General features: G+C 50.4%; 45 protein-coding genes and 2 pseudogenes (1 of these 47 running past the window's edge). 30 read left to right on the top strand and 17 right to left on the bottom strand.

Going from position 1 to position 57,671, the window contains the following annotated elements; all coding sequences use genetic code 11:
* Positions 1-458: 458 nt before the first annotated feature.
* Entirely contained in the window at positions 459-1,349 is an 891-nt protein-coding gene (locus A3849_RS06515) for an AraC family transcriptional regulator (protein ID WP_074110671.1), read from the bottom strand.
* Positions 1,350-1,560: 211 nt separating this feature from the next.
* Here A3849_RS06515 and A3849_RS06520 point away from each other — a divergent pair, with 211 nt between their 5' ends.
* From A3849_RS06520 to A3849_RS06565, 12 genes and pseudogenes are all read left to right on the top strand, one after another.
* Positions 1,561-2,919 (top strand): ABC transporter substrate-binding protein, encoded by a 1,359-nt coding sequence (locus tag A3849_RS06520; RefSeq protein WP_074110672.1) that lies wholly within the window; start codon positions 1,561-1,563, stop codon positions 2,917-2,919.
* Between the two features lie 113 nt (positions 2,920-3,032).
* Positions 3,033-3,959: a carbohydrate ABC transporter permease gene (locus tag A3849_RS06525; RefSeq protein ID WP_074110673.1), complete on the top strand. Its 927-nt coding sequence runs from the start codon at positions 3,033-3,035 to the stop codon at positions 3,957-3,959.
* Between the two features lie 3 nt (positions 3,960-3,962).
* Positions 3,963-4,820: a carbohydrate ABC transporter permease gene (locus tag A3849_RS06530; RefSeq protein WP_074110674.1), complete on the top strand. Its 858-nt coding sequence runs from the start codon at positions 3,963-3,965 to the stop codon at positions 4,818-4,820.
* A gap of 51 nt (positions 4,821-4,871) precedes the next feature.
* Positions 4,872-6,833, top strand: coding sequence for a glycoside hydrolase family 127 protein (locus A3849_RS06535; RefSeq protein ID WP_074110675.1), 1,962 nt, complete (start codon positions 4,872-4,874; stop codon positions 6,831-6,833).
* A gap of 136 nt (positions 6,834-6,969) precedes the next feature.
* A pseudogene (locus tag A3849_RS33495) lies at positions 6,970-10,779 on the top strand (DUF5695 domain-containing protein); the annotation flags it as partial.
* A gap of 213 nt (positions 10,780-10,992) precedes the next feature.
* A pseudogene (locus A3849_RS33500) lies at positions 10,993-13,143 on the top strand (Ig-like domain-containing protein); the annotation flags it as partial.
* Positions 13,144-13,149: 6 nt separating this feature from the next.
* Positions 13,150-13,389: an S-layer homology domain-containing protein gene (locus A3849_RS33935; RefSeq protein WP_372237750.1), complete on the top strand. Its 240-nt coding sequence runs from the start codon at positions 13,150-13,152 to the stop codon at positions 13,387-13,389.
* Positions 13,390-13,676: 287 nt separating this feature from the next.
* The gene (locus tag A3849_RS06545; protein ID WP_074110677.1) at positions 13,677-15,104 is read left to right on the top strand and encodes an ABC transporter substrate-binding protein; all 1,428 of its coding nucleotides are present in this window, start codon (positions 13,677-13,679) and stop codon (positions 15,102-15,104) included.
* Positions 15,052-16,053, top strand: coding sequence for a carbohydrate ABC transporter permease (locus A3849_RS06550; protein WP_256700675.1), 1,002 nt, complete (start codon positions 15,052-15,054; stop codon positions 16,051-16,053). Before A3849_RS06545 ends, A3849_RS06550 begins: the two co-directional genes overlap by 53 nt.
* Positions 16,050-16,883, top strand: a complete 834-nt coding sequence (locus tag A3849_RS06555; RefSeq protein WP_074110678.1) for a carbohydrate ABC transporter permease — start codon at positions 16,050-16,052, stop codon at positions 16,881-16,883. The genes A3849_RS06550 and A3849_RS06555 overlap by 4 nt, the downstream gene beginning before the upstream one ends.
* A 14-nt stretch (positions 16,884-16,897) precedes the next feature.
* Complete coding sequence (locus A3849_RS06560) at positions 16,898-18,436, top strand: response regulator (protein WP_074110679.1); 1,539 nt, start codon at positions 16,898-16,900, stop codon at positions 18,434-18,436.
* 20 nt (positions 18,437-18,456) lie between these two features.
* On the top strand, positions 18,457-20,304 hold the full coding sequence (locus tag A3849_RS06565) for a sensor histidine kinase (protein ID WP_074110680.1): 1,848 nt from the start codon (positions 18,457-18,459) through the stop codon (positions 20,302-20,304).
* Here A3849_RS06565 and A3849_RS06570 read toward each other — a convergent pair.
* From A3849_RS06570 to A3849_RS06580, 3 genes are all read right to left on the bottom strand, one after another.
* A complete protein-coding gene (locus tag A3849_RS06570) occupies positions 20,298-20,759 on the bottom strand; it encodes a hypothetical protein (protein ID WP_178382625.1) in 462 nt (153 codons plus the stop codon). The two genes, A3849_RS06565 and A3849_RS06570, sit on opposite strands and share 7 nt — an antisense overlap.
* Positions 20,760-20,895: 136 nt before the next feature.
* Complete coding sequence (lepB, locus tag A3849_RS06575) at positions 20,896-21,348, bottom strand: signal peptidase I (RefSeq protein ID WP_074110682.1); 453 nt, start codon at positions 21,346-21,348, stop codon at positions 20,896-20,898.
* A gap of 85 nt (positions 21,349-21,433) precedes the next feature.
* Positions 21,434-21,949, bottom strand: a complete 516-nt coding sequence (locus A3849_RS06580) for a hypothetical protein (RefSeq protein WP_143191751.1) — start codon at positions 21,947-21,949, stop codon at positions 21,434-21,436.
* 336 nt (positions 21,950-22,285) lie between these two features.
* On the opposite strand from A3849_RS06580, the gene A3849_RS06585 reads away from it, so the two are divergent.
* Both A3849_RS06585 and A3849_RS06590 read left to right on the top strand, forming a co-directional pair.
* Positions 22,286-25,744, top strand: coding sequence for a DUF5695 domain-containing protein (locus A3849_RS06585; protein ID WP_074110684.1), 3,459 nt, complete (start codon positions 22,286-22,288; stop codon positions 25,742-25,744).
* 166 nt (positions 25,745-25,910) lie between these two features.
* On the top strand, positions 25,911-27,524 hold the full coding sequence (locus A3849_RS06590; RefSeq protein ID WP_074110685.1) for a sensor domain-containing diguanylate cyclase: 1,614 nt from the start codon (positions 25,911-25,913) through the stop codon (positions 27,522-27,524).
* Positions 27,525-27,635: 111 nt separating this feature from the next.
* Here the strand turns inward: A3849_RS06590 and A3849_RS06595 are convergent, their stop codons facing one another.
* Both A3849_RS06595 and A3849_RS06600 read right to left on the bottom strand, forming a co-directional pair.
* The gene (locus A3849_RS06595; RefSeq protein ID WP_074110686.1) at positions 27,636-28,163 is read right to left on the bottom strand and encodes a PadR family transcriptional regulator; all 528 of its coding nucleotides are present in this window, start codon (positions 28,161-28,163) and stop codon (positions 27,636-27,638) included.
* Positions 28,164-28,230: 67 nt separating this feature from the next.
* Positions 28,231-29,382: a YhgE/Pip domain-containing protein gene (locus tag A3849_RS06600; protein ID WP_074110687.1), complete on the bottom strand. Its 1,152-nt coding sequence runs from the start codon at positions 29,380-29,382 to the stop codon at positions 28,231-28,233.
* Between the two features lie 231 nt (positions 29,383-29,613).
* Here A3849_RS06600 and A3849_RS06605 point away from each other — a divergent pair, with 231 nt between their 5' ends.
* From A3849_RS06605 to A3849_RS06620, 4 genes are all read left to right on the top strand, one after another.
* Positions 29,614-30,378 (top strand): 4Fe-4S binding protein, encoded by a 765-nt coding sequence (locus A3849_RS06605; RefSeq protein ID WP_074110688.1) that lies wholly within the window; start codon positions 29,614-29,616, stop codon positions 30,376-30,378.
* 9 nt (positions 30,379-30,387) lie between these two features.
* Positions 30,388-30,954 carry a PadR family transcriptional regulator gene (locus A3849_RS06610; RefSeq protein WP_074110689.1) on the top strand — a complete coding sequence of 189 codons (567 nt, stop codon included), beginning with the start codon at positions 30,388-30,390 and terminating at the stop codon, positions 30,952-30,954.
* A gap of 204 nt (positions 30,955-31,158) precedes the next feature.
* Positions 31,159-32,178 carry a LacI family DNA-binding transcriptional regulator gene (locus A3849_RS06615; RefSeq protein WP_074110690.1) on the top strand — a complete coding sequence of 340 codons (1,020 nt, stop codon included), beginning with the start codon at positions 31,159-31,161 and terminating at the stop codon, positions 32,176-32,178.
* Between the two features lie 170 nt (positions 32,179-32,348).
* On the top strand, positions 32,349-33,692 hold the full coding sequence (locus A3849_RS06620) for a glycoside hydrolase family 30 protein (protein WP_074110780.1): 1,344 nt from the start codon (positions 32,349-32,351) through the stop codon (positions 33,690-33,692).
* An 89-nt stretch (positions 33,693-33,781) separates the two neighbouring features.
* Here A3849_RS06620 and A3849_RS06625 read toward each other — a convergent pair whose 3' ends face one another.
* From A3849_RS06625 to A3849_RS06645, 5 genes are all read right to left on the bottom strand, one after another.
* Positions 33,782-33,997, bottom strand: a complete 216-nt coding sequence (locus A3849_RS06625) for a helix-turn-helix domain-containing protein (RefSeq protein ID WP_074110691.1) — start codon at positions 33,995-33,997, stop codon at positions 33,782-33,784.
* Positions 33,998-34,007: 10 nt separating this feature from the next.
* Positions 34,008-34,490, bottom strand: coding sequence for a DUF2975 domain-containing protein (locus tag A3849_RS06630; protein ID WP_074110692.1), 483 nt, complete (start codon positions 34,488-34,490; stop codon positions 34,008-34,010).
* Between the two features lie 117 nt (positions 34,491-34,607).
* Positions 34,608-35,291, bottom strand: coding sequence for a DUF4386 domain-containing protein (locus A3849_RS06635; protein ID WP_074110693.1), 684 nt, complete (start codon positions 35,289-35,291; stop codon positions 34,608-34,610).
* A gap of 19 nt (positions 35,292-35,310) precedes the next feature.
* Positions 35,311-35,535, bottom strand: a complete 225-nt coding sequence (locus tag A3849_RS06640) for a helix-turn-helix transcriptional regulator (protein ID WP_074110694.1) — start codon at positions 35,533-35,535, stop codon at positions 35,311-35,313.
* Between the two features lies 1 nt (position 35,536).
* Positions 35,537-35,980 carry a hypothetical protein gene (locus tag A3849_RS06645; protein ID WP_074110695.1) on the bottom strand — a complete coding sequence of 148 codons (444 nt, stop codon included), beginning with the start codon at positions 35,978-35,980 and terminating at the stop codon, positions 35,537-35,539.
* Between the two features lie 237 nt (positions 35,981-36,217).
* Between A3849_RS06645 and A3849_RS06650 the strand changes: the two genes are divergently transcribed.
* From A3849_RS06650 to A3849_RS06665, 4 genes are read left to right on the top strand one after another with little or no spacing between them, the layout of a single operon-like run.
* Positions 36,218-36,814, top strand: a complete 597-nt coding sequence (locus A3849_RS06650; protein WP_074110696.1) for an RNA polymerase sigma factor — start codon at positions 36,218-36,220, stop codon at positions 36,812-36,814.
* Positions 36,753-37,535, top strand: a complete 783-nt coding sequence (locus A3849_RS06655) for a hypothetical protein (protein ID WP_074110697.1) — start codon at positions 36,753-36,755, stop codon at positions 37,533-37,535. The genes A3849_RS06650 and A3849_RS06655 overlap by 62 nt, the downstream gene beginning before the upstream one ends.
* 51 nt (positions 37,536-37,586) lie before the next feature.
* Positions 37,587-38,483: an ABC transporter ATP-binding protein gene (locus A3849_RS06660; protein ID WP_256700676.1), complete on the top strand. Its 897-nt coding sequence runs from the start codon at positions 37,587-37,589 to the stop codon at positions 38,481-38,483.
* Positions 38,484-38,492: 9 nt separating this feature from the next.
* Positions 38,493-39,728, top strand: coding sequence for an ABC transporter permease subunit (locus A3849_RS06665; protein WP_074110698.1), 1,236 nt, complete (start codon positions 38,493-38,495; stop codon positions 39,726-39,728).
* Positions 39,729-39,748: 20 nt separating this feature from the next.
* Here the strand turns inward: A3849_RS06665 and A3849_RS06670 are convergent, their stop codons facing one another.
* Positions 39,749-39,976: a (4Fe-4S)-binding protein gene (locus A3849_RS06670; RefSeq protein WP_256700677.1), complete on the bottom strand. Its 228-nt coding sequence runs from the start codon at positions 39,974-39,976 to the stop codon at positions 39,749-39,751.
* Between the two features lie 181 nt (positions 39,977-40,157).
* Here A3849_RS06670 and A3849_RS06675 point away from each other — a divergent pair, with 181 nt between their 5' ends.
* Positions 40,158-40,676, top strand: coding sequence for a stalk domain-containing protein (locus A3849_RS06675; RefSeq protein ID WP_074110699.1), 519 nt, complete (start codon positions 40,158-40,160; stop codon positions 40,674-40,676).
* Between the two features lie 653 nt (positions 40,677-41,329).
* On the opposite strand, the gene A3849_RS06685 is transcribed toward A3849_RS06675, so the two are convergent.
* Positions 41,330-42,256: an AraC family transcriptional regulator gene (locus A3849_RS06685; protein WP_074110701.1), complete on the bottom strand. Its 927-nt coding sequence runs from the start codon at positions 42,254-42,256 to the stop codon at positions 41,330-41,332.
* 154 nt (positions 42,257-42,410) lie between these two features.
* On the opposite strand from A3849_RS06685, the gene A3849_RS06690 reads away from it, so the two are divergent.
* The 4 genes from A3849_RS06690 (at position 42,411) to A3849_RS06715 (ending at position 47,442) form a co-directional block, all read left to right on the top strand.
* On the top strand, positions 42,411-45,077 hold the full coding sequence (locus A3849_RS06690) for a glycoside hydrolase family 78 protein (protein ID WP_074110702.1): 2,667 nt from the start codon (positions 42,411-42,413) through the stop codon (positions 45,075-45,077).
* 153 nt (positions 45,078-45,230) lie between these two features.
* Positions 45,231-45,629: an RrF2 family transcriptional regulator gene (locus tag A3849_RS06695; protein ID WP_074110703.1), complete on the top strand. Its 399-nt coding sequence runs from the start codon at positions 45,231-45,233 to the stop codon at positions 45,627-45,629.
* Positions 45,630-45,723: 94 nt separating this feature from the next.
* Entirely contained in the window at positions 45,724-46,629 is a 906-nt protein-coding gene (locus tag A3849_RS06700) for a class I SAM-dependent methyltransferase (protein WP_074110704.1), read from the top strand.
* A 357-nt stretch (positions 46,630-46,986) separates the two neighbouring features.
* Positions 46,987-47,442 (top strand): GreA/GreB family elongation factor, encoded by a 456-nt coding sequence (locus tag A3849_RS06715; RefSeq protein WP_074110707.1) that lies wholly within the window; start codon positions 46,987-46,989, stop codon positions 47,440-47,442.
* Positions 47,443-47,931: 489 nt separating this feature from the next.
* Here A3849_RS06715 and A3849_RS06720 read toward each other — a convergent pair whose 3' ends face one another.
* Positions 47,932-49,869, bottom strand: a complete 1,938-nt coding sequence (locus A3849_RS06720) for an NAD(+) synthase (RefSeq protein ID WP_074110708.1) — start codon at positions 49,867-49,869, stop codon at positions 47,932-47,934.
* A gap of 233 nt (positions 49,870-50,102) precedes the next feature.
* Between A3849_RS06720 and A3849_RS06725 the strand changes: the two genes are divergently transcribed.
* The 3 genes from A3849_RS06725 (at position 50,103) to A3849_RS06735 (ending at position 55,365) form a co-directional block, all read left to right on the top strand.
* Positions 50,103-50,771 (top strand): ABC transporter substrate-binding protein, encoded by a 669-nt coding sequence (locus A3849_RS06725; protein ID WP_074110709.1) that lies wholly within the window; start codon positions 50,103-50,105, stop codon positions 50,769-50,771.
* 249 nt (positions 50,772-51,020) lie between these two features.
* Positions 51,021-52,061 carry a LacI family DNA-binding transcriptional regulator gene (locus tag A3849_RS06730; RefSeq protein ID WP_074110710.1) on the top strand — a complete coding sequence of 347 codons (1,041 nt, stop codon included), beginning with the start codon at positions 51,021-51,023 and terminating at the stop codon, positions 52,059-52,061.
* A gap of 79 nt (positions 52,062-52,140) precedes the next feature.
* Positions 52,141-55,365 (top strand): alpha-mannosidase, encoded by a 3,225-nt coding sequence (locus A3849_RS06735; protein ID WP_074110711.1) that lies wholly within the window; start codon positions 52,141-52,143, stop codon positions 55,363-55,365.
* Here the strand turns inward: A3849_RS06735 and A3849_RS06740 are convergent.
* The 3 genes from A3849_RS06740 to uxaC all read right to left on the bottom strand — a co-directional run.
* Complete coding sequence (locus A3849_RS06740) at positions 55,362-56,204, bottom strand: sugar phosphate isomerase/epimerase family protein (protein ID WP_074110712.1); 843 nt, start codon at positions 56,202-56,204, stop codon at positions 55,362-55,364. The genes A3849_RS06735 and A3849_RS06740 overlap by 4 nt on opposite strands.
* 132 nt (positions 56,205-56,336) lie before the next feature.
* The gene (locus tag A3849_RS06745; RefSeq protein WP_074110713.1) at positions 56,337-57,059 is read right to left on the bottom strand and encodes a rhamnogalacturonan acetylesterase; all 723 of its coding nucleotides are present in this window, start codon (positions 57,057-57,059) and stop codon (positions 56,337-56,339) included.
* Between the two features lie 20 nt (positions 57,060-57,079).
* A protein-coding gene (uxaC, locus tag A3849_RS06750) for a glucuronate isomerase (RefSeq protein ID WP_074110714.1) crosses the window boundary here: on the bottom strand, positions 57,080-57,671 show its 3' end. The gene runs 824 nt beyond the window's last position; 592 of the gene's 1,416 nt are visible here — the last part of the coding sequence; the start codon falls outside the window, past its right edge; it ends in the stop codon at positions 57,080-57,082.

A 57,671-nucleotide genomic window follows, 5' to 3' on the forward strand; every position in this document is an offset into this window, starting at 1 on the left:
GTCCCAAAGATAATATAATGTTAAATTGGAAAACCTAGTGCATGCTGTCCCGGTACTGATCTGCGTTCGTCATATAATCCTTGCCACCAAACCTGCACTGGCTATTCTCCTGAAAGAATTGCAGACATTTCTTACCGCCGGAGTGGAGGATTTATTTGGCCAATATAACATTTAAAATTTTTATTATAGCTCCGCTTCGTAAGTAACTAGGCAGGACTAATCGGGGCCAGATTCAGGATTTTCAATAATCTCTGCAATTTCCATCATATCTTGAAGGCACAGGGCCAAAAATCAAGAAAAAGAGCAGGTTATCAAAAAGATAGCCCGCTCTTTTTTTGCACGAAAAAATAGAACTTGATAAGCAGATGGAAATTCTTTTGAAAATAATCATACGAATATTCCTCCTAAAGCAAAGCAATTCATCGCCTGGTTTCCCTTTTTATTCCCTATTTGCTTGCCTAGCGCTTCTGAATGAATTTGCTGCGGAAGCCGGAGGGAGATAGCCCCTCCTTCTTGGAGAAACATGAGGAGAAATGGGAAACGTGATGGAATCCGACCTCCTCGGCGATCCGGGTAACGGACCAGGAGGTCTGAAGAAGAAGGCGCTTGGACTGTTCCACGCGGTAATTCTGCAGATAAGCCATAGGGGTCATACCATAGGTTTTGAGCATGCTTTTGGCCAAATAATTCGGATGATAGTTGAGTTCCTTCTGCAGCATGGGGTTGTTGATGTCCCGGGTATAGTTATGGCGGATGAACAATTCCACCTTTTCGGCAAGCTGAATGGCGGTAGCATCGGAAGGGGAGGCCAGGTCACGGTCCAGGTGCTGGAGGAAGGATTGGAAGGAAGCCTGGCGTTTCCAGTTGCGCAGGGATTGCGGCTCATGCTCCTGTTCAAAAAACAGGTCCAGCACCTCCATCGCCTTCCTGGAGATTTTCATATGCTTGGGAATATAAATCGAGCAGACATCGGCATGATTGAGGTAGGCTTTTTGCTTGTGGCTCTCGATCAGAGTGACCTGAGATTCCAGACATTCGTCCATACTCATACATTCCTTCCAGCTGCCAAAGGTCTGAAAATGAATCCAGATGATCTTCGTATCCTCGGTGCAGGGTGCAGAGCCGTAATGATGGCCGTCCGGACGGAGAATAAGGATTTCACCTTCACGCAGCTTCCATTCCTTGCCATCCTCACCGACGGGGAGGATTCCCTTCAGCACAACAATCAGATCAAATACGCCGATACAGTTGCGGTTGATGTGAACATCCCCTGCGGCATAGGTGGCATGTCCGCAATCGACGAAGTAGGGAATAGGCGGAGAGATAAAATGGAGAATAGGCGAGTTCATTTTATTTTTCCTCCAAGCAGGTTGAAATGATTAAAAATAAGGTTGGAATCCTGCGTTTTTTTTCATGATACAACATGTATTATTATAAATAAAGCGCTTTCTAAAAAGTTGAATAGCTAAAAGTTGAAGTTGTTTTTCTGACAGATGAAATGCAAAATACCGGCTTATTCCCGTAAAGGGCTAAGTATATATCATTCAAGGAGGAAGCTGAATGAAAAAAGCATTTCTGTGCACGACGGTATTATTGTTGATTCTGGTAATGGGGCTCAGCGGCTGCGGTGGTAACGGGAATAAAGAGACATCCCCTACGAACCAGCCGGCAGCAAGCAACAACGGCAGTAAGGCAACTGAAGGCAGTGAAACCGCAAAACCCGCCGCTGAGGCGCAAAAGGTGGTGTTCTGGACCTTTGTTGACGCCCATCAGAAGTTCTATGAGAGCATGGCGGCAAGCTGGAACGAAAGCCACCCCGATAAGGCCATTGCGCTGGAAGCGACCACCATACCTTATGACGATATGCACACCAAGCTGCTGGTAGCCCTGCAATCGGGCGTAGGCGCACCGGATCTGGTCGATATCGAGCAGAGCAAGTTTCCGAACTTTATGAAGGGAACGCCGCAGCTGGTATCCCTGAACGACATTGTGGAGCCGGAGCTTGGCAACATTGTGAAGTCCAGAGTGGAAATCTACAGCAAAGACAAAACGTACTATGGTATTGATTACCATGTGGGTGCGACCGTCATGTATTACAACAAGGAAATGCTTGACCAGGCAGGAATCAATCCTGACACCATCAAGACCTGGGCTGACTTTGAGACGGCAGGCAAACAGATGCTGGATAAAACAGGCAAGCCGATGATCACATTTGAAGGCAACGGCAACTGGTCCTGGTGGCCGGCGATCAGCCAGCAGGGTTCGGATCAGGTGGATGAGAACGGCAATGTTACTGTGGATACACCGGTCAATGTGAAAACGATGGAATTCTTCCAGAAGATGGTGAAGGAAGGTGTCGCTGCTGTCGCTCCTGGCGCCGGCCATGACACAGAAGAATATTTCGGCTATATGGATTCGGGCAGTGCGGCTTCGGTCTTCATGCCATTCTGGTTCATGAACCGCTTCACCGACCATATCCCCGATCTCAAGGGAAAAGTCATCATCCGTCCGATGCCGGCTTGGAAAGAAGGCGGCAACCGCTCCGCAGGGATGGGCGGGACCGCAACCTCGATTACCAACCAGGCGAAAAATCCTGATCTGATCAAGGAATTCCTGGCTTACGCCAAGCTGTCCAAGGAAGGCAACCTGCAGATTTGGAAGCAGCTGGGCTTCGACCCGATCCGCACGGATGTCTGGAGTGATCCGGCCATGAAGGAATCGAACAAATTCACCGATTATTTCGGTACCGATATCTTTGATACGCTGCTCAGCGTCAAGGATGAAATTGCTCCGGTCCATATCCGCGAGAAATCGCCTGAGGTATTCGATGCCATCCGCAACAAAGCGATGCCGCAAATCTTCATTGACATGAAGGACCCGGCCAAGGTCCTGAAGGAAGTGCAGGACAGCCTGAAATAAGATTTTCCCATATATGAAAGCGCACACAAGCTGCGAAGGGGAATAGAACATTCCCCTTCGCAGCCATACATTGTCCGGAAATATTCACTGCAGAAAAGAGTGGAGGTTTGGTTATGCAGATAGAAAGAGAGTTGACCAAAAACCCAAGAAGAAGGAGTTACCAGCTGGGGAATTCTCAAAAATTAGCACCCTATGTGTTCGTATTCCCGTTTCTGTTGTCATTCGCCGTCTTCTTTGCGTACCCGCTGATTAATGCGGGAATTATGAGCTTTCAGGAAGTGCTCCCGGGAGAGGTGTCGTTTACCGGACTTGATAACTACAGAGGACTCTGGAATGAGGATTTCGGAGCGGCACTCTACAACAGCAGCCGATACACAATCTGGACACTCCTGCTGCTGATACCGGTGCCCATGATTCTGGCTGTTCTGCTCAATTCGAAAAAGATGCCGTGGAGCAATTTTTTCAGATCTACCTTGTTTATTCCGGCGCTTACGTCAGTAGTCGTTGCAGGTGTGGTGTTCCGTCTCATTTTTGGTGAGCTTGACGGCGCGTTGATGAATACGATTCTGCATCTATTCGGGATATCCAGCCAGCGCTGGCTCTACAGCTCCAGTCTGGGAATGTTCGCCCTGCTTGTACTGGCCGGCTGGAGGTGGATCGGCATCAATATTCTATATTTCCTGTCTGCACTGCAGAGCATTCCCGCCGAGCTGTACGAAGCGGCTGAAATCGATGGGGCTGGCGCTTTCCGGAAATTAATCAGAATTACGATCCCCCTGCTGAAGCCGATCACGATTTATGTCGTGACGATCACTATATATGGTGGATATGCCATGTTCACCGAGAGCTATATGCTATGGGCAGGCAAGCCTTCGCCGCAAAACATTGGGCTGACCATTGTCGGATATATCTATCAACAGGGTTTTCAATATTTCAATCTTGGTTTTGGTTCGGCCATCGGGATCACCTTGCTGGGGATCACCTTATTGGTCAGCCTGGTTCAATTAACGCTCACCGGCATGTTTAAGAAGGAGGACTAGAGCATGCGGACTATAGAGAAATCCAAATTCAGCTTATCCTCTCTGCTGCTTGTGCTTTTATTTGTGATTCTGGCGGCCCTGATGTTATTTCCGTTATATGCCTTGTTCCTTGCTTCCCTGAAGCCTGCTACAGAATTGTTCCGCTACGGCCTGAATGTCCGGCTGGATTTCAATTTGATGAGTCTGGACAATTACAAAAGCATCTTTTCGGGGCAGGGGGCGGCCGGCAATTATTTTGGCTGGTATAAGAACAGTCTGCTTATCACCACGCTGTTCACCCTGCTGAGCCTGCTGTTCTCTTCAATGGTAGGCTACGGGCTGGGAATGTACCGTTTTCGCGGCCGGAATTTTATTTTTACCCTGGTGCTCGTGGTGATGATGATTCCCGTGGAGATTATTCTGTTGCCGCTCTACAAGCTAATGATTTCGCTGAAGCTGATCAACACCATCTGGGGGGTTATTCTGCCCTTTGTGGTCTCCCCGCTGCCCATCTTCTTCTTCCGCCAATTTGCACTTGGCCTACCCAAGGACTTCATGGATGCAGGCCGGATGGACGGATGCTCGGAGTACGGAATCTTCTTCAGAATCATGGTGCCGCTGATGGCCCCGGCGTTTGGGGCGATTACCATCCTGCAGGCCATGAACAGCTGGAATAACTTCCTGTGGCCGCTGATCGTGCTGCGGACGACCGAGCAATTCACATTGCCGATCGGGCTCGCTTCCTTTGTTTCTCCCTTGGGCAATAACTATGAAGCGCTGATCTCGGGAGCTGTCCTGGCCATTTTGCCTATTCTGGTTCTGTTCTTATTTTTCCAGCGCTTCTTCATGGAAGGATTAACGGTTGGCGGAGTCAAGGGGTAAGGCTGGCACGGGCAGGTGATCTGTAACAGAGATGAGAGGAGAGTTCCATTAATGAATGATAATACCACACCGGCTTCAGGCAAGGTTCAGATTCATGATCCGTTCTGGTCGGAATATATCCGTCTGGTCCGCGAGGTTATGGTTCCTTATCAGTGGGAGGCGCTGAATGACCGTGTTGAAGGGGCTGAGCCCAGCCATGCGATCCGTAATTTCAAGATTGTAGCGGGCCGGGAGGCAGGCGAGTTCTACGGAATGGTCTTTCAGGACAGTGATGTAGGCAAATGGCTGGAAGCGGTTGCGTACCTACTGGAGACTAAGCGGGATTCTGCACTTGAGGAGATTGCGGACGGCGTCATTGAGCTGCTGGCTGAAGCCCAGAGGGATGACGGCTATCTGAATACCTACTTTATGCTAAAAGAACCGGGCAAAGAGTGGACTAATCTGGCGGAATGCCACGAGCTCTATTGTGCTGGACATTTAATTGAAGCGGCAACAGCCTATTTCAGGGCCACCGGCAAAAGAAAGCTGCTCGATGCGGTGAGCCGTTATGCGGATTACATTGCAGCCGTATTCGGAGCGGAGCCCGGCAAGCTGCAAGGCTACGACGGCCATCAGGAGATTGAACTGGCGCTGGTGAAATTGTTCCAGGCCACAGGTGAAGAGAAGTATCTGGAGTTAAGCCGCTATTTCCTGGACCAGCGGGGACAGCAGCCCCATTACTTTGAACAGGAGTGGGAAAAACGCGGCCGGACCCTGCATTTCCCCCAGCTGTCCATGGTTCATGATCATCTGTACAGCCAATCGCATCTGCCTGTCAGAGAGCAGACCACTGCGGAGGGGCATTCGGTTCGCCTGGTCTATATGTGTACGGCGATGGCCGACATTGCCCTTGAGACCAAGGATGCCGGGCTGCTGGAAGCCTGCCGGAAGCTGTGGGACAACATTGTGAATAAACGGATGTACATTACGGGCGGCATCGGGTCCATGGAGCAGGGGGAATCCTTTACCGCGGACTATGATTTGCCGCCGGACCTGGCCTATGCCGAAACCTGTGCTTCCGTGGGGCTGATCTTTTTTGCCCGGCGCATGCTGGAGCTGGAGCACACCAGCAAATATGCGGATGTCATGGAGCGGGCGCTCTACAATACCGTAATCAGCGGAATGTCCCTGGATGGCACCAAGTTTTTCTATGTGAATCCGCTTGAGGTGTATCCGGAAGTACTGGGTAAGAACAAGAACTACAATCATGTAAAAGCTGTGCGCCAAGGCTGGTTTACCTGCGCCTGCTGTCCGCCGAATGTGGCCCGTCTGATCGCCTCGCTCGGAGACTACATTTATTCAACAGAAGGCGGTACCTTATACGTTGAACTCTACATCGGGGGCCGCACCGAAATGGTTGTGGGTGGCATCCCGGTAGTTGTCGAACAGTTCTCCAGCTATACTTCGGATGGCAAAGTCCGCTTGAGCGTTACTCCTGAACAAGCCAGTGAATTTACGATTGCGCTGCGGTTGCCGGATTGGTGCCATGAAGTCCAGGTATCGCTTAACGGCCAATCCCGGACGCATCATGCAGGAAATGCGGACGGATATATTCACCTGACCCGCAAGTGGGTATCCGGTGATACCCTTGAGCTGCAGTTTGCGATGCCGGTCACGCCGATGAAGGGTCATCCGCATATCCGCCAGACCTTCTCCAAAGTAGCCCTGCAGCGCGGTCCTTTCGTCTATTGCCTGGAGGAGGCCGATAACGGCACAAGACTGTATCAGCTGCGGCTGCCGCAGGGCAATGAATATTCACTTGCAGAGGAAGCTGGTTTCCCTGAGGGCATCCGGACGATTTCAGTTTCCGGTAGACGGATGCTGCCGGAAGCAGGCTGGGGAGAGGAGCTGTACAGCGGTGGGTCCCCCTTGAAGAGCCGGGAGGTACAGCTGAAGTTTATTCCGTATTTTGCCTGGGCCAATCGCGGGGAAGGGGAAATGTCCGTCTGGGTTGGGGAAGAACAGCAGTGCTGAATACAGCTGAATACGTATAACAACGATAATAACATACATCGAAGGAGATGATTCAAGCATGATATTCAAGACTTCTGATGCAAGACAGCCAAGATTAACACCGAATAGGATACTTACAGGAGCGGTCTTCTGGACGCTGGCGGTGCTATCCATTATTCTTCTTCCGTCGAAAGCCGGCGCGTATGAACTGACAAGCGACAAGCTGCTCATTGAAACCGGGAAATCCGGTGAAATTTCATCGCTGAAAATCAAAGGCGACGCCTTCCCGACCGAGTATGTGATGAACAAGACAGTAACACCCGAGCAGGATACGGCAGATCATCAGTGGCTCGGCGAGCTGCTCTTCACCTATCGGCTGGATGGAGGCGAATGGATCAAGGCATCTACCAATCAATCCGGGGATGCCCGGACCATAGACGAGGACGGAAGTAAGGTGACAGTCACCTACGAAAACTCTGCAAACGCCGGCGGAATACACGATTTCAAGCTGGTTGAAACCTATACCATGGAAGCAGATGGCTCACTCCAGTGGGATATTCATGTTGCCAACACCAGTGGTAAAAGTCTGGAGTTCGGGGATATCGGGCTCCCGCTTCCCTTCAATGAACAGTGGACATACGGGGATGCCATTTACGAGACCCGTGTGGTCACCCACTCTTTTGTCGGCGGCAGCGGTTCTTATATTACAGCAGGCAGACCCAGCGGGATTGGCTCCTATCTAATGCTGATGCCGGATGCCGCTACCGGTGCGGGCTTTGAGTATCAGGACCGCTGGCGCAATGAAGAGCATCCGGGCAGCAAGTGGGCCTGGAACCCCGAGAATGAAGGCAAATGGATCGAGGGCTTGAATGTCTTTTATATTCATTCCAATGTGATCAAATCCACCAACCGGGGTTATCTGCCACATACCAGCCTGGTGCTGGCTGCCGGGGAGAGCAAAACCTACGGCTTTCAACTGCTTGCTGTAGCGAATGAGCAGGAAGCCAAGGACAAGCTGGTTGAGGAAGGGCTGATTGATGTAACCGTTGTCCCGGGCATGATTGTGCCGATGAACCAGAAGGCCAAGTTCGATTTGCGCACCAAAGCTGACATTCACAGCGTGAAGCTGGATGACGGGACCGATGTTCCCCTGCTTGAGCAGAAGAGCGGAGATCATCACATTTATGAATTCAGTCTGGGCAAGCTGGGGCCGCAGCATGTTACGGTCCAATATGGAAGCGGTCTCACAACCGTGCTGCAATTTTACGGCATTGATGCGGTCGACCGGGCGCTGGAGGACCATGCGAACTTTATGGTTGAACAAACCCAGTGGAATCTTCCCGGCGACATACGCGACAAAGTCTTTGACGACTGGATGATGAACACGAAGTCCAAACGGAATAACTTCAGCGGCTACTGGGGCTGGGGAGATGATTGGGGATTGACGCATGGACAGTTCTTAGCTGAAAAAAATGCCCTGAGTCCTGTAGCTTCGGAAATCACGGCATTGGATGACTACCTGGAAACGGCCATCTGGAACCAATTGATGAATGGCCATCATGAGGATTATCTGATTCATGACTTCCTGATGGAGGAGCCGAATACAACACCTACCTATCGTGGTTACGCCTATCCTCATATCTATAATACCTATTTCAGCATGTACAAAATTGCCGCCAATTACCCGGAGCTGGTTGCCTATAAGCATCCCAAGGAGACCTATTTGCTGCGGGCTTATAATATTCTGAAGGCGCTGTATGAAGGCCCCGTTTCCTACAACTGGGAGACCGGACTTATGGGAGAGCTGACCACACCGGATATCATTCAAGCACTTGAAGATGAAGGCTACGTGGACGAAGCCAATGATGTCCGGGCCAAGATGCTCCGCAAATATAATAATTTCAAAAACAATAAGTACCCTTACGGTTCGGAATACAGCTATGACAACACGGGGGAGGAAGCGGTATACACCCTGGCAAAGATGCAAACGGACAATGACCTGGAACAGGCCAAAGCGCTGGAGATGATGGGTAAAATCAATGCCAAGACGCGGACCTCGCGTGGACAGATGCCTGTCTGGTACTACTACGCCGATCCGGTAACCATTACAGGAGAAAGCTGGTGGAACTTCCAGTACAGCGTGTCGCTGGCCGGATATGCGATGGATGACTGGATCCGCTATCATTCCACAGCCAACCGGGAAGAGGAGCAGCGGTTGTCTTATGCGGCCAAGCTGGCTAATCTCAGTGCCATCAACTCCGGGCAGATCAGCGATGATCCGGAGAATTACGGAGCTGCAGCCTGGACCTACCAGGCCGAGAAAGGCAATAACGGCACCAATGGAACCGGTGGCGGCCGGAATGTTCCGCTGCTGAACGGATGGAAAGGTATGACCGGGGAAGCGGATCTGGGGCTGTTCGGTACGCTGCAGATTCTCAGTGCGGACATTGCCGTCGATCCGATCTTCGGGGTAACAGGCTACGGGGCGGATGTTACGGTGACGAATTCCGTCTATTACGATATCACGCCTACAGACGGTCTCTTCAAACGGATCAATCTGATTACCGAAAAGCTCTATACCGAGCTGGATAAAGATCAGTTTACCGAAGCGAGACTGTCTGCCAATAAGGACTATGCCAAGTTCAGCCTGCGTAATTTGACGCCTGGCTATGCACATGAAACGACGCTTACCCTGAACGGTCTGGTAAAAGGAGCCTATCTTATCACCATCGATGGTGAGCCTGCGGGCAAGCTGAATGCGTTCGGGGATGAAGCAAAGCTGACGATTGAAGCCGGACCGGCAGTTGCTTATACGGTAGAGCTGAGTGCCACAGAGCCGGATGACAATCAGGTCCCATCGGTTGATGCGGGAGCAGATTTCACCTACACGCTGCAAGTGGACGATGCCATGCTTCGCGGCACAGCCCAAGACGATGGTCTCCCGCAGGGAACGCTGACCCCGGTATGGTCCCTGGTGTCCGGACCGGAAGACGGTCAGGTTGTATTTGGCAATCATGCGGCGCTATTCACTTCATTCACGGCAACGAAGCCGGGAACTTATGTGTTCAAGCTGACTGTAAACGATTCGGAGCTTGAGGGCAGTGATACGGTTACGGTGACAGCCTTGGCACCGCCGTCGCTGCCGGAGCTGCTTGTGCATTATAACTTCGATGAAACATCCGGTACAGTGGCAGCCGATGATTCCGGAAGCGGTAAGGACGGCAGTGTGCTGGGAGCCGCCTCCTGGCTTCCGGGCAGAATCAATCATGCGCTTGAGCTGAGCGGCCAGGATGCCTATGTGAAAATGCCCGAAGGCCTGCTGAGCCGTGCGGATGCGGTTACCGTGTCAGCCTGGGTGAAGATGGACAGCGTTGGAACCTATTCGCGGATCTTCGATTTTGGCACCGGAACAAGCACCTATATGTTCCTGTCACCCAAAGCCGGCTCCATTACCCGGTTCGGTATTTCTACCGGCGGGAATGCCCCGGGTCAAGAGCAGACCATTGACGGTCCTGCTCTTCCTGCTGGCGAATGGAAGCATGTAGCCGTGACATTGTCCGGCTCTCTGGGGATCTTATATATCGACGGTGTGGAGGCGGGCAGAAATGACCATATGACGCTCAAACCTTCAGATCTCGGTAAAACCAAAAACAACTATATCGGCAAATCGCAATTTGCCGACCCGTATTTGGATGGTTTGGTCGACGACTTCCGGATCTACAGCAGAGCGCTGAGTCCGGACGAAATCACTGCGCTGCTTGCCCCGGCAGGCCACATTATCTCGGTAGAGGATGTTGTGCTTACAACACCGGCCAAGCAGGCGCCGAAGCTTCCGTCAACGGTAACCGCCAGCCTGGAGGATGGAAGCCAGTCTGTAGTTTCCGTACAGTGGGGGACGGTAACCCCTGCACTGTATGACAAGGAGGGTTCTACATTTACCGCAAACGGAACCGTTATCGGAACACAGACGGCGGTTCAGGCTAAGGTAACCGTAACTAAGCGGGTAATCACCCCTTTTCCTGAGCTTGTGCTGCGCTATAACTTCGACGAAGGTCAGGGTACTGCCATTGCTGATGCCTCGGGGAACGGACATGAAGGATCGGTTCTTGGCAGTCTCCATTGGGAAGCTCAGGGGCATAAGAATGGAGCGTTGACCTTCAGTGGAGCGGGCGGGAATTATATCTCTGCCGGCACCGATCCTGCCCTTCAGCCAGGCAGTATGACGCTGTCCTATTGGGTCAAACGCACCGGCGCCATGAATGACAAGGAGAATGTGCTGCTGTGGTTCAAGCCTGAGGGCAACTACGCGGGTAACGGATTTTTTATCACCTATAACGGCAACTCCAGTATTGTGTACGTAGATGGAGCAAACGGCTTCTATGTGAAACAGTCGCCTGAGGCGTTTTTGCCGCTGAATGAATGGACCCATGTGGTCTTCACGTTCGATGCGGTGACTAAGACCGGAATCATCTACAGAAACGGCGTGGCCCAGCAGGTGGACACCGATGGTTCGCCGGGCTCCATTACAGCTACTAACGATGTGAAGCGAATCGGTGTCTCCGGTTATGGCAACGGGGCACAGCTGAATGCCGGGCTTGATGATTTCCGCATTTACAGCGGGGCAATGGACGCTTCACAGGTAAAAGCATTGTATGAAGACAAGGACATTCAAAGTGTGGAACCGGTCAGCGTAACGACGTCGGCAACCGTTGCACCTGTCTTGCCGGACACGGTTCAAGTGAAATATGAGAACGGAAGTGAAGGGACTGCTGAGGTCAGCTGGAACAGTGTGCCGGAAGAGGACTACGCACGGCCTGGAGAGTTTGTGGTTTCAGGACAAGTGGAAGGCACTACTTGGCCTGCAGCAGCCACAGTAACCGTAACTGAAGCTGTGAAACGAACGATTGTGGAGCTGAAGGAGGTACACATTACCACAACTGTAAGGGTCGCTCCGGTGCTGCCAACGGTAGTACAGGCAACGTACTCCGATCATACGATTGGTGAAACCTCCGTCATCTGGCAGGGCATTGACCCTGTATCGTATGCGGTGCCGGGAGTCTTCACCGTGACTGGAACCGCTGGCGGAACAGATCAGCACGCCGTGGCCAAGGTGTCCGTGCTTGATTCAGAGGCCCCTGTCATTGCGAGCCTTCAGGACGTGGAGGTCGTGACAACAGCAGGGAATGCACCGCTGCTGCCGTCGGTAGTTACAGCAGTATACAGCGATTCAACTTCCCGGACGGTTCCCGTAGTCTGGCAGACTATCGCCCCGCAGCAGTATGCCCGTGCCGGAAGCTTCACAGTGAGCGGTGCAGTGGAAGGTACGGATTTGGCAGCCAGAGCGAAGGTTACCGTGACAGGTCCGACGGTCACACCGACACCGACACCAACGCCGGTACCAACACCAACACCGACACCAACGCCGGTACCAACGCCAGCACCGGCATCGTCAGCAGCTCCGGCTGCCGGATTGAAGGTGGTTGGTGAAGAAGCATTCGCTTCTGGGCCGGTGGCTGATGCTGTGGAGATCACGCTGGGTCCAGGACAGACCCAGGCTTCACTGCCTGTTCATGCCGGAGCACTGCTGGGCACCAGAGCCTTGGTGATCCGGGATGGCGAAGCCTCTATTCAGATTCCGGCGTCTGTTCTGACAGAGCTTGGAACGAAGCTGGCAGAGGATAAACGCAGCGGAGCAGCAATTATGATCACGCTTGCGCCTGTTCCAAATGGAGCAGTCCCGTCCGGGAATGGAAGCGGCATCTACCGTCAAGAAGGGACGGCTTATGAATTCGGGCTGGTGCTGCGCACAGCGGACGGATCGGAAATCACACTGTCTGCCTTTTCCCAAGGGGTCCGTGCCATGCTTCCCTATGCAGCTTCGGCTGTAAATGAAGAATGGCTTGGGGTGTACCTGAAGAACGGAGACACCTCACAGTGGAGCTATGTGGGAGGGACAGCAGACAAGGCCAGCAAGAAGCTGGTCCTGATGCTGGATCATTTCAGCACCTACGCCGTGTTGTCTTATGACGCCACATTCATAGATGTTGCCCCTGACCACTGGGTGTATACAGCACTGAAATCGCTCAGTGCCAAACATGTGGTTACGGGGCTTACGGACAGCCGCTTTGCTCCAGCCCAAACGACAACAAGGGCTGAGTTTACTGCAATGCTGGTCAGAGCACTTCAACTGAAGGACACGGGTGAAGAGCTTCCGTTCCGGGATGTGCAACCCGGAAGCTGGTACACCAAATCCGTGGCAGCAGCTTATGATGCCGGGCTGATTCAAGGGGTATCAGCAACCGCCTTTGCACCGGATGCCGAGATAACCCGTGAGCAAATGGCAGTGCTTCTCATTAAGGCTTACGAATACAAGGCGGGTCAAGCGGCTTCACGCGGCGGATTACAAAGTCTGACGGACAGTTCCCTAATCTCGGTCTGGGCGAAATCACAAGTGGATCAGGCAGTGGCTCACGGCATTATGCAAGGGGTAGGAGACGGGCGGTTCGACCCGCAAGGACTCGTGTCCCGGGCGCAGAGCACCCAGGCCATGTATAATTTTTTACGTGCTATGAACTAAATAAGATGAATTTAAAATACTCATAAAAAGTTCAACTAATAAACACAGGTTAATTTCACAGAGCAAAGAAGGTGCACTTGGGTCCAGGGTCCAGGCACCTTCTTTTTTTCTACTCAACATCCGAAAATAATCCACCATTATTAAAAATTTGGAATTTCATAATGTAAGCGTATTCCCTATGATAAGAACAGAAATCCAATCAACACATTTTAGCATTTGCTTCCGAAGCGTGTTTTGCGAAGTGATTCAAGGAAGCGCATGCTACACAACTTTTAGGGAGGGTTATGATGGAGCGCAATGGAAGAGGTCGTGGAAAAGTATTATATGGGCTGCTGACCGTAATTTTGCTGCTGGCCACCCTGCTGGCGGGATGTTCAAACGCTGGAGGCAAGAATGAAAGCGATAAGGGAAACGCAGCGAAGGGTCAAGGAAACGCAGAGCAGTCAGGGAAACCCGTAACGCTGAAATTCACCTTCTGGGGCAGTCCGCAGGAGAAGGCAGCTATTGAGAAGGCAACCCAGGCCTTCACAGATAAATATCCGAATATCAAAGTGAATGCCATTCATATCCCGGAAGCGGATTATGATGCCAAGATTACGGCTATGGTAGCCGGGAATGAAGCGCCGGATCTGGGCTATATGCATGGCGAGCTGGCAGACCCCTGGCAAAAGGACGGCAAGTTCGTCAATATGTTTGAACTGCTGGATGCGGATAAGGACCTGAAGCGCAGCGACTTTTTGGACTATATCTGGTTCAAGTCATCCAAGGATTTCGCATACGGAATCAGTACAGCCGGAGAAACCTTCGGGCTGTTCTACAACAAGGATCTATTTGATGAAGCCAAGGTGGATTATCCTCCTGCCAAGCCGGAAATGGCCTGGAGCTGGGATGAATTCGTAAAAGTCGCCCAGCAATTAACCCTCGACAAAAACGGTAAAAATGCCGCCGATCCCGGATTTGATAAGGATAATATCAAGCAGTTTGGCGTCTCTTTTGAAACTTGGCATGGACCTGTGCATGCGGCAGTGATTAACAATGAAGGAGAATGGGTGACCAAAGACGGCAAATTCGGGTTCAGCCAGCCGGAAGCGGCGGAAGCAATCCAGCGCCTGGCGGATTTAATTAACGTGTATCATGTGGCACCCTCTCCGGTGCAGATGAAGTCGATTCCTTCCCAGGCGGTTGCCCTGCAATCGAAGCTGGCAGCGATGTCGATGCACGGCCAATGGATCAACCTGGATCTCGGTGCCGCCAAAGTCAATTATGATATCGGTGTGCTTCCGAAGATGAAACGCAGCGTTCCGATGGGAATCAGCGGAGCTTCTGTCATCTATACATCCAGCAAGCATCAGGAAGAAGCCTGGCTGCTGACGAAATTTCTGGAGAATCCGGAAGGTGCCATAGACCTCTACAAAGGCGGATTGTGGATGCCTACGATGACCAAATGGTATACCGATCCCGGGCTGGTAGCCAAGTGGGCGGAGAACAATCCGGCTCATCCCTCCGGCTTCAAGGATGCGATGATGAATAATCTGCTGAACAACGGGGTGCCGAACGGGTCGTATTATATTAAAAATTTCTCCAAAGTGAATGCGATTACCTTCTCCGGTATGGATGAGGTATGGCTCGGCAAGAAAACCGCCCTGGAGGCGATGAAGGAGGTTGAGGCAAAGATTCAGCCGGAAATCAGAGGACGTTATGATGTCTCCCCTTGAGGATGCTGTGAATGGGGTACAGACCCTGAAGCCGGTCCGGCATTCAAGCAAAAGACACCAGGCTGCCAAGGAGCTGCGTTACGGACTTTTGTTTGCTTCGCCGGTACTGGCGGGATACCTGCTGTTCGTGCTTGTTCCAATTGCTGCAAGCATATATCTGAGTTTTACCAACTATAGTGTAGGTATGGTACCGGAGTGGATTGGCATTGCCAATTACAAGACCCTTTTCACAGGTGCCGACCCTTTCTTTTATCCGGCGGTCAAAGCCACCTTCTATTATGTTTTTGTCAGTGTGCCTCTGGGCATTATCATTTCCTTTTTTGCTGCGGTATTGCTGAATCAGAAAATTGCAGGCAGAGCTTTTTTTCGCGGAATATTCTATTTGCCGGTCATCATTCCGTTAGCCGCTTCTTCCATGGTATGGATGTGGCTGCTGCAGCCGGATTTTGGCATTGTGAACGCCATGCTGGAGCAGCTTCATCTGCCTACTTCGCAATGGCTGGGGGATACAGGGTCGGTAGTTCCGACCTTGATCCTCTTCAGCTTTTGGACACTGGGCAATACCATCGTAATTTTTCTGGCCGGACTGCAGGGCATCCCCTCCCAGCTGTATGAAGCGATTGAGATCGACGGGGGGAATAGGCTCCATAAGCTGTTCTATATTACCATCCCCATGACCTCGTCCATCATCTTTTTTAACACGGTTATTGCCTTTATTAACGGGTTTCAGGCGTTTGTCCAGCCTTCGGTAATGACACAGGGCGGACCGAGCAACAAGAGCCTTTTTTATGTACTGTACCTGTTCAATGAAGGATTCAAGTCCTCCCGGATGGGTAGTGCCAGTGCGATTTCTGTGCTGCTGTTTCTGGTGATCGCCCTGTTCACCGCTTTGATTTTCTTCTTCTCCAAATCGTTTGTGTATTACGAAGGGAAGGGGGAACAGCGTTGAAACAGCAATCGTGGATAAATCAAGCAATAGTATATCTGCTGCTTGGTATTGGAAGTTTGTTTTGCCTCTTTCCTATCTTTTGGATGGTCCGGACGTCACTGATTGATATGGGGGAGCTGTATCAGATTCCGCCGGGGTTTATTCCGAAGGCTTTCAAGTGGGATAATTTCCGTACGGCACTGGATGCATATCCGTTTGGCCGTTTCTTTCTGAACAGTGTCATTATTACTTCATTGGCGATCCTGGGGGTTCTGCTCTCCGCCTCGTTGTGTGCCTACAGCTTTTCGCGTATCGATTGGAAAGGGCGGGACCAGGTATTTGGGCTGATATTAACCGGACTTATGATTCCGTTCTTTGTAGTCATGATTCCGCAGTACGTATTCTGGAATGCCCTTCACTTGACGGACACTTTCGTTCCGCTGGTGGCACCTGCCTGGTTCGGCGGAGGGGTGTTCAATATTTTTCTGCTGCGGCAGTTCTTTCTGGGCATCCCGCGCGAGCTGGACGAGGCGGCCAAGGTGGATGGTGCGGGACATGTACGGATATATGCAGTGATTATCGTCCCGCTGGCCAAACAGGCGATGATTGTGATCGGCTTGCTGACTTTTTTGGCGAACTGGAATGATTACCTGGGACCGCTGGCGTTCATTACCTCCGAGAAAAATTATACGTTAATGCAGGGACTGACCTTATTTCAGGGTTCCTACTCTGCACAGTGGAATCTGATGATGGCTGCGACTACAGTCATTGTGATCCCTTCGCTGGTGATCTTTCTGATTGCACAGCGCCATTTCATTGAAGGGATTGCCATGACCGGAATCAAGGGCTGATAAGGGGGCACAGCATGTACGATATTCTGTTAGTAGATGATGAACCTGCTCACCTCACCGGACTCTCCGGCATGCTGCGCCGCTTGCGTCCGGAATACGGGATCGTTACAGCCAGGAATGGCCGGGAGGCCCTTGAGATCTGCAGCGCCCGCTGCTTCCAGATTATTATCACCGACATTAGGATGCCGCTCATGGACGGACTGGATTTCCTGGAACAGCTTACGCCTCAGCCTGCTCCGCGGCGGGTCATTTATTTAAGCGGATACAGCCGTTTCGAATATGCGCAAAAAGCGATGAGTCTTGGATCTTCCGAATATATGCTGAAGCCGCTTGACCCGCAGAAGTTCATTACTGTTCTTGAGAAGACGGAAAAGAGCCTGGAGGAAGAGTACGCCACCCGGCAGGAATATGAACGGCTTGCCATCCGGCTGGATGTGGCAGAACCCGCCTATCGTCAACGCCTCCTGAACCATTGGCTGGAAGGGAAACTAAGAACCCCGGCAGACCGAGAAGAAGTGTTGACTATGCTTGGATTCAGCGGCTCCGGCAGCTTGCTGGTGGTCTATATCAACGGGGAAAGGGCTGCGGAAGAGGTGACGGCATCCTTGCGGCCCTTTGGTTTTCATACGGGTTTTACTTCCCGTCAGGATCCCGGTCTGCTGGTAGCGGCAAGCAGCGTACAACCTGACTCCGGTATGCTCCAGATGCTTGAACAGCTCCGGCTGACTGTGGGGATCAGCGCTCCTTCAGAGCATTTATACGATGATGTTGCCCGTGCTTATACCGAAGCCCGCTGTGCGGCTGCACGCTGCTTTTATGCACAGCCCGGGGAGCCGCAAGTATATTTGGCGGCAGATGGGGGGCTGGACGCCAGCCGGATGCTTACCTCCGATACCCGGATTCCGGGTAGGCTAAAGGAGGTAATCGAAGGCTGGGATGGGTTTTCAGGTTTCGGGCCGGCGGCAGAGGAAGCGGTCCGCCGGATGCTTGGAGAAGGGGCCCTGCCTTTACCGGAGGAATTGGTGCGGGAAGTCAAGCACCTTCTGTCCAGGGTGATTTATGAACTCGATAGTATAAGAGAGGATGTGCAGGAAGCTCTGCTGCAGCGCGCCTCCTGCTTGGGCGACGGCATTCGCTGCTGTCCAGAATTGATTGCGTCCGCAGCCAGGCTTTTGGAGGACATTGCCCAAAGTGTGGCGGAAGCGAAGCGGGAACGGAAGGAGGGAGTGATGTCACGGTGTCTTGATTATATTGACCAGCACTATAGGGAGGACCTTTCCCAGGAAGCGGTCGCCGCCATGTTTCACTTTAGCTCCAGCTATTTCTGCCAGTTTTTCAAGAGCCGGCTCCATCTGACCTTCAATCAATATGTAACCCGGCTACGGTTGAATGAGGCCAAAGAAATGCTTGGGAGTTCTAATGAGAAGGTGTACCGGATCGCAGAGCAGCTAGGGTATCATGATGTCAAATATTTCAACCGAGTCTTCAAAAAGGAAACGGGTCTCACACCGGAAGAATACCGCGCCTTGACGCGCAAACTGACTGAAATCTAGACGGCTTTTATGGAGGAATTATGGCTGGATACCGGTATATCTACCGTGACAAACGGGATCTGTGGAAAAATATGAAGCTGAGGACCAAGCTGATCCTCTGTTTTGTGCTGCTGATTTCGATTCCTTCGGTGACGAACGCTGTCATCAACTATAAGACGAGCTCGGACATCATAGTCAGCAATGCCGAAGACAGTATCCTGGAGATCGTGAAAAAGAAAACAGAGATCAGCGATTTGATGCTGAATCATATCGAATCCAGAACCATTGACCTCATTTCAGACCCGGACTTATTCACCCTCTTTGACCGGCAGCAGCCCCGGACCGATGAAGAGCTGTTAAGAATGGACCGCAAAGCAACTGAAATTCTGAACAAGTATTTCCGTAACGAGCAGGACTTCTATTCTGTGCAGCTGGTTACCAGTTATTACAGCTTCGGGGGAGGCGCTACGGGCTATACCACCAATTCACCGTTTGTCTCCGTTCCGCCGTCCGGGTTCGTACACTCCTATATATACCAAAAGATAGCGGATGTGAACGGGAGCCTGCTGTGGTTCCCCACCTACGATTGGACAAGAATCTACGGACAGCCTCAATTAGGTGGAATGGACGCCAAGTTCCGCATGGTTTTCTCAGCAGGGCGGCTGCTTAACATTTCACCCGTCATCGACGGCATGAGCCGCAGCTGGCCTCAGCGTGTGGAGCGGCCGGTGCTGCTGATTAATTTTAATGAAGAGTATTACCGGCAGTATATGGCTCAGACGCCTGCTGTGCAGGGGTCTTATTTCTATGTGGTCTCCAGAGAAGGACAGATCGTCACCTACCCGGACAATTCACTTCTGGGGATGACAGATGCGAACAGATGGTATAAGGACAAGTTCACATCTGTGACAGGGACTGCTCTGGTCAAGCAGGGAAAAGAGGACGTGTTGATTGGTTATGCCGCTTCCGCCATAACAGGTTGGGTTACCGTATACGTTGTCCCGTACCGCCAATTGGTCCGCAACCTGCCGACCGTCAGCTATACGGATCTAGGCATTACTCTGGTCCTGCTTCTATTGTCAGTGGGCATTGCCTATGTAATTTCCAGCCATTTGACGAAACCGATCAAAAAAATGATGGCCGCGATTCAATTAACCGGGGCCGGTGATTTTTCCACCAAGATTCCGGACCAGCCGCAATTGGAATTTCGCATTCTCGTGAAGAGATACAATCAGATGAACGAAAGGATTCTTGAGCTGATCGATGAAAATTACAAAAGCACCAGACGCGAGAAAGAAGCAGAGATGCTGGCGCTCAACCTCCAGCTCAATCCCCATTTCCTTTACAATACGCTCAATATCATCAACTGGATGGCCCTGGAGCGGGAGGAGAACGAGATCAGTCAAATGATTGTCAGCCTATCCACTATGCTCCAGTATACGATGAACAACGGCCAGGAGGAGGTTCTGCTGGAGGACGATCTGAACTGGCTGAGGAGCTACACACATATTATGGGCAAACGTTATGCCGGAGTGTTTGAGGTGGAATACGAGTTGGAGAATCTGCCTCCCGGGAAGGTGGTTCCCAAGCTGTTCCTCCAGCCTATTGTCGAGAATGCTATTATCCATAGTATGGAGGCGGTTGTGAGCGGGGGAAGGATTAAGATTACAGGCCGGAGATCCGGGGAACGGCTGTATTTTACCGTTTCGGATAATGGGGTAGGGATGTCCAAAGAGCATATCGAGGACATGCTGATTCGCGACGCCGGAGGCATAGGACTGCGAAATGTCAAAAAACGGCTGAATTTGATGTACGGAGGTCTGGCGGAACTTCAGATTCAATCGGAGCCCGGGGTGGGAACGGTTGTGACCGTAGTTATTCCTTATTGAACGGTTGTGTTCATCATTATTATTTTTTTGAAAAGTAATCCATCACTAAGGTATACCCTTCCGTCTTGGATAAAGGTTCTTGGGTATAAGTTATATACTATGGTGATTAGATTCAAAAACATAAATAGAAGGGGGAGAAAATAATTTTCTTCACTACCAATTCCAAATAAAATGTAGATTATACTAATAATAAAAATCTGAAAGAATACCCCTCCGAGAGCAAAAACAGAAAGACGCAGCTTGCTGATCTTAACACTTGTACCTGGAACAGTTAACCCGCCGAAGCCATAGCAAAATATAAACGATGTTCCAAAGACGACCCCACTAAAAATGGGTTTCCGATCTCCGATTACTACACGTTCTATTTCATACCCAACCAGTTTCCCTGCAAAAAAATGCCCGAGTTCATGCAAAAATGTGTCTATATATTTGAATGATGTGATCATGATAGCCATGAACAATCCCATCTTAACGGAAGGCTCGATTATGGATAGCAAGATAAGAATTATAATGAAAAAGATTATATAAAAGGATGTTCGGTTCAGCATCAATGCCCTTCCTTCATATTACAGCGTAAATGTTGGTGCTAGGTTATTCTATGATCTTCCCAAGAATTTGTTCTTTGCTAATCGTACCGAAGGACCTGCTATCCAAACTATTGCTATAATTATCTCCAATTACAAAATATTGATCTGCTCCTATTGTGTATTCACCAACATTTGGGTTGTCTACCATAGCAACCGGCAATACGATTTGAACATCATTGATTAGTATTTTGTCTTTCATTACTTCTATTTTTTCGTTGGGCAAACCTACAACTCGTTTAACATACTTTATATTTTTCGGATCCATATGAAAGTACACAAGATCATTCCGTTTTATTTCATGCTGAGTATAATAATCCGTTTCTACCTTAACTATTTGACCCTCTTTATATGTCGGTTCCATTGACGGACCCATTATTTCGACATTTTGATAGTTTGTACTTTTATTACAAGCGCTTATAATCATGAAACCAAATAATACTAGTATATATTTCTTCATATCTGCCCTCTTTTCTGGAGTTTCCACGGGTCGACTTAGCCGCCCAGCTTCTTCGAAAACTATTGCGAATGTCTGAAAAAGTAGCTCACATATTAAATTTATCAATGTAATAACCATCAGTATCAATACTATCCTCATATTCTTTATAGATTAATTCAATTGATTCACGTGGTTTTCCTAGACGTCGATATAATGATTTTGTTAATGCATCCCAATTATGATCAGAGTAGATATAGTCTAATCCATAGTGATCGGGTAAATAAATTATTTCATTTGTTAGAAAGTGCTTTGCAACTTCCATACAAGCTCCACTTACCCTATTTCGTTCAGATTCATTAGTTAAGAAATAATCCCACCTTGGTCCGCCAAAGATGCAACAAAGTCCTGATTTATTAAAGATAATATGCATACCAGGGCAATGAATTTCAAAATACTTGCTAAAATTACTATCTACTGACCAGCCAGAATGACTAACATTAGCCTTTTTATCTTCTATGTATTCATGAAAACAAGTAAATATATCTCTATTTTGAATATCTATGAAAAATTTATTGAATTCAACATTTTGATATTCAAAGATTGCAGTAAAATCAACGCCCATATCGATCACATCCATTTTTTATTTTTTCGAGGTTGCGTATAACCTCCCATGTAGATTATTCGCGAAATGAATTGGACTATCCTGCCGATTAATGACGAATTTCCAGTTCATAGACTGTTCAACCCATATAGGTTGAAATGATTAAAAATAAGGTTGGAAATCTCGATTTTCTTTTACAGCACAGACTGTAATATGGTAGATGAATTACAACAATTTTTAAGCATTACGATGGAGGGCAAAGAGATTCTGAAAGGGGGGGGAGTTTAGAGAGGGATCAAGCGTAGTGGAGGAGTAGACAAATACTGTACATTCCGCTTCAACCAGGAGGTTAAATCTATGCTGGAGAAGATTCAGGCCCGTTCTGTAAGAAGGACCGTTTTGAGTGCAGTCTTCACTGCTGCCGCCGCAGGATTTCTGTGGTTTGCCCAGCCTGCCTTTGCCTATGATTTGTCGAACAGCAATTTCCAGGTCAGTACCGGTTCCAATGGCGATATCTCCAGCCTGAAGCTAACCGGAGATAATTTTCCTACCAACTACGTCATGAATGCTACCAATGCCCCTAACCAGAATACAGCGGACCATCAATGGCTGGGCGAGCTTATGTTCACTTACCGGCTCAATAACGGTGCCTGGACCAAAGCCTGGACCAACAAGTCGGCTGATGCCCGTACACAAAGCCAATCCGGCAACACTGTCAACATTACCTATCAAAACTCAACGAATGCCGAAGGAATCCGAAATTTCCGCGTGAATGAAAGCTATAGTCTTGTAAGCGATTACTTGCTCTGGCAGATTCAAGTGACCAATACCAGCACACAGACTTTGGAGATCGGAGACTTTGGCCTGCCTCTTCCCTTCAATGAATTCTGGACCGGAGGCAGCAATGAGCAGATTTATGAAACACGGGTGGTCACCCAGTCCTTCATCGGTAATAACAGCTCTTATGTCACTGCCCAGCGGCCCAGCGGCATCGGCCCCTCGCTCCTGATTGTCCCGGACAGCACAACCGGCGCAGGCTTTGAGTATATGGACAACTGGCGTATTCAGCAGCATCCCGGCAGTAAATGGGCAGGCGATCAAGGCGGCTGGGTCGAAGGCCTCTCAGTCTATTACATCCATTCCAATGTGATCAAAAGCACCGGCAGCGGATATCTGCCGAACAGCAGCCTGACCCTGGCGCCAGGAGCTAGCAAAACCTATGCCTTTAAATTTTTCAAAGCCGCCAGTGAGCAGGCCGTCAAAGACCGGCTGTATTCCGAAGGGATGATTGATACCACTGTAGTCCCCGGGATGATCGTGCCGGTCAATCAGACCGCCAAATTCGATCTCCGCACCTCCAAGACCATTACTTCCGTGACCGCACAATATCCGTCTGAAACCACCGTGACCTCAATTGGCACTGCGTCGGGTGACCACAAGCTGTATTCACTCCAGATGAATCACCTGGGTCCCAACAATATTACAGTGAATTATGGCAGCGGTGAAAAGACAACCCTGCAGTTCTACGCCATTGAAGCCGTGGATGCCGCACTTCAGCGTCATGCGACCTTTATGGTGAACAATCAGCAGTGGAATGTGCCCGGAGATATCCGGGACAAGGCGTTCGACGACTGGATGATGCAGTCGAACACCAAACGCAACAACTTTGCAGGGTACTGGGGCTGGGGAGATGACTGGGGGTACACACACGCTCAATTCCTTGCCGAGAAAAATGTCCAGAAACCCGTCACATCAGAAATTACAGCACTCGATCAGTATCTGGATACCACGATCTGGAACAACCTGATGGCTGGACATCACACCGATTATCTGGTGCCGGACTTCCTTATGGCGCCTCCGAATGATACCCCAACGTACCGGGGTTATGCTTACCCGCATATTTACAACACGTATTTCAGTATGTATAAAATCTCCAAGTTGTACCCTGGCCTGATCAGCTACAAAGAGACGAGCAGCACCTATCTGCTGCGGGCCTATAACATTATGAAGGCTCTCTATGACGGGCCAGTCGCCTATAATTGGAACACGGGTCTGATGGGAGAAGTAACTACTCCAGAGATTATCAAAGCGCTGCAAGATGAGGGCTATACCTCCCAGGCGAACGATATTATCGCAAAAATGAACACCAAATACAACAATTTCGCAAGTACGGCTTACCCGTACGGTTCGGAATACAACTATGACAACACAGGTGAAGAAGCCGTTTATATGCTGGCCAAAATGAAGAACAACAATACGATTAAAGGCAAAATCAATACCAAAACCCGTGCTGTCCGCGGAAAAATGCCTGTCTGGTATTTCTATACCGATCCGGTGACTATCAACGGGGAGCCCTGGTGGCAGTTCCAATACACAGCATCGCTGGCCGGAACTGCCATGGACGATTGGGTACGCAGCAATTCCACTGCGCCTGAGGTAGAGCAGAGGCTCAGCTATGCTGCCAAGATTGCCAATGTAAATGCCATCAACTCAGGCCAGATCAGCTCCGATCCGGCGGATATTGGGGCGGTGTCCTGGACGTATCAAGCCATGAAAGGCAACAATGGCGCACTCGGTCTGGATGGCGGCCCATTGTTCAATGGATGGCGCGGCATGTCCGGCGAAGCCGACCTCGGACTGTTCGGTGCGATCAAGATTCTTAGCTCCGATGTAGCGGTCGACCCGATCTTTGGCCTCTACGGCTATGGCTGTGATGTAACGGAGAGCGGCGGTAATTATATTATTGTTCCGAAGGACGGCGTATTTCAGCGCCTTAATCTGATCACGGAAAAATGGGGCATGACCCTGGGACGTGACAGATACAGCCTGGCAACAGTCGCCAAAGCAAAGAACAGTGTCAGCTTCACACTCAGCAATGTAACACCCGGCACTGCCCATATCACAAAAGTGGACTTCAGCGGGCTTGCCGCCGGAACCTATAATGTAACCGTCAATAATGTAGCCTCCGGAAGTTTCACGGCAGTGAACGGCCAAACGGCAATAGCCAGTCTCAATATCGGTACAGCAGCATCCTACGAGGTGAAGGTTGAGCAGGGGACAGCCACACCGGTAACAGATATAGTCGTCAACTATAAAATGAACCAATCCTCAGGCACAACAGTGACCGATTCTTCATATGGTGCCAATCATGCCGTTCTGACAGGAACAGCATCCTGGGTTACCGGCCGGACTGGAGCAGGGAATGCGCTGGGCTTAAGCGGAACCAGTGCTTATGCTTCTTTGCCAGCTGGAGTGCTCAGCCAGCTGAACGATTTTACGATCTCAGCCTGGGTACGCATTACCGCGAATAATGACTGGGCGAGAATCTTTGATTTTGGCACCGACACGACTACAAATATGTTCCTGGCCCCCCAGACAGGTGGAGGCGGCGGCATGCGGTTTGCGATTACAAACGGCGGCAACAGTTCAGAACAGCAGCTTACGGCTTCTGCCCCGCTTGCAATCGGGCAATGGAAGCATGTCGCGGTGACGTTGTCCGGTACGACGGGCCGCCTCTATGTTGATGGCGTGCAAGTTGCTGTGAATACCGCCATGTCGCTGAAGCCTTCAAGTCTTGGCGTTACGACTCAGAACTATATCGGCAAATCCCAATATGGCGATCCCAATTTGAACGGTGCCATTGATGATTTTCTGATCTACAGCCGGGCACTAACTGCAGCTGAAATCACCTCATTGTTCAATGGAACGATGATTCAAGGGGCCGCCGCTGAGGAATCTGATATGCTCCAGCAAGAGAACCCGCAGCCCGAACTGCCGCTTGAAGAACCTGGTGGGCAGCAGCCGGCAGTTCAATAGCAGGTAGTGTAGGACGGGGATGTTCAGCAGAACCTGATGCAATAATGGCGTGTCAAATGGGGGAACCATTTGCACGCCATTTTGCATGGATTCTTTGTCGAATAACGATATTATTTGTTGTATGATGGATTTATATAGTTTTCAGAAATCAAGGAGGGTTTATCGTTTGCTTACACTGAGAAAAGCCGGGCCACGTCAAAGGAAGAAGCTCAGTCTGACATCGCTGCTTACAGGCCTTGTGACGCTGGTGGTTCTGCTAACCTCAACCATTATGCTGGTTGGCTCTTATGACTCCAAAAGACAATCTTTGATGGAGACGACGCTCCATCTGAATTTCACTAATGCGGACCGCATGTCCAGGACGATGGATTCCTTATTTCAATCCATTGGCAGCAGTCTGGCCTATAATGCACGGGTGCTTTCCAATATGGACGTTATGGCGCCTGAGCAAGTGGACCATCAATTGGAATTGATGCGCAACAGCAGCAATTATTTTAATTCCATCGTAGTAATAGGTACTGACGGGGTTGTCCGCAACGTAGAACCGTCCACCATAGGCACCGCAGGCAAGCATATTAGTTCTCAATCCTCTAAGGAAGCATTGGCACTCAAAAAGCCCTACATATCCGCTCCATATATGACTGCGAACACCAAAAGACTGATTGTGTTCTTAAGTCAACCTATCTTCAGCAGCAACGGTACATATCTGGGTATACTGGGCGGTACGATTTATCTGCAGGAGAATAATGTGCTCTCCAGGATATTCGGAAATAACAGCGTGGACGATTTGGGCTCCTACTATTATATTGTCGATTCCGACGGGCATTTGCTGTATCATCCGGACAAGCAGCTCTCCGGGATGGATGTCAGCAGCAATAAGGTTGTGCAGAAGCTGATGAAGGGGGAGAGTGGGGAACAGCAGGTTCGTAACCTTCAGGGTATCGATCTGCTCGCCGGATACTCCAGTGTTCCGGCGAACGGCTGGGGAATTGTGGTCGTCTCGCCGCTGAGTCTGATCCACCAGCAGCTGATCGGGCATATTGAGACTATTATTGGCTACTCACTGGTTCCGTTTATTGTACTGCTGGTTGGTGTGATCCTGGTGGCGCGCAGGCTGGCCCGGCCTTTTGCCTATCTGGCGGATCTGGTAAGCAAGATGGGCAAGGAGAAGGTTGTCATTCCGGAAGCCAAGCCGCACTGGAGCCGGGAGGCCGATTTGCTGACCAAGGCTGTCTTTCTGGCTGTGGCAGACATTCAGAAACAGACGGATCAACTGACGCAGGAAGCTGCGACAGATGCGCTGACCGGGCTTAAGAACCGGAGATCACTGGAGTACACGCTCAGTCAGTGGATCGCTTCGGGGACACCATTTTCTTTGATTGTGCTGGATGTGGACCGTTTCAAGTTCGTGAACGACACCTATGGCCATGTTACCGGTGACGAAGTGCTGAAGCATGTAGCCGGTGTGATTGTTTCCTCGCTTCGTCCGGATGATGTGTGCCATCGCTTCGGCGGTGAGGAGTTTGTGATTCTGCTGGCCCGTACCCGTCCGCAAGAAGCCTTCAAGGTTGCAGAAAGAGTCCGCCGGGCACTGGAGCAGAGCCAGGGTCCCATTCCGTCACAGGTTACAGTGTCTCAGGGCATCGCCCATTACCCGCAGCATGCTTCAGATCAGGAGGGATTGCTGGAGAAGGCGGATCAGGCGCTATACCTGGCGAAGAGCAACGGCAGGAACCGGACGATGATCGCTGAAGACAAACCGGCAACCCCATCAGCATAATGACTTGAATAGTAACAACGTCACATTCATCACCTGCCCAGGCCTGGCTAACCCCAAGCCTGGGCATTTTTTTATGCTTAAATTTAATTAGAATGTCGAGGGTTCTCTTGCTTAACTACGCACTTCAAGAAGCAGCTTATGCAGCCAGTTGATATCATTTTGAACAGAATGATAGGCATGATCTGAAATCAGCCCGACGGGGATTTTTTGGGAATCGGGAACGGTTGACAACTCGGGATCGCTGTTTTCAATCAATAGCTTTCTTTTATTCAACCGCTCAATGGCTTCCTCAATCATATAAGCGAGCTTCTTGCGGTCCACCTTATCCAGGAATAGGAGTGAGGAGTACAAGGAAGTGACATCCGTGAAGTTTTGGAAAATGGAATAAATCTCTTCCACCAGCGCTTCACGGCCCTTTTCTGTGATTCCATAGGTTGTTTTTTCGGGACGGTTGTCGCTTTGCACGACCTTGATTTTACGAATAAGCCCTTTTTTATTTAGAATTTCAAAATTATAGTAAAGAGTTCCGTCATTGATCGGAAATGAATTATCGATAGGCTTTAGAACTTGCTTCTTCAGGTCGTAAGGATGATGCTCTCCTTCGCTCAGGATGCCAAGGATGAATATTTGAAGCGACATAAGACTCCTCCTAGAAGATATATGAAAAGAGCCGGCTGCCGTAATTGGCAGGTCGGCTCTTTCTATTTTACATGAAGAGTGGCTGCGGTGCAGCATTAGGACTTAATTTGCTGTACGGCTTGAAATGGTGGATCACTGCGTTAATGGTGAGAGCCGAAACGGCGACGAGGACCAGACCAAGCAGCAGAAATGCAGAGTTCCCTCCTCCAAAGAGCAAATTATAGTCCAGCTGAACCGTGTAGAACATCACGGAAATATGGCTGATGGCTTTGAAAAACCCTGGCATCATCACCTGTGGCACCACCGATCCATTGGCGATGGTCTGAATCAGCAAGAGCGGTAGATTCAGCATCATGCCAGCTTGCCCAAATAGCAGGCAGAAAATACTGGTGAACTGAATGGCTGCAAATAATTCCAGAGCGTGCAGCAGCCACATATGAACAAACGTACTAGCCCCATATCCGTGTATGGCGAAATAAATACTAAGCCCGATCAATGGGACGATCAGAGCGATCATTGCATTGGTACCTTGCAGCGAAAGGAAGGCTTTCCATTTTCCAAGCTTGCCCTTTAACTGGTTTAATGCACCGATGGCCATCATGGAGTAGATCATAGCCCCGACATAAGAGGACATCGTCAGAAACATCGGAGCCATCTGGTTATGCATCCCGGCTGGCTGGGGATTGGAGGCCACCACATTGGCATGCACTTTATTCACAATGTCTGCGGCAACTTCCTTGGCCTGTGCCTCGGGCATCTTCACGTTTTGCAGTACACCTTCAATGCTGCTGGTCTGCAACTGGGCGCTGATTTTGTCTGTGATTTGCGTTACTACATTTTGCACCGTGCTGTTGGTGGTAGCCGGATTGGACTGGTTAATATAATAATTCAGTTGAACTTGCTGGTCTGGAGCAGAAAGCTTCTGCGTAAAATCCTGAGGGATGTGCATAATCAGATAAATGTCCCGGTCCTCAAGCTTTTGCTGAGCCGTCTTTAGATTGGTATTCGTCTGAACACGAAACGGCAGATCCTGCTCAAGCTGCTTCGCAAATTCCACCCCGTACTGCTGATCTTCATTCACGATTGCCACCGAGAGATCGCCGATATTCTTCGGAATCGCACTATAACCGGAAGTAAAGACTCCGATCATTATGATCTGGTAAAAAATCATCATGAACACACCACTCATGACCGCTTTATTTTTGAAAAACAACTTCATCGCTCAACACCATCCATATACTTTATTTAGAGTACTTTAATTAAAGTATATCTTTTCATGAATCTTGTCAACATTACTAAAAATACCTTCAGCAGGTTTCCAGGCAATCGAAAATGACAAAAAGCTCATTGACAGCATCTATCTCAACTTGATACCATAAACTATATCATCATGATATACAACGTTCTGGCCTGAAGCCTATATTCTAAGAAGAATGGAATGTGATGAAGCATGCGGCAACAAAAGACTCGAAAGACTCTCCTGCTGATTTCAATGCTGCTGTTCCCGGTTACCTTGAATTATTTCTCTCCCTACCTGATTGTCCAAGGCAGCTTTGCCGGTATAGCCACCGGAAGCTTTCTGCTGTTTGCCGCACTTTTTGGCTTCTCGCTGGTGTTTGGCAGAGCCTTTTGCAGCTGGTTGTGTCCGGCGGGAGGCTTGCAGGAGGCTTGTAGCCAGGTCGTGAACAAACCTGCAAGCCGCAAACAGAACCTCATTAAATATCTGATTTGGGTACCGTGGGTGCTGTCCATTCTGGCCGGGTTTATGAGTGCAGGCGGGATCAAATCCGTCAATCCGATATATTTTACCGACTACGGAATCTCTGTTTCTGCCCCTCCGGCTTTCATTACGTACTTTACCGTCGTATTATTAATAGTAAGTGTGTCTCTAATGTTCGGGCGGCGATCCTTCTGTCATTCCCTCTGCTGGATGGCTCCGTTCATGGTCCTGGGCAATACCCTTAAGAACAAACTGGGTTATCCCTCACTTCATTTGGAGGCCAGAACCGAGGACTGTATCAGCTGCAAGAAGTGCGACAGGGCTTGCCCGATGAGCCTGAAGGTCCAGGAAATGGTACAGAATAGAGATATGAACAGTAATGAATGTATTCTGTGCGGCAGTTGCCAGAGCGTATGCCCGAAAAAGGTACTGCGGGTAGGCTTCGGTGTGCAGAAGGATTCCGTTTCAAAAAGCAGCTACACGGAGGGAGCCTAAGGAAAGATCATGCCCAAGGAAAATACTACGGTCTATATCATATTGGGCCTGCTGAACCATGAGGATCTTAGCGGATACGATATTAAGAAAAAGATAGATGTGATGATCAGCGGCTTCTGGGAAGTAGGCTATGGGCAGATATATCCGACCCTGGCGAAGCTGGTAACCGAAGAGCTGGTGCTTAAACATAAGGGCGCCGGCTCCAAAGGCCCGGAGAAAAACATCTATTCCATCACGGACAAAGGGCGGGAGCTTCTGAAGGAGTGGGTCATGCTTCCCGAGCAGAAGGAGTATACAAAATATGAGATCCTGCTCAAGCTCTTTTTCGGAAGCCTGGTTCCGGACGAGAGCAATCTTGCGCGGATTGAAGATTTCAAAGAACGGCATACACACAGTCTTCAGCAGATTCAGATGTTCAAAGGGAATCTGGAGCGCGTTCTCCATACCGAAAAGGACCATTTGTATTTCTACCTGACCGTCCTGTTCGGAGAGCATGTCTACAAGGCTTATTTGGACTGGGCGGAAGAGGCAAAGGAACTGTTGGCGGGTAAACCCGACGAGGAACTGGATCAATGAAGTAGAAAAACTAAATAAATAGGGTAGTAGTAGCGGCCGGAAGTCCAAACATTCCCCGCAGTTACGACCAGACCCCATATATTTCAGGGCTTATTCTTACTTTTATTCAATTCCGATAAACCAAGAAAAACTAGTGTACTGAGAAGCGGTTTTATGTTATTTTATTATCAATAAAAACGTTTTTATAGCGAAGGAAAATGGATAATGGGAAAAATAACAATCAGAGACGTCGCCAGGGAGGCAGGAGTCTCAATCTCAACGGTATCAAATGCATTAAATAATGTGGATGTCCTGAATCCGGAGACCAAATCGCATGTGCTTAAGGTGGCGCAGCGGCTGAATTATGTCCCTAACCTGAACGGCAAGCAACTGAAGTCGGGAAAAACCATGATGCTGGGCTTTTTTACAACCAGCGTGGCTGGCCCCTATTTCTATAAGCTTGTGGAGTCCATGTCCAGGCAATGTGACCGGCTGGGCTACGGGCTGAACGTATTTGTTACCAAAGATAAGCAGGTCGTGATGAGTAATATCCTCGGCAGGCGTGTGGATGGCGTCATTATTTATGAAGAGCTGGGAATTGACGATAAAGACATTCATGCGATGAACAAGGAGAAGATCAAAGCGGTGTTTCTGGACCGGGTGTTGGAGAATGAGAACATGGGCAGCATCATTTTTGATTCCTTTGAGGCGGGGTATGAAGCAACCCAATATTTAATCGGACTGGGCCACAAAAAAATTGCCTATATTTCCGGCGTGGATACGATGATTGACAGCGTGCAGCGCAGAGAAGGGTACCTGGCAGCATTGCGCCAGTACAGTCTGCCGGTGAGTGAGGATTATATTTTGCAGGGCTATTTCGAGGAAGAGAGCACCTTTAATGCGGTGAAATCTTTCATCCGGGCGTTTCCCGAGAAGCTGCCTGATGCTTTTCTGGCGGGCAATGACCTCAGTGCAATCGGCTGTATCCAGGCGCTCAAAACCCATGGATACGAGGTTCCGCTCGACATTAGTGTAGTGGGCTTTGACGATATTGATATCGCCCAGTACTATTCCCCCCCGTTAACTACAGTGCGGAATCAAATCGCCAGGCAGGGAATATTAGCAATCGACCACCTGGTCCGCATGATAGAGAAGAAAGAACAGGGCAACGCCCAGAAGCTGAAAGGCGAGATTATCGTCAGAGGCTCAAGTCATCTGAAGTTAGACCGGAATGACCCAAAGTGAGGTGCAAGACTCATTAAAACGGATACCGCCTCATTTTTCTGGGTAGCGAAGCCGTTTCTTACCAAAAATAAAAACGTTTTTATTGATTGGAATCTTGTCACGAGGAACATCAAAGAATGGAAGATCTTAATTTCGGTTTATATAAAACAGCCACCCGGAGGGAAACCACATTGCAGAAACTAGTCATTTACAAGTCCACAGGCGAAGACGGGTTATTCATAGAACAGCCGCCAGAGCCGCTGGAAGCAGCAGCTGCGGAGCAAGCGACCGTCACCGTTACCCTTGACGAGAGTCAAACCTATCAGGAGATGGACGGCTTCGGGGCTTCTTTTACCGATTCGGCGGCATATCTGATCAACCAGGTCCTTAGCCCGGAGCAGAGAACTGAGCTGATGGTGAAGCTGTTTGATCCGGCAGCGGGGATTGGATTATCGGTCCTGCGAAATCCAATGGGCGCCTCGGATTATGCCAGAACGGTCTACAGCTATAATGATCTGACTGAAGGGGAAACCGATATGGAGCAGAAACGGTTCTCCATCACCCATGATGAAGAGGATATCATCCCGCTTCTGCAACAGGCGCTGGTACTGAATCCGGAGGTCAAGCTGATGGCTTCGCCCTGGAGCGCTCCAGGCTGGATGAAGACCAGCGGGTCGATGATCACCGGAGAACTGAAGCCGGAATATTACGGTGTGTACGCTGACTATTTTGTAAGGTACATTCAGGCTTACAAAGAGCACGGGCTGCCTATATATGCTGTCACTCCGCAGAATGAACCGCTGTTTGAACCGCAGCATTATCCGAGCATGCTTATGCTGCCGGAGGCGCAGGCATCTTTTGTACGCGATTACTTGAAGCCTGCATTTCGGAGGCATAACATCCACAGTAAAATTCTCTGTTATGACCACAACTGGGACCGCCCGGATTATCCGGTGTCCGTGCTGGAAGCTGCCGGGGAAGAGGTGGACGGGGTTGCCTGGCACTGGTATGGTGGTGAACCCTCGGCGCAGACACAGGTGAAGCATGCTTTTGAAGGTAAAGAGGTGCACTTCACTGAGGGCTCAGGCGGCGAATGGATTCCGCCTTTTGAACAGGCCTTCTCGAATGTGATCCGAACAGGGATTGAGATCCTTAGAAATCACAGCAAGTCGTTCGTCCTGTGGAATATGGCACTAGATGAACATAACGGTCCGACAGTGCCGGGCTTCGGCACAAGTACCTGCCGCGGTATCGTCCGGATCGACCAGCAGTCCCGTGAATTAAGCTATACGCTCGACTACTATGCACTGGCTCATTTCAGCACAGTGATCCGGCCCAAGGCCCTGCGGATGGATTCCGAGTCAAGTCTTGAGTGCATCCGTTCTGTTGCTTTCCGCAACCTGGACGGATCGATTGGGGCGGTGCTATTTAATGAAGGCGAAGAAGAAGAGCTCGTAGCTGTAAAATTGCCGGGCGGTGAGCAGCTAACCCTCAGCATGCCATCCAAAAGTGCTGTGTCACTGAAAGTGGAATAAGTGGACTGACGGCAATAAAAAAAACATCGGCAGCCAGGGACGCGAAAATGATGTCCTTGGCTGCCGCTTTTGTATTGAACCTGTTGCCCCTAAATGTCTTCTTCACCTTTGTATTCCAGAATATCCCCAGGCTGACATTCCAAAGCCTTGCAGATCGCCTCTAAAGTGGATAATCGAACCGCTTTGGCCTTTCCATTTTTCAATATGGAAAGGTTAGCCATTGTGATCCCCACTCTCTCCGAAAGTTCGGTTACACTCATTTTCCGTTTAGCCAGCATTACATCAATATTAATTATAATCGCCATGGAATTCACCTCAGACTGTTAAGTCATTTTCTATTTTTAGATCAATGGCCTCTTTTAATAGCTTTTGGAGAACAGCAGCAAAAACGGCAATCACCATGGAAGCGAAAATCATGAGCAATGCGATGACTATGATCCCCGGGGCATCATCCATATCTGCCATGAGATAGAAGAGAGGCAAGCCTGCCACATACAAGGCACTGAATGTGATTGCACAGTATTTTATATTCTTTAAGACCCGTACAGACAATTCAGAAAATGCTTTGTTCTTGTCAATATAGCCTAATAGTTTAAAAGCTTGATACAGTGCCAAGTAAAAGGGGATTACCGATGCATACAAATCGATGAGTACCAGATATTTAATAGAGGTCATATCCGGATACAACTCTGCTGCAAAATTCCCAATCTCAGGCACCGCAAAAATACACAAAGCAAGAACCGGGAGCCCAATTACAATAACAGCTACCTTTAAAAAGAGTGTTGTTCCTCGTTCCATAAAATGCACCTCATTTAATTAATGTTAAATCAAACTTAGCACATTATTTATCGTTTTACAATATATTTAGATTGATATTTAATTCATTTTGATTGTTTTGCAACAGCCCAGGACGGTCTATCTATGCCGGGATAAGTTGAAGCCTTTTACAATAAGCCAGACAGCAAGGATCATTTCATTGGCGGCTACTGGCAAAGACAAGACGGCCCCCCACACAGAGAGTTGAGGAAAAACTCCGAACATTTCTAAGATGCCTGCACTTAACACCAGTATGGAACCGGTAATGCCTAGGATCGATATGAACCTGGGTACCAGTTTGGTTTGATAAAAAATGTAGCTGTATAACAGCGTATTGATACCCAGCATGACATTGGGACCCAGCATAAACGTCCAGTCATGGATTGCTTTTAATAGTGTACCTGAAGCTTCAAAAGAAGATATATCCACAGCAGCAGAAGTTGTGAATTCCCGGCTTAAGGTCAATAAGGACAATACACTGATGATACCTACTGTGATGATAACAGCCTCAAGAAACCGGAAGCATAGATGTCCAAGGGCTAAGGTCTCATTGTATTTTCTCAAAAACGGGAACATGGTAATCGAAGTGCCGACAGCTGAGACGACAAGAATCAACTCCATAACTGCCCCCAGTATCACCTGGTTGGCATGTTCAGAACCTTTCAATAAATAATCGGGGCCGTTCAGGATCGGATCGTATAAAAGAAGACCAGCTATCGATGAAACCGCCGCTAGAATAAACAAGACACCCGTTATTTTCGCTGCTGTTTGGTTTGAATTCATTCTGTCATCTCCTCATTCATTATTCCTTCGTGCCATCTCCGTAAAAAAATACCTCTTCCAGAGATAAGTTGAAGGCGAGGGCAATACGGAAGGCCAGTTCCAGGGATGGCGAGTAATTACCCTTTTCCAGAGCTACGATGGTCTGCCGCGTTACGCCCACCTTGTCAGCCAATTGCTGCTGTGTCATTTCATCGTGGTCGAACCGTAATCTTCGGATGTGATTGCCAATAAGATTCTTACCCATCCTAGACACCTCTCCGGTAATGATAAAGCTTCGTGACAGAGCCGGTTACATCGGAAATGAATCCGCCGGCGATCAGGATCACGAACATCACCTGTGATGACTGATCGTTGACCAGCGCCCCCATTGCAGCAAGAAAGCCAAGGACAAACACAAAGAAAGAATTCCGTGTAGCCTTCAAGTTAATGAGTTTATCCAGTTCATCTGCAAATGCCGGTTCCTTTTCGCCGGTCGTTATTCTAAAGGCAATATTAAAAATAATGCTGATCAGGATATGTGCTGCGATTGAAACTAAAGTCAAAATGATCACGAAAGAACCCCAATAATGAAAGCTTTCCGTTGAGTCAGCCCCCCCGGGTGCCTTTGGAAACATGTAAGCACAATAAGATCCAAAAATAAGTATTGCCGTGATCAGAGATACAATGCTCTTCTTTTCTTGATACGTCATACGCTACACCACCTATACTATATTTTGTTAACAAGCTAAGTTTGATGTACATAATGTATTATAAACCATTCATGGTGTCAAGTTTATTATACATATGAGGCTAACTCCTTAACTACTGATCACTCGTTCCCTTTTAGAACCACCTATTAATAACAATTTCACAAAAAAATCACAAGTTGACTTCACTTTTTTTCAGCCCAATACAGTTATATAGATATAGAGAGGGGGGAGACGAAGTTGGATGAGGCGGAATGGATTCGTCGGATCCAGGAGGGGGATGCCGGGTATCTCACACCTCTGATTGAGCGGTATTACGCCGGAATCCAGAAGTATTGCTACTACCGGGTCCGGAGTGAAGAAGAGTCTAAGGATCTGACTCAGGAAACCTTCTACCGTTTTTGCAGGAACATAGAAGGTTATACGAATACCGGGAAATGCCGTGCATACTTGTACACGATCGCCCGTCACTTGTGCAATGACCACCTCCGGAAATGGTCGCAGTTACCCAGGATGGAAACAGAGGAGGCAGCTGACAGAGGAGTTATATGGCAGGGCGGATCTGTTGAGGAACAGGTTGAACGGCAGGCACTCGTAGATGAACTGCTTCAAAGCCTTCCTGAAGAGCAGCGGGAGCTGATATTCATGCGGTTTTGTCTGGATTTGACCTTTCGCGATATTGCGCGGATCACGGGAGTTAATGTATGCATGGTGCAGTATCGGGTGAAGCGCGGGCTGATTCTGCTAAGACGCCACTTGGAGAGGAGGGATTCAGTTGAACAAGAAGCAGCGGACTATCATCGCAACCCTAAGGAACTACCCCTCTTTCCCCATTGACCAGATACTGCTGGAGGAGACCATCAAGGGGGCAACAGGAGAGCTAAGCCAAGCACAAGCGAAGCGGAAAACAAGTATAGGAGAATTTTATAAGGTCCAGCTTCGCTTCATGAGATGGAAAGTGTGGGTGGTACAATTACTGATTGTTCTGGGAATGGCGCTCCTTCTGTATAACTCTGTTCAAGAGCGAAATGGAAATATTCAACTTATCATGTTGACTTCTATAGCTGCTCCATTACTAGTAATAGCGGGCATACAGACTATGACCCAATCAATAAGCTTCAATATGCAGGAGATTGAACTCAGTACATATCATCGTCTTGAAAAGCTGACACTTGTTCGGATGAGTCTGCTGGGAATGGCGGATCTGATTGGATTAACACTGCTGGGGGGCTTATTAAGTGCGTGGACAGAGACGGGAATCCTGGATCTGGTATTGTATCTGCTGGTGCCCTTCAATCTGACGTGTTTTGGCTGCCTGTGGTTGCTGAATCGGGTCCGTACCCGGAACTGCGGATATTATTGTCTTTTATATTGCGGTCTGGTGGTGACCGGACAGATGTTTTTGACATGTAATCCTTCTCTCGGGTTGTTTGAATCATCGGCTAAAGTGAAATGGTTAGTATTGCTGCTACTGACTACCCTAGGTGTAGTCCGGCAGGTAAATGGCTTACGAAAGACTTGCTGTAGTCATGAGACCGCTTCAAGTATACAGATGTGATATTCGGAGAAAGCCTGCCGAAGATATGGGAATTACAAGGAGGAGCACGGGATGCTGGAACTGACTTTGAACCAGGTGCATAAACAATTTTCTGCTAAAAAAGCAGTGAAAGGAATCTCAATCCGGTTCAACCACGGTGTATACGGTCTGCTGGGATCTAACGGTGCGGGGAAAACAACACTGATGCGGATGATCTGTGGCATTCTGAACCCGTCTTCGGGAACGATTCATATGAATGGTGAGGAAATCAGCCATATGGGGGAACGGTATCGCGATATGTTGGGCTATTTGCCCCAGGATTTCGGTTACTATCCGGATTTCAGCGCAGAGGAATTTCTCTGGTATGTGGGGTCATTGAAAGGCTTGAGCCTGCACGCGGCAAAAGGAAAAGCCAGGGAGCTTTTGCAGAGGGTAGCCCTGTCGGAGGTAGCACGAAGCAAAATCCGCACCTTTTCCGGGGGGATGAAACAGCGCCTTGGTATTGCCCAAGCGATGTTAAATGATCCCAGCGTGCTGGTGTTGGACGAGCCAACGGCGGGTCTCGATCCCAAGGAGCGGGTGCGCTTTCGCAATCTCATCGCTGATCTTGCCAAGGATAAAATTATCATCCTATCGACTCATATTGTAGCGGATGTAGAATACATAGCCGACCAGATTCTGGTGATGAAGCAAGGCGCCCTATTGATGACAGGTACGGTGGAACAGCTAACGGCTGCGATGGAAGGCTTGGTTTGGACATGCCATATTTCTTCGCGGGAGGTTGAGGAGTGGAATGGCCGCTATTGTATCAGTAATCTGCGGCACGAAGGGGATCAGGTGGAGCTGCGCATTGTGTCCAAGGTGAAACCGGCAGATCGATCAACAACATCAGTTGTGCCGACGCTGGAGGATTTTTATCTGTACCATTTTCAAGATGAACAGGCTGCAATAGCTGGTGAAGGGAAATAGGGGGAATCGATGGATACTTTAACCCGGTTCGAGTTGCGGAAGATTATGCGAAAGAAGTCATTTTATGCAGGGGTAGCAATAATAGTAACCATGGCCATATTGATGTCAACTGTTCTGGTTGCAAATGCGCAGATCACAGGCAAGGACGGCAATTTCTTACATGGGATACCCGCCATTCAGTTGGAAAGAGCGTACAACCGGCAGCTTGCCGGTCCGTTAACTTCGGAAAAACTGAAAAATACAATAAGACGGCATCAGAATCTGCTTCATGACCCCAAGAATCTGGATGAGAAAGGGGAGATGACGGTTGAAGCTTACGCGAAGTTTGATGTTAAGTATGAACAGATGTATTCATTGATGAACTATGCTTTTTCACCGGTGAATGATTACGATTATTTTATCGATAAATTAAAACCAAGTGATGCAACAGCATTTTATCAGAAACGGCTGGAGAGGGTGCACGAATATTTGAATGCAGAGTATGCGTATGGCAATTATTCGGCGGAAGCGAAAGACTACTTTATCAAGATGAATGAGAGGATCCCCGTTCCCTTTCAAATGGATTATGTTACAGGCTGGGCAAATGTGTTTGAGAATCTGCAGTTTATTTTTTTATTCACTGCTTTTGTCATCGCAGTTTGTCTGGCCCCCGTCTTTGCCGGTGAATATCAGAGCGGAGCTGACGCTATCCTCCGATCTTCCCGCTATGGGAGAAGCAAGGTCATATCCGCGAAAATAAAAGCGAGCCTAATCGTGTCTGTGGGACTGCTTATCTTGGGGCTGACCACCTACACTCTTCTGCTGCTCGGGATATGCGGATTTGATGGCGGAAATGCCAGTGTGCAGATGATTCGATTTATGGCACCGGTTCCCTATACCGTTTTTCAAACCTATTTATGGGCAGTCCTCATTGGCAGTCTGGCCTGTCTTCTTGTAGGAGTGGTAACGCTGTGGCTATCCAGCCGTATGCGCAGTCCTTTTCCCGTTATCATAGCCATCGGAATTTTACTTTTCGTCCCGATGGCTATTCCGGCAAGCCAAACCAGCCGCCTGTTTAACCATCTGCTGGCTCTGCTTCCAAGCAATATGTTTGACAGTTCCAGAAAAATAACCGATTACGAAGTATTCCATATGTTTGGACAGTTGATTCCGGAGTATAAGGTGCTGCCAGGCTGTGCAATCATCGGTATAGCACTGCTGCTGCCTTTTACTTATCGGGCATATAAAAAGCATCAGGTTGCTTGATTTCGGGCCTCTACTATATATTATTTTTCTTCCTCAAGAAGCTCGTATTTCAGCGCACCGCTCGGGCATTGGTCAATATGCCGGCCGATGGCTTCAGCGGCAGCGGCATCGGGGTCTACCCAGGGGCGTTTGTTTAAATTAAATACGGCAGGGAAACCTTTGACACAAACACCGGAATGAATGCATTTCTCAGGCTGAAACATAACCGTAATATTTTTTCCGTAATAGAGTTTCTGATCGTTCATCATACATTCACACTCCATTTTGATATATTAGCCTTAACTTTGATATGACTATACCATATTTATTTGATTGATTTCCCTGAAATTCGATATAAAAATGTAGAACGGTACGGGCTGCAAGCTCGTAATCACCCGCCGTAAAATGGTAAACTAGCAAGTATAATATTTTACGGGGAGTGAACTTCTTATGAAAAAGCTTGCTGCCGGCTTTCTTGCCGGTGCGGTACTGATGATTAGTACTCAAGCGATTGGAGCCTCTACAAGTCTAGTAGGCAAGACCATTCAAGCAGAATACACCGTAAACGTATACGGCAAGAAGCTGGCCGACAAGGCCATTGTTATTGATGGAAAAAGCTATGCACCAGTTCGGGCTATCGGAGAGCTGGCAGGCTATAAGGTCTCCTTGTCCGGCAAGACTATAAGTCTGGACGAGAGACAGAGTGTATCCTCTCCTTCGCTGGCTAAAGCCGAGAGCATCACTATCGGACCCCTGCCCACGATGACACCAGATTCTGAAACAGCAGTGACCAAAAGCAAAATCAAGGCGATTGACAGCCAAATCGATAATGTAGTCGATGACATACTGTCCACCAGCAGCAAGCTGAAACTGGATCCGTCCAATACTGAGCTGAAGGACAAGCTGGAGGAGTATAAAGCGGAATATGGCGACCTGCTGAAGCAAAAGGATGCGGAGTTGCAGAAATAGGACATAATATCTCAAAAAGATGCCGCCCTGTCAGTTCTTTACGAGGACACAGGGCGGCTTTTTTATTGTATAGGGAATTCTACTGTGAAAAAAACGGTGGATCACTCCGATTGAAAAGTGAGAGGGATATACGTGAAGAAATAGACCGGAGGAAACGAAATGAACTAAACGGGCATAAGAGGTAGAAATACCTCTCGTCTCGCCGTAAACGGGCTAGCGGAAAGAATGGGAGGTAGAAATACCTCTGATCTCGCCGTAAACGGGCTAGCGGGGGGAATGGAAGGTAGAAATACCTCTGGTCTCGCCGTAAACGGGCTAGCGGAGAGAAAGGGAGGTAGAAGTACCTCTGATCTCGCCGTAAACGGGTTAGCGGGGGGAATGGAAGGTAGAAATACCTCTGGTCTCGCCGTAAACGGGCTAGCGGAGAGAAAGGGAGGTAGAAGTACCTCTGATCTCGCCGTAAACGGGCTAGCGGAGAGAATGGGAGGTAGAAATACCTCTGCTTGGGACCATTGACGCTACCTACCTGCGGCAATGAGCTACTGGATTCACCCTTTAAGGTGAGTTTGTTCCACTCGGCAGCTTCCCTTGTTATCTCAGAGCAGCAACCATTCTTATAAGCTAATAATATCTGCAGGCCACTGCTATTATTGTCAACCGCTGGGATTAGCGTCAATGGCGGCTTCTATCGCCTGCGGTTGCGCTCCGGTGCTTGCCGCCTCCTGCCGGTACCCGCCGGGCGGTTTGCCAATGATCCGTTTGAAGACCAGGTTGAACGTTTTGGTATCGTGGTAGCCGACCTGCTCCGCAATGAGCGGAATGGGGGAGTGTAGCTGCTGGATCAGCAGAACGCAGCTCTTTTGAATCCGGACATTTTGCAGGAAATGATGGAAGGTCTGGCCGGTGTGTGTTTTGAACAGCCGCTGAAGATGCCGCTCGCTCCAGTCAAACGTCCGGGCAAGATGGGACAAGGTAAGGTCTTGGGCATACTCCTGCTGGATATAGTGGAGAATTTGCAGGAATTGCGTCGGTCTGGTTACCGGAAAGTGCAGCTCATCATGCTGTAACCTGTACAGGGTGACAACCAGCTGAATGAACAGGGTCAGCAGATAACTGCCGGAACCGGTCTGCGGGAGATTGTACTCCCGGTGCAGCGAGAGGAAGAGGTTCTCGATGGAACCATTTTGGTCGGTCATGGAGAATGCGGGCACCTGCTGATTCTTGATCTGTTCGAGGTACGCTGCAATTGGTGCATCCGGGATCACGGAAGCCAGGTCATCCAGAAGCGCTGTTGTGAATAAACAATTATAGACGACGAGCGGTTCTTTAAGCGAATGGGGCGACGAAGGCCGGAAAACATGGGACACGCCAACGGGAATGAAATACAGCTGCCCTCTGCAGGCTTTCTGAACCTCTTGTTCTGTATAATGAAACCCCTTCCCTTCCGCAACGAAGGCCAGCTCGATGAAATCATGGGAATGAAGCGGAAGCTGGTAAGTCTCCGTAGCACGGTTAACATAGAGCAGCAGATTCTTTTGAAAAAAAGCTTCGCCTTTAAGCATATGCTCTGCAGAATTCATCCGTCCATCCCTTTCTTAACGGAACTAAAAGTCCTTATTACGCAGGTGAAACGTCCTTTTCACGGGTCTTGCGAAGTCAATTGATTTCTATAATTGTAATAGAAAGCGCTTCGAAATCACAAGGTGAATCCAAGAAAAGACGGGGTGGCTATGGATGTTAAAGGTACAAAAATTACGTGTGGAGTATAAGGAGAATCCGGTCGGACTTGATGTGCGCCATCCAAGAATAAGCTGGCAGCTTCAATCGGAGGAGAGGAACGTGATGCAGCAGTCCTATGACATTCAGATTTCTGCTGAGCCGGATTTTGGCAGTCTTCTATGGACCTCCGGCAGAGTGTATTCGGATCAATGTACACATGTGGAGCTGGTGGAACCGGAACTCCGTTCACGACAACGGTATTATTACCGCGTGAAGGTGTGGGACCGGGAGAACCGGCATACGGAATGGTCGGAAGCTGCGTTTTGGGAAATGGGGCTGCTGAAAGCGGAGGAATGGAAGGCTGGATGGATTAGCGCCCCGCTTTCTCTGCTTGATGTAGAGGCGGAGCAATGTCCGCTTGTACGCCACACTTTTCACATCGATGGTACACCGCTTCAGGCCAGAATGTACGTGACCGCCCTGGGTCTGTATGAAATGGAATTGAACGGCTCACGGGTGGGCGACGGTTATCTGACCCCGGGCTGGACCAGCTACAATCACCGGCTGCAGGTGCAGACCTATGATATTACGGGGCAGATAGAAGCGGGAGATAATGCGGTGGGTGCCTGGCTCGGGAACGGCTGGTACAAAGGGAACCTGGCCTGGGATAACCGCAAGCATCTGTACGGTGACCGCCCGGCATTGCTGATGCAGATACATCTGACTTTTGCGGATGGGGACGAACAGATCATCACCACCGGTGAACACTGGACGGCTGCCGCCGGTCCGATTCTAATGTCGGAGCTGTATCACGGTGAGACCTATGACGCCCGTCTGGAGCGGAGTGGATTCAGCAGAGCCGGTTATGATGACAGCGGCTGGTCCCGTGTAGAACTTGTCACCCATCCCAAGGAGATTTTGGTCGCACAGGAGAATGTTCCGGTAAGAAAAATTGAAGAGATCCAGCCAGTTCAGCTACTTAAGACGCCAGCAGGTGAAACCGTACTCGACATGGGGCAGAACATGGTCGGCTGGATGCATTTTACCCTGGAGGCCCCTGGAGGAACTCAGGTACAGCTGCTCCATTTTGAGGTCCTGGATCAAGAAGGAAATGTATATACGGATAACCTGAGACGAGCCAAGCAGACCGTGACGTACATTGCAAAAGGCGGAGGCCCGGAAAGCTACGAGCCGCGTTTTACCTTCCAGGGATTTCGTTATGTGCAGCTGCTCGGATTTGGCGCGAACGTAGCTCTGCAGGATTTCACAGGCATTGTGCTTCATTCGGATATGGAACCTACCGGCTCCTTCACCTGCTCCAATCCGCTGCTGAACCAGCTGCAGCATAATATCCGGTGGGGTCAAAAGGGCAACTTTGTCGATGTGCCGACCGATTGCCCACAGCGGGATGAACGGCTCGGCTGGACCGGAGATGCGCAAATGTTCATCCGCACTTCCGCATATCTGATGAATGTAGCGCCTTTCTTCACCAAATGGCTTAAGGATCTGGCAGCCGACCAGTTGGACCATGGGGGTGTTCCGTTCGTGATCCCGAATGTGCTGGGAGAAAATGAGCATTCCTCTGCGGCATGGGGGGATGCTGCGGTCATCTGTCCCTGGACGCTATACCAATGCTACGGAGATAAGCGCATCCTGGAACAGCAATACCCGAGCATGCAGGGCTGGGTAGAATATATCCGCCAGCAGGGGAGTGACGAATTTCTGTGGAATACGGGCTTTCATTTCGGCGACTGGCTGGGCCTGGATGCCAAACCGGACAGCTACAGCGGTGCTACGGATACCGATTATATCGCAACGGCGTTCTACGCGTATTCCGTTCAGTTGATGCAGAAGACAGCCCATGTTCTCGGGAAAACAGACGACGCCCAGCGATATTCAGAGCTGCACAGCCGTATTGTGACAGCCTTTAACCGGGAATTCATCACCCCCTCCGGACGGTTATCCGTGTCCACACAAACGGCCTGTGTGCTCGCGTTAATGTTCGGGCTGGTGGAAGGAACGGCAAAAGAACGTACCGTTGGCAAACTCCTGAAGCTCTTGGAGGAGAGCCACTATCATCTCACAACAGGTTTTGTCGGTACGCCGTATCTGAATCTTGTGTTGAGTGAGGCGGGGCACACAGATGTGGCTTATCAACTGCTGCTGCAGACGGATTATCCCTCCTGGCTGTATCAGGTGACCAAGGGAGCGACGACCATATGGGAGCACTGGGACGGGATGAAGGAGGACGGCAGCTTTTGGAGCAAGGACATGAATTCCTTCAATCATTATGCGTATGGGGCCATCGGGGACTTTCTGTACCGCCATGTCGCCGGTATTGAGCTGGATGAAGATTTTCCCGGCTACAAAAAATTTGTGATTCAGCCGCAGCCGGGCGGTGACTTAACCTGGGCCGCTGCCGAGCTTGAAACGATGTACGGGCGTATCCGCTCGGAATGGAGAACAGCAGCGGATCGGCTGGAGGTTTCTGTTTCAGTGCCGCCAAACGCCACCGCTGAGCTGTATCTCCCAAATGCGGGGCTGGCCCAGGTGCGGGAAAGTGATGGATTGCTGGAGCTGGCGGCTGGTGTACATTCGGCAGAACAACTTGGGGATAAAGTGAAGCTAGAGCTGGGCTCGGGCGACTATAGTTTCACTTATGCGGTGGAGCCGCAGCTGTAAGGAGCTGGAACCACAACCGCAATTAGCCGAGTGGGGATAATGTTATGGGAGTACAGGGATTTCTGCAGCGGGAGGCTGTGGAAATCCTTTGTTTGCTTTTTACTTATATAAGCGCTATTATAGACTAATAAAGTCTTTGATTGAGGTGGTACGATGAAGTATTCAAAGGCAACCAATTACGCGCTGCACACCATGCTCTTTCTGGTGGCTGCCGCGCCGAATAAGCCTATAGGAGTTCAGCAGCTCGCGGAGCGGCAGGGGGTATCTCCTACGTATCTGTCAAAGATCCTGACTAAGCTGGTGAAGGCGGATCTCATTGAGTCCGCATCCGGCGCGAACGGGGGATACCGGCTGAAGCGCAAGCAGGAGGAGATTTCTTTTCTGGATATCATTCATGCGATTGAAGGCACGGCTTCGTTGTTCGATTGCACGCTTAATCACTCCAGTACGTGTCCGATTCAAAAGGAGATGATCGAAGCAGAGCAGCAAATGGAGCGGTATCTGCAGAATAAGAAAATGTCCGAGCTTGCCGTGAAAATAACGGTGGACTAATCATCCGCCGTTATTTTGCGGCATGATTATAGATATAGTAAGTCTTTTAAATCTGTGAAGTGAAAAAAGAGCATTTAGAGAGGAATGAGCTGATATGACAACCGATTTATTCAATACCAGCGTATGGGAGAAGGCCTGGAAAGAGGACCCGGAAGCGATGGGCAATAAATTCAGGATGGCCGGGACGGATCTGGCACGCTCCTTTGACCACAAGGCGAAGACATTTAACGAAGAAGTGTTCAGTGAAGGGGGAAGACGCAGAAGTGAGCGGATTATTGGCTGGCTGGAAGGACAGGGAGTATCCTTTGAAGGGCAGTCCGTATTGGATGTAGGCGCGGCTTCAGGCGGGTTCACGGTTCCTTTTGCCGATAGAGGGGCGCAAGTCACAGCAGTAGAGCCGAACGTTCCATTAGGGGAGCTGTTCATGGAGAATACAGCCAGGTTCCCTCAGGGTCAGGTGGAACTGGTACGTGACTTGTTCGAAAATGTGGATCTTGCCGCAAGGGGCTGGAAAGGCGCCTTTGATCTCGTGTTTGTATCCATGTCTCCGGCGGTTACCGATTGGGAAAGTGTGGAGAGTGTGCTCAGCTGCGCGCGCAAGTATTGCTACATCAGTCTCAATGCAGGGGGCAGGGAGCATAGTCTTATGAATGAAGTTCTTCCTTTGCTGTCTGGACAGGAAGTGCATGCGAAAAGCTCGGATATGGCTTATTTAACCCATTTGCTCTATTTGAAGGGTTATTCGTTCGAGTCACTGATCACGCGGGAGATGAAGAGCATGGAGCTGCCACGCGAAGAGGCGATTGAAGAGACCCTGCAGATGCTGAAGCATCATGGGCATACAGCGGATGAGTCTGTGCGGAGAATCGTTACCGAGTATGTACACCGGACTTATCCAGACGGCAAGGTATTGATTAAGCAGGGAGGACGTTATGGCAAGGTGCTCATCCGGCTGCAGGAGCTGAATATGTATAGCCGGGCTGAAGCTGGCAAGAGCTGAGAGCCGAGTGCCGAGAACTGAGAACTGAGAACTGAGAACTGAGAGCTGAGAGCTGAGAGCTGAGAGCTGAGAGCTGAGAGCTGAGAGCTGAGTGCCGAGTGTCGAGTGCCAAGTGCCAAGTGCTACAAGAGTGGAAGTAAAATGAATGTATGGCGGAAACAGAGTTAGTGACCAGTGACCAACGGAGCGGTGAGCATCGCGGCCAGCCGGGCATTGTCTTTCTGACAAAAGATGTTATCCTAATAGATAGATCCCCACCAAGGGATCTATTTTACTATGTGGAAGGATTGATGGAAATGAGAGGGCAAGTACAAATTTTTGAGCAAGAACTGATGAAGAGAGCGGGTGAAATCTACTATGAGCCATAGTCTGGTTACGGATTCACTGCGTGAGGAACTGGTGCGGCAGCTAGTATATTTGGATGAGAATACCTTTGGCATCCTGGATCGGGTAGCATTGGAATCACCTGCGGACAGGGCGGAAATCCGTGCATTGATTCAGACGTATCAAGAGCGTGTACAGGGCATATTGACTGGGACGGGTGATGAGCTTAGGCGCTCTGCAGTACTAATCGGCTCCTGGGTTTCTCTAAAAATTGGTCCGGAAACGCTGAAGGATGCATATCGCATTGTTATCCCCGGTGAATCGGATCTGGATGAGTACTGTATTTCACTCTGGTCCCCGATGGGTAGAGGGCTGCTCTTGGCCGAACCCGGTCAGACGGTAACGGTCCATACCCCCCTCGGCAGTGACCAGGTGCTTGTACTGAATAACGTTTATGATTATGCATCAGCGGATAAAAAGTTGGGATGATAAGAGTGAACTCTGTAGAGTTTTTTGCAGGGATATTGTTGAGGTGCTGGGACGGTTGCCGCTGAAAAGCTAAGAGCTGGTTACCGATCGATAATTGCTGGTGAACGTAAGCGAAGTGCTGGTGACCGAAAGCGATGTGGAATTTGTACAACTAAATCAGCTGAAAACCGTCCCGATGCGCCGTTAGTGGGATTTTGTACACTTATTTTATACGGAATGACCAGTTTTGGAGCAAATCGGCCAGATTAGGTTTACTTTTTCCCACTTGCGGTCGTTTGGAAGATGGCTGGCTGGGATTAGGTTTACCTTTTCCACTTGGGTTCGCCTTATAGTCCATGCAACTTATGATTTGCTGACAACCAAGGTCCCCCTGGCGGTATGAAAAATCTATTTTACACTAAAACGGCTGCGCTGTCCTTATAGGACGGCGCAGCCGTTGCCGGTTATATGCAAGGAATGTCAGAAAGTCTGCGGTTAAGCGGCTGCCGCCTAGAGTTCTTCCACTTCACGCAGCCAGAGAGCGGCAGAAGCATCGCTTGGCATACGCCAGTCGCCGCGCGGTGAGAGGCTGACCGTTCCCACCTTAGGTCCGTCCGGGAGGCAGGAGCGCTTGAACTGCTGAGTGAAAAAGCGGGTGACGAATACCCTGAGCCAGCTTACCAGCTGCTCCTTGGGATAGGTATCGCCAAAAGCATGCTGGGCAAGATAGAACATTTTGGCGGGGGAAGCGCCGGTCCGCAGCATGTAATACAGGAAGAAATCATGCACTACGTAAGGCCCGAGAATATTCTCCGTGAGCTGTACAATCTCTCCAGTAGCGGATGGCGGCAGAAGCTCAGGGCTGATTCCCGTGTCGATGATGTCGTAGAGCAGCTTGTTCACGGTTTCGTCCGCCTCGTGATCCGCATACCAGGCGACGACATATTGAATGAGCGTCTTCGGAATACCTGAATTGACGCCGTACATGGACATATGATCACCGTTATAGGTGCACCATCCGAGGGCAAGCTCTGACAAATCCCCAGTGCCGATCACAATGCCGCCGTTCTTGTTGGCCAGATCCATCAGGATCTGTGTACGTTCCCGGGCCTGAACATTCTCATAGGTCAGGTCGTGAACATCCTTGTCATGGCCGATATCCTCAAAGTGCTGCAGGCAGGCGTCTTTGATGTCCACTACTTTGAGCGAAGCTCCGAGCGCCTTAATAAGGCCGACTGCATTATCATAGGTGCGGTTCGTCGTGCCGAAGCCCGGCATCGTAACAGCCAGTACATCGCTGGCCGGACGGCCGAGCAGCTCCATTGCCCGAACGGCGACGAGCAGCGCCAGCGTGGAGTCCAGGCCACCGGAGATGCCGATGACCGCCTGCTTGGTGCCGATGTGGCGGATGCGCTTCATCAGGCCTGCGGTCTGGATCGAAAGAATCTCCCGGCAGCGGTCGTCGCGCTGCTGCGGATTGCCGGGTACAAACGGATTGACGGCGATGCTGCGGACCAGCTTTCGTCCCTCATGATGGACGTCCGGAGCGGCATAGAATACCTCGCGGTAATTGCGTCCGCCCTTGCCGGCACGGAAGGTTCCCATCACCGTACGGGAATACTGGATTCTCGGCACGTCGATATCGGCAATGATGATCCGGCTCTCATGGGTAAAACGCTCGGATTCAGCGAGCATCTGCCCGTTCTCGGCGATCAGCGAGTGGCCGCCGAATACGACATCCGTAGTCGATTCGCCGGTATTGCAGCCAGCGTAGACGTAGCCTGCGACGCAGGAGGCAGATTGGCTGGTGACCAGCTGGCGGCGGTAATCGGCTTTGCCCACCAGCTCATTGCTGGCCGAGGGGTTGAACAACAGCGTGGCTCCGGCCTGGGCGAGCAGGCTGCTCGGAGGAACCGGAACCCAGAGATCCTCGCAGATTTCCACGCCGAAGGATATCCCGCCGCTGCCTTCACAGGTGAAGATCAGATCATTGCCGATGGGGACAACCGCTGCACCAACCCGCAGCTCGGAGACCTCGAGATCCTCGGCCCCGGCAAACCATCGGGGCTCATAGAATTCACTGTAGCCGGGGATGCAGGTCTTCACCACAAGACCCAGAATTTGACCTTGTTGCAGCACGGCAGCGCAGTTGAACAGTCTGCTCTTTACAGCAATGGGCAAACCGGCAATGACGATCAGATTGCGCCCCTTAGTGGCTGCGGTGATCTTATGTAGCGCTGTAAGCGCAGCCTGCTGGAGCATGGGCTGCAGGAATAAATCCGCACAGGTATACCCGGTAATAGACAGCTCCGGCAGCACCAGATATTCGACCTGATTCTCATCCGCCTGCCGGATGACATCTATAATTTGCGCTGCATTAAACTCGCAGTCGGCAACCCGCAATTCAGGGGAAGCGGCGGCGACTCTTGCGAATCCGAAATTCTGCATTTGTTTCACCTATCCTTTATATGAATGACACGTACTAATAATTAATTGTACCCATGAAGAGGTACGCATAACAAGTAGGAATGGCCGAATGGGGCGTAGGATTGCTATTTTTCGCTATGAGCAAAGGAGAATCCTTTGCGGAATGGGGCGGAAAAGTCACAGCATTTTATTGCAAATGAGAACGATTATCATCTATAATCACGGGATGAAAGAATGGGAGTTGATAGAGAGCCATGAATCTGAAGGACCACATTTTACTGTGGAATCATTCGTTTATAGAAGTTATAGATATCCGCCGTAGTTCCTTCAGCGGCAGCGCTTCGGATGTGAGGTACAAGCTGCCGGCCAGTGCTTTTCTATATATCATACGCGGCAGTGGCAAGGTGCTTGTGGACGATTACAACTATGAATTTCACAGCGCAACAATCATTCATGGCGGCAAAGGCATGTTGATTGAGATATTGCGGATAACAGAAGCGTTGGAGTACTACTTAGTTCTATTGGGCAAAGTGCTATTCGACGGGTTCCACGCCAAAGTGGAGGAAAGCAAGCAGAAGCTCAAGGAAGCCGGCATTCTTGAACATACTATTTCGATTATGGAAGGCGGCAATAACCGCAGCATGGCCGTGGTCACACGCAAACAGTTCGGCCGCGGCTCGCAGGTGATCTATGAATACCTGGGAATGAAGGCGCCGGAAATGGTTCAGCAAAAGATCGATTCCGCCGCCGGTGGTGACGGCGAACCCGTATCCTTTGAAGTGCTCGCGAGATACAGCGGGGATTATATTTTCAGATCTTCCTATGAAGGCATGGCAGATTTGACCCAGGATCCGATATGGAACAGCATTCCTGCGGTCAAAGAAGGCCGGCTGATGGAGATTGATTTTGGACTTTCCTACTAGAGTGATATTTATTCGCTCAATGCCCAGCTCGATTATATTGTGGAGAGCTTGCTTACAGCCCCGAGAGTAAAATAATAGCCGGCTATTATTTAAGAAAGAGGGCAGCATCAGCCGTTAAAGGCTGTTGCTGTTCTCTTTTGCTGCATTCTGATTATCTGCCGGTGTTGAATGAATATCCGTTCAGACTTTTTCCATAATGAGGGTATACAACGAAAATAACACGTGTTATACTCTTGCCGAGGTGCTGATATGGGCAAAAAAAGAGTGACTAGCCACGACGTTGCGAAGCTGGCCGGAGTATCACGCAGCGTAGTTTCTGCGGTGCTGAATGATACACCGGGCATCGGCGTAAGCATGGAGACCCGCGAGAATGTGCTGGCGGCAATCCGCGAATTGAACTACCATGTGGACGCCCAGGCGCGGAGCATGAAGACGGGCCGCAGCATGAGTCTGGCTGCGTTCGGCGACACACGGCATCCGCTGTTCATGCGGCTGCTGGAGGGTATGCAGCAGGAATGTGAGGCGCATGGTTATCACATTCTGCTCTGCTCGCCGGGCCACCGGCCGGACGGCGAAGCGAGAGATGAGCTGGTGGATCTCTACCGCCAGCGGAAGATCGATGGCATCGTGACGCTGGATGATACCAGCTATCACGATGAGGAATGGGCCGCCAAGGTCAGCGAGGCGGACGTTCCGTATGTTTCCGTGGAAGGCTATGCCGAGGCGGAAGGGGTATGCTCTGTACTGGCCGATTATAAGGGCAGTGTAGAACTGGCCCTGGAGTATTTACTGCGACCGGGAACCCCGCAGCTGCTGGCTCCCGTGTATGCCGAGGTGTATCATAACGGCGTCCGCAGCTGGGCGGAGCGGACCCGCAGGGAAGCCTATACAAGCTGGTGTAGCGAACGGGGCATGAGCCCTTTTTGGTTCCGGCTTCCCGAGCTGGAAGGGCGGGTGGATTGGGAGGAATGGCTCCTGAAGCTGTCGGAGATCGGGAAGCCAATGCCGCCGCTGCTGGTGAACTGGTCGAGCGGCATTCCTGATTTGTACCGGGCAGCGAGTAAGCTGGGTCTGCACATCGGTGAAGAGCTGCGGGTGATGGCGGCAGACAACACAATCCAGGGCCACCGTCTAAGCCTGCCGGCCTTAAGCTGTGTGGAAATCCCCTACGTAGGCATGGGGCAAGAAGCGGTCCGCCGTGTGCTCAAGCTTATTGAAGCCGGAGCTGCCCCAGAGAAAGCCGGAAAGATATGGCTGCCAGCGGTGTTAAGGGCAGGCGAAAGTGCGTAAACGGTTAGCTGTCCTTTGACAAGGGCGGCGCAGCCGTTTCCATTAAATATAACACGTGTTATAAGAGGAGGATGGGCAAATGTTTTGGACAGAGGAGAAGCTGGCTGCCCGGCTGCGGGAGCTGGAAGGATACCGTTACCGTGAGATTGCCAAGCTGAATGATTGGCTGGCGGTGGAGGATAAGGATGGGGCAAATGGGATGTACCCACCACAACTTGAAGGAGACAGCAAGCTTCAGCACGGGGATTACTGGACCGGACGGGATGTGTACATCTGGCTTCAGCGGACAGTGGAAGTGCCTGCAGGTTGGAGTGGGAAACGCGTGGTCGGAATTTTTGACTTTGGCCGGACAGGAGGGGGCAACAATAGCGGCTTTGAATCGCTGTTGTATATTGACGGCAAGCCTTATCAGGGCGTGGATTCCAACCATAAGGAGGTCTTTCTGGAGAAGAATGCCGCAGGGCAGACGCTGGACTTCACTTTCCGCTTATGGTCGGGACTGGAAGGCGGAGGACGTCCCGTTCCCCAGGAGCACCGGATCGTGCGCGCAGAGCTGGCTTGGCTGGATGAGGCAGCTGATAATTTGTATTATACCGGCCGGGCGGCCCTCTCCACATACAAGCAGCTTGCGGATAATCAGCCGGAGAAGCAGGAACTGCTGATGGTGCTTAACCGGGCATTCAACAAGCTGGATTGGTCTAAACCGGGCAGCGCAGACTTTTACATTTCCGTCCAGGAGGCAGAGTCACTACTACTGGAGCAGCTGGCACTAATTGAGCATAAGCATCCTGTAACCGTAACCGCAATCGGCCACACCCATATCGATGTGGCGTGGTTGTGGCGGCTGACCCATACCCGGGAAAAGGCGGCACGTTCCTTCTCCACCGTACTCCGGTTGATGAAGGAGTACCCGGAATATATATTTTTGCAGACCCAGCCTCAGCTATATGCCTACATTAAGGAGGATTACCCGGAGATCTATGCGGAAATCCGCAAGCGGGTTGAAGAAGGTCGGTGGGAAGCCGGCGGCGCAATGTGGCTGGAGGCGGATTGCAACCTGACCAGCGGAGAGTCACTGGTGCGCCAGATTCTGTACGGGACGAAGTTTTTCCGGGAGGAATTTGGTGTAGACTGCAAATATTTGTGGCTGCCGGATGTCTTTGGGTACAGCTGGGCCTTGCCGCAGATTTTACGGAAATCGGGAATAGATACATTCATGACCACCAAAATCAGCTGGAGCCAATATAACCGGATGCCCCATGATACGTTTCACTGGAGAGGCATTGACGGCAGTGAAGTGCTCACTCATTTCATTACCACACCTGAAGGGCCAGACTCCGGCGCCTGGTATTACACTTATAACGGGCTGATTGAACCTTTTTCCGTTCAGGGGATCTGGGATCAGTACCGGGACAAGAATCTGAACCGCGAATTGCTGCTCTCTTATGGTTACGGCGATGGGGGCGGAGGGGTTAACCGGGACATGCTTGAAATGCGCCGTCGGCTTGATAAAATGCCGGGGATTCCCGCAGTCCAGACGGGCCGGGCAGATGAGTATTTTGAGCGGCTTAATGAAACGGTCCGCAGTACCGACCAGTATGTTCATACCTGGGACGGGGAGCTGTACCTGGAATATCACCGGGGAACCTATACGAGCCAGGCCTATAACAAACGGATGAACCGGAAGCTGGAGCTGCTGTACCGCGAAGCGGAATGGCTGCAGGTACTGCTTGCTGCGGAAAAGGGAAACTTCGGCAGCTATCCTGCGAAGCCGCTGCTGGAAGGCTGGCATACTATCCTTCGCAATCAGTTCCACGATATTATTCCCGGCTCCTCCATCCGTGAGGTGTACGAGGACTCCCGGCTGGAATATGAGGAAGCGGAGCAGATTGGCCGCGCGGCGGCTGATGCTGCAACAGAAGGGCTGACCGGGTTGTCCGGTTTACGGCAAGCAACGCAGTATACGGTATTTAATGGAGCCTTCTATGAGCGGACAGAGCTGGCTGCCATTCCTTATGAAGCAGCAGCAGGGGAGCTGGTGTGGAGCACTGCGGACGGTCAGCAGCTTGTTTCTCAGCGCGCAGGGGATGAATGGCTCGTGGAGGTTCCATCCGTTCCGATGCTGGGCAGTACCGTAATCACTTCACGGTCTGTGGCAGACCCCGCGCAACTGCCGTATGCAGGAGATTCTGCTATTACTGCTGGAGGAAAGATTGGCGCTCCGGAAGGTGTAACCTTAATGCCAGACCGTCCGTTTCCGTTCGAAAGGGAGGATTCGCAGCTTACAACGCCGTTTTATGTGTTGGAGTGGAACGAAGCCGGGCAGCTGAGCCGGATCTATGACCGGCGGGAACAGCGGGAGGTGCTGGCTCCAGGTGAGAACGGCAATGTGCTTCAGGTCTTCGAGGATAAGCCGAAGATGTTCGATGCCTGGGATATTGACCTGTTTTATCAGGAGAAAAAGCGCGTAATCACCGACCTCCGCTCCGTAGAACTAATACAATGCGGTATGCTTGCCGCGGTGCTGGAATTCACCTGGAAGTATATGGACTCCACCATCATTCAAAGGGTTAAAGTGTACAGCAGAAGCACACGGATAGATTTCGAGACCTGTGTGGACTGGCATGAGCAGCATCAGCTGCTGAAGACCGCATTTCCGGTTGCGGTACGGGCTACCGAAGCTACCTACGATATTCAGTTCGGTAACGTAAAGCGGCCTACACACTGGAATACAAGCTGGGATTATGCACGGTTTGAAAGTGTGGGCCATCAGTGGGCTGATCTGTCGGAGCGGGGTTACGGTGTAAGTCTGCTGAACGACTGCAAATATGGCTACGACATCAAGGATCATGTAATGCGGCTGTCCCTGATCAAGTCGGCAACTGAGCCCGACTGGCAGGCGGATCAGGGGGAACACCGCTTCACGTATGCTCTGCTGCCGCATAAGGGGGACTGGGCAGCGGCAACGACAGTGCAGGAGGCCTGGTCACTGAACAATCCGCTGCATGTGGTTAAGGGCGGTTACTCTACCGGGGCTGGCAAATCGCTGATCAAGACAGACAGTTCTGGCATAGCCGTCGATGCCGTCAAAATGGCGGAGAATGGCGACGGCTTCATCGTCCGCCTGCATGAGTATACAGGCACTCGCAGCACCGTAACACTTAGCAGCGATTATCCGCTTCATTCCTGGCAGGAATGCGACCTGATGGAGCGGCCGCTCGGCGAAGCTAACATTGGGCAGGCGGTTACCCATGAAATGAAGCCTTATGAGATCAGTACTTTTATCGTCAGATTCTCCGGTTAGACTTCATCATACAGCTTCCGCAGATAATCTGTGCTTTCCTGCAGATACTCTTCGGGCGTACTCTCCAGAATGCCTTGAATATGCGGCCGCTTATATTTCATGTAATGGAGCAGTGGAGCAAAGTTCAGCAGGCCTTGGCCTACAGGGACAATCACGATCTGACCGTCTCTGATGGTGTAATCCTTCAGGTGTATGACGGCAATACGGTCGCTTAGCAGCTCCAGCGCTTCCGCAATCACGGCATCCTGCTGCCGGTAATTGTCTACGGTCATCAGATTGGCGCAATCGAGAATGATCTGCAGATTATTGGAGGGAACCTGCGTGAGCAGACGCCGCGCTAGCTGTGCGGTATGGAGCGGGTGATTGATCCCTGCTTCAATGCCTACCGTTACACCGAAGCGTTCGGCTTCTGCCACCATTGCCTGCACGGAAACGACTGCCTGCTGGAAGGCTTCCTCTGTAAAATTAGCGGTTGTGTATCCTTTGCCCACACTGCCTGTTTCCGTACCTACCAGGCTGGCACCGAAATCCCGGGCCAAACGGAGGTGGGTACTAAATGCATCCAGGGCCAATGTTCTTTGGGCGGGGTCAGAATCAACGATATTCACATAGCAGCCGAGCACGGCAATACGGATACCGGCCTGCCGGAAGGCATCACCGAAATGGGCAGCAGTACCGGGACTTAGACTGGATATCGCGGGGACACTCTCCGGAAAAGACTTATGTACAGCGAACTGAATGTGCGTGAAATGGTACCGGCAGAGCTTGGCTGTCAGCTCCGTCAGAGGGTTCTGGCCAAAATCATGGGCGCGTATCCCCAGGTGAAGCGGTGCAGTCATGATAGTCCCTCCTGTTTATTAATAAATAGAATCTATATTGAAGCACTATAAGCCGCAAGCGGGTCTGCTTGCGGCTTATGGCCTATGGTTCCATGCGATCAGATTCATCCATTTCCCGGTCAGCGGCAAGTCTTACGGCTGGGAGACGACCTCTGCTGCCCTAATCTCTGGCCGCCGCAAATATGCACTCAGGGCAGTCAGCTCTACAGACTGCCGGATCGCCTCGGCGACCAGGTTAGCCACACGGGCAGCGCCTTCCTTGGAGAAGTGCGTATCATCCGTGATGCCCACCGGATAGTTGGGATGATCGTTCGCGGGCAGATGCATGAACAGCTGCCGCGAGCCTTCTTCTCCCAGCACGCGGTATAGCTGCTGAGATGAAGCAAAAATATCGAGCAGCGGCGTACCGGTCTGTGCCGCGACCTCGCGTACCGCTTCCGGGTACGGCCCGATAGCGAGCGGGTCAGGCTCGCCGCCTGAAGTAAACCGGCGGCGGCTGACCGAAGTCAGCAGAACAGGATATCCGCCGTAGTTGCGGGCGAAATCAATGAACGTGAGCAGATTCCTGCGGTACTCTGTAGCGGGATCGGTATAACGGGCAGGGTCCTCTACCTTTTGGTCATTGTGTCCGAACTGGATTAGCAGATAGTCGCCGGACCGGAAATCCTTGCCGATATCCTCAAGCCGGCTTTCTGCCAGATAAGAGCGGGTACTGCGCCCGTTAACCGCCCGGTTGTCTACGGTAATCTCAGGGTCAAAATGCTCCTGGAAGAATTCACCCCAGCCGGTCATCGGCTTTTCGCCCCCGCCTTTCTGAGCGGCGGTAGAGTCACCCGCAATATATAGCGTTGGCATAATAGGCTTCCTTTCCCGGTTCAAGAGTGTACAGCGCTGCGGGCTTCGAAGCCGAAGTATCCTGCGGCATTGCTGTAGGATATTCCCTCCACCAGCTGTCCCAGCAGTGTCTGATCGTCCGGTGCTTCACCGCGCTCTGCCAGTTCACCCAGCAGCTCGCAGAGTACGCGGCGGAAATACTCGTGGCGCGTGTAGGATAGAAAGCTGCGGGAGTCGGTCAGCATACCGACGAAATTACCCAAGAGGCTGTTATCAGCCAGTAAGGTCAATTGGCGGCGCATGCCGTCGCGGGTATCGTTGTACCACCAGCCGGAGCCAAGCTGAAGCTTGCCTGCGGTGTCCTTTTGATAGCAGCCCATCAGGGCCAGCAGTGCAGGATAGTCTCCCGGGTTCAGCGAATAGAGGATGGTCTTCGGCAATCCCTTGCCGCATTCGGCCCGGTCCAGCAACTGCGAGAGTGCCTCAGCCAGAGAGAGATCGTTAATTCCATCGTAACCCGTATCCGGTCCAAGGCGCTGGAACATCGGCGTATTATTGTTGCGGAAGGCGTGCAGGTGCAGCTGCATGGTCCAGTTGTGATCATGATACATTCCGATCAGCGCCGACAGCAGC

The organism is Paenibacillus sp. P46E (genome assembly GCF_001909095.1).
Taxonomy (GTDB): Bacteria; Bacillota; Bacilli; order Paenibacillales; family Paenibacillaceae; genus Paenibacillus_AQ; species Paenibacillus_AQ helianthi.

Coding starts and splice junctions, on each gene's coding strand:
- A3849_RS06515 (WP_074110671.1), bottom strand. CDS start 1,349: ATGAACTCGCCTATTCTCCATTTTATCTCTCCGCCTATTCCCTACTTC.
- A3849_RS06520 (WP_074110672.1), top strand. CDS start 1,561: ATGAAAAAAGCATTTCTGTGCACGACGGTATTATTGTTGATTCTGGTA.
- A3849_RS06525 (WP_074110673.1), top strand. CDS start 3,033: ATGCAGATAGAAAGAGAGTTGACCAAAAACCCAAGAAGAAGGAGTTAC.
- A3849_RS06530 (WP_074110674.1), top strand. CDS start 3,963: ATGCGGACTATAGAGAAATCCAAATTCAGCTTATCCTCTCTGCTGCTT.
- A3849_RS06535 (WP_074110675.1), top strand. CDS start 4,872: ATGAATGATAATACCACACCGGCTTCAGGCAAGGTTCAGATTCATGAT.
- A3849_RS33935 (WP_372237750.1), top strand. CDS start 13,150: ATGGCAGTGCTTCTCATTAAGGCTTACGAATACAAGGCGGGTCAAGCG.
- A3849_RS06545 (WP_074110677.1), top strand. CDS start 13,677: ATGGAGCGCAATGGAAGAGGTCGTGGAAAAGTATTATATGGGCTGCTG.
- A3849_RS06560 (WP_074110679.1), top strand. CDS start 16,898: ATGTACGATATTCTGTTAGTAGATGATGAACCTGCTCACCTCACCGGA.
- A3849_RS06565 (WP_074110680.1), top strand. CDS start 18,457: ATGGCTGGATACCGGTATATCTACCGTGACAAACGGGATCTGTGGAAA.
- A3849_RS06570 (WP_178382625.1), bottom strand. CDS start 20,759: ATGGCTATCATGATCACATCATTCAAATATATAGACACATTTTTGCAT.
- lepB (WP_074110682.1), bottom strand. CDS start 21,348: ATGAAGAAATATATACTAGTATTATTTGGTTTCATGATTATAAGCGCT.
- A3849_RS06580 (WP_143191751.1), bottom strand. CDS start 21,949: ATGGGCGTTGATTTTACTGCAATCTTTGAATATCAAAATGTTGAATTC.
- A3849_RS06585 (WP_074110684.1), top strand. CDS start 22,286: ATGCTGGAGAAGATTCAGGCCCGTTCTGTAAGAAGGACCGTTTTGAGT.
- A3849_RS06595 (WP_074110686.1), bottom strand. CDS start 28,163: ATGTCGCTTCAAATATTCATCCTTGGCATCCTGAGCGAAGGAGAGCAT.
- A3849_RS06600 (WP_074110687.1), bottom strand. CDS start 29,382: ATGAAGTTGTTTTTCAAAAATAAAGCGGTCATGAGTGGTGTGTTCATG.
- A3849_RS06605 (WP_074110688.1), top strand. CDS start 29,614: ATGCGGCAACAAAAGACTCGAAAGACTCTCCTGCTGATTTCAATGCTG.
- A3849_RS06610 (WP_074110689.1), top strand. CDS start 30,388: ATGCCCAAGGAAAATACTACGGTCTATATCATATTGGGCCTGCTGAAC.
- A3849_RS06615 (WP_074110690.1), top strand. CDS start 31,159: ATGGGAAAAATAACAATCAGAGACGTCGCCAGGGAGGCAGGAGTCTCA.
- A3849_RS06625 (WP_074110691.1), bottom strand. CDS start 33,997: ATGGCGATTATAATTAATATTGATGTAATGCTGGCTAAACGGAAAATG.
- A3849_RS06630 (WP_074110692.1), bottom strand. CDS start 34,490: ATGGAACGAGGAACAACACTCTTTTTAAAGGTAGCTGTTATTGTAATT.
- A3849_RS06635 (WP_074110693.1), bottom strand. CDS start 35,291: ATGAATTCAAACCAAACAGCAGCGAAAATAACGGGTGTCTTGTTTATT.
- A3849_RS06640 (WP_074110694.1), bottom strand. CDS start 35,535: ATGGGTAAGAATCTTATTGGCAATCACATCCGAAGATTACGGTTCGAC.
- A3849_RS06645 (WP_074110695.1), bottom strand. CDS start 35,980: ATGACGTATCAAGAAAAGAAGAGCATTGTATCTCTGATCACGGCAATA.
- A3849_RS06660 (WP_256700676.1), top strand. CDS start 37,587: ATGCTGGAACTGACTTTGAACCAGGTGCATAAACAATTTTCTGCTAAA.
- A3849_RS06665 (WP_074110698.1), top strand. CDS start 38,493: ATGGATACTTTAACCCGGTTCGAGTTGCGGAAGATTATGCGAAAGAAG.
- A3849_RS06670 (WP_256700677.1), bottom strand. CDS start 39,976: ATGATGAACGATCAGAAACTCTATTACGGAAAAAATATTACGGTTATG.
- A3849_RS06675 (WP_074110699.1), top strand. CDS start 40,158: ATGAAAAAGCTTGCTGCCGGCTTTCTTGCCGGTGCGGTACTGATGATT.
- A3849_RS06685 (WP_074110701.1), bottom strand. CDS start 42,256: ATGAATTCTGCAGAGCATATGCTTAAAGGCGAAGCTTTTTTTCAAAAG.
- A3849_RS06690 (WP_074110702.1), top strand. CDS start 42,411: ATGTTAAAGGTACAAAAATTACGTGTGGAGTATAAGGAGAATCCGGTC.
- A3849_RS06695 (WP_074110703.1), top strand. CDS start 45,231: ATGAAGTATTCAAAGGCAACCAATTACGCGCTGCACACCATGCTCTTT.
- A3849_RS06700 (WP_074110704.1), top strand. CDS start 45,724: ATGACAACCGATTTATTCAATACCAGCGTATGGGAGAAGGCCTGGAAA.
- A3849_RS06715 (WP_074110707.1), top strand. CDS start 46,987: ATGAGCCATAGTCTGGTTACGGATTCACTGCGTGAGGAACTGGTGCGG.
- A3849_RS06720 (WP_074110708.1), bottom strand. CDS start 49,869: ATGCAGAATTTCGGATTCGCAAGAGTCGCCGCCGCTTCCCCTGAATTG.
- A3849_RS06725 (WP_074110709.1), top strand. CDS start 50,103: ATGAATCTGAAGGACCACATTTTACTGTGGAATCATTCGTTTATAGAA.
- A3849_RS06730 (WP_074110710.1), top strand. CDS start 51,021: ATGGGCAAAAAAAGAGTGACTAGCCACGACGTTGCGAAGCTGGCCGGA.
- A3849_RS06735 (WP_074110711.1), top strand. CDS start 52,141: ATGTTTTGGACAGAGGAGAAGCTGGCTGCCCGGCTGCGGGAGCTGGAA.
- A3849_RS06740 (WP_074110712.1), bottom strand. CDS start 56,204: ATGACTGCACCGCTTCACCTGGGGATACGCGCCCATGATTTTGGCCAG.
- A3849_RS06745 (WP_074110713.1), bottom strand. CDS start 57,059: ATGCCAACGCTATATATTGCGGGTGACTCTACCGCCGCTCAGAAAGGC.